We start from the raw sequence: 56373 nt of genomic DNA, 5'->3' as shown, positions 1-56373 counted from the left end.
TATCGGCGCACGCTGGAATATTCGGGGCCCGCGGCCGGTGAATATCACTCCGGCTTCTGCGTGCCCAGGTATTTCAGATAAGCCACCAGTTCCCAGATTTCTTCCGGGGTGAATACATCGCCCCAGGGGGGCATCGGCGTGGCACTGCCGCCACCGTCGGAAATCATCCGGAAGGCGTATTCGGGCAGCAGGTCCTGGCGGCCCACGAACAGTGGTGGCGCGTGGCCGTGGCAGAACGCCGCGCAGGTGGAGTCGAAGCGGCTCTTGCCGGCACTGATGCGCGCGGGATCGGTCAGGTCGATCGTCGGTGCACCGGCGGGGCCGGCGCCTGCTGCAGGATCTGGCGGCGGCGAGCCACCGGCCAGGGCCCCGGCGACCAGCAGCGCGGTCCCGGCGGCGAAGGTGAAGGTCAGGAGGAGGGGTCTCATGCAGAAGCTTCGATGTCGTGGTCGTGGAGCGGAATCGAGACGAGGGGTGGGCTGGAACCCGCCACCCACCCCTCGTGCCGGGCCGGATCAGTTCACCTGCACGGCCACCAGTTCGGCCGGGAGGCCGGCACCGCCGATCGGCGCGACGACGAACTGCTTGCCGCCAGCCGCGTAGGTCATCAGGTTGCCGAACACGCCGCCGGGCAGACGGACCTCGCCGACCAGCGCGCCGGTCTTCGCGTCATGCGCGTAGAGGAAGGGCTCGGGCTCCTCCTTCGTGGCCTGCGTGATCAGCGCGTTGCCGCGTGCCGACAGGCCGATGACGCTGTTGGTGCCCTCCGGTGCCAGGAACAGCACGTTCTCGGTCAGCGCGATGTGGCTCTGGCGCGGCACCCCCACGCGGTCGAGCTTCAGGTCCTTCAGGGCCGGGTGATCGACCGGGCCGCGGCCGGCCGGGATGCGCCACAGGTGCTTGCCGGTGTTCATGTCGATCGCGGTGACGGTGCTGAACGGCGGCTTGAACAGCGGCAGCCCGTCCGGACCACCGACGCCGGCCCAGGTGCCGGTGTAGTCGTACACGCCGGTCGTGCCCTTCTTCAGCTTGATGCCGAACGGGATCGTGAACGACGGGACGTACAGCACATTGGACTTCGGGTTGTGCGCCGCGCCCACCCAGCTGGCACCGCCGAGCACGCCCGGTACTTCCAGCGTGCCGGCCTTGTCGAGCGTCGGCGGGAAGTAGAGCGGGCCGTAGTTGTAGCGCGCCAGGATCTTCTTTGCCTCTTCCTTCAGCTTGGGCGTGAGGTCGATCAGGTCGTCCTCGGTCACGCCCTGCTGCACGAACGGTGCGGGCTTGCTGGGGAAGGGCTGTGTCGGCGACGATTTCTCGCCGGGCACGGTGGACTGCGGCACCGCCTTTTCCTCGATCGGCCAGATCGGCTTGCCGTTGACACGGTCGAACGCGAACACGAAGCCCTGCTTGGTCACCTGCACCGCGGCCTTGATCTTGCGGCCGTCGACGGTGAGGTCCATCAGGTTCGGCGCGGCCGGCAGGTCGTAGTCCCAGATGCCGTGGTGCACGATCTGGTAGTACCAGGCGATCTTGCCGGTCTTGGCGTTCAGCGCCACCAGCGACTCGCCGAACAGGCCGTCGCCCTTGCGCTGGCCGCCGTAGAAGTCGTTCGCCGGCGTCGACAGCGGCAGGTAGACCAGGCCCTGTTCGTCGTCGCAGCTCGCGCGCGTCCACATGTTCATGCCGCCGGTCGACTGCGCCGAGTCGCCTTCCCAGGTCTCGTTGCCGGGCTCGCCCTTCTGCGGCGGCGCATGGAACACCCAGCTCTGCTTGCCGGTCATCAGATCGAAGCCGCGCACGTCGCCGGGCGGGTGGTTCTTCAGCGGGTCGCGGCCGATCGCGAAGGAGTCGAGGACGGCGAGGCTGGGGATCACCTGTCCGCCGCAGATGATCGGTGGCGTGGTCGGGCTCACCAGCGAGCGGTCGACCGGGCGGCGCAGGCCCTTGGTCAGATCGATGCGACCCTTGTCACCCCAGCTCTCGATCGGCTTGCCGGTCTTCGCGTTCAGTGCGACGAGGTAGGCGTCGGGCGTGCCGACGAAGAGCCGCCGGTCCTCGCCCTTTTCCCAGTAGGTCACGCCGCGGCTGATGAATCCCAGGTTGGGCGGTGTGCCGTCGGCCCAGCCGCCGCCGTCCCAGGTCCACAGCGTCTTGCCGGTGGCGCCGTCGAGCGCGGTCACGATGCCGAGCGGCGAACTGGAGTACAGCACGCCGTTGACCGCCAGCGGCGTGGACTGGTTGACCCAGGTGCGCAGCTCCGGGTTGTCGATCGGCAACTGGTTGCCGGGCAGTGGCACGCGCCAGGCCACCTTCATCGACTTCACGCTCTGCAGCGTGACGTTCACGCCCGGCTCGAAGCGGGAACCCGCCTTGTCACCGTTGTACTCGCGCCAGTTGCCGGTCTCGGCGGCACTTGCAGCGATGCACGCAGCGGCCGTCGCCGTCAGCAGCGCCGTGGTTCTGATCGACATTGTCTTGCTCCTCGTTGTGGGACGACGCGTGGCGCCCGTCCCTTGTCTCCATATATTCGGCAGGCACGCGGCCGACCGGTCCGGCAGGCAATTTGCGGGATAGCGACAAACTGCCTGCGCGGCCTTGGGCTGCAGGACACATGCCATTTCGGCAGGGATTAATTCCCGACCCGGCACGGCCCGGGATAATTTCCCGCGTAATAAATGTCAGGACGAATTCCCGTATTCATGGCGTGAGTCACCGGATAGGGAAACGCAATAAATCGGTGGGGCGCTGTGTTGGCGCGAACCCGCCATCGCAGCGCATGCGCTCGCCCGGATGCCGAGGCGCGCGCTCGGCGCCGCCGCGGCTGCGACACGTGTCGCGCCGATCGTCGCGCCGCGACATCTGCAGCGTGACGCGGCCCGAGCGCTTGCGAGGCCTCTGCGGCGCGTGGCATGGAAACTGCCTTTGTGGTGCCCGGGGCTCCTGCGATACCGTGTGTCGGCGCACGAGAAGCACCTAAAAAACCACCATGGAGACGATGAGATGAATCACTTTCCCAGCGGCAACAAGAAACAGCTGGCGGCACTCGCCGCGGCCCTGACCGTCGGCCTGTTCGCCGCGGCACCCGCGGGCGCTGCGGGCAGTGGCCCCGGCTTCGATGACCCCAACAACTGGCCCCAGTACCACCGCAGCTTCAACGCGTGGCGCTTCAGCCCGCTGGACCAGATCAACAAGTCCAACGTCAGCAAGCTCAAGGTGGCCTGGATCCACCAACCCGGCACCATCACCCACGGCCTGCAGGCCACGCCGATCGTGATCGACGGTGTCATGTACACCATCGCGCCGGACAACAACGTGTTCGCGCTCGACGCGGCCACCGGCAAGATCATCTGGCGCTACACCGCCAAGCTCGACCCGATCGTCAAGGAAGTGTTCTACGGCTCGGCCAGCCGCGGCGTCACCGTGGGCCGCGGCAAGGTGTTCATCGGCACGCTGGACGGCCGCTTCGTCGCGCTCGACCAGAAGACCGGCAAGGAGCTGTGGTCGACCCAGCTCAGCGACATGAAAAAGGACTACGGCGCGCTGTTCTCGTCGCCGCCGCAGCTGGCCGGCGACACGCTGTTCGGCGGCACCACCGGCGGCGACCAGCCGATCATCGGCAAGATCTTCGCCGTCAACGCCGACACCGGCGCTCGCACCTGGACCTTCGAGGTGCCGAAGGACGACCCGAAGAGCTGGCCCGGTGACAGCCGCAAGGTCGGCGGCGGCTCGGCCTGGCTGCCGGGCACCTACGACCCGACGACCGACACCATCTACATCGGCACCAGCAACGCGGCGCCGGACTTCAACCACGACGACCGCAAGGGCGACAACCTCTACACCGCCACGCTGCTGGCGCTGGACCCCAAGACCGGCAAGGTCAAGTGGCACCGCCAGGAAGTCCCGATGGACACCTGGGACTTCGACGCGGCCTACGAGGCGCTGCTGGTGCCGGACGGCAAGGGCAAGAACGTGCTCGTTCACCTGAACAAGAACGGCTTCGTCTACGTCATGGACAAGGACACCGGCGCCATGCGCAATGCGTGGCAGTACACCGAGAACATGAACTGGGCCAAGGGCGTGGACCCGAAGACCGGCCTGCCGATCGACCCGGTGTACCCGGAGACCGACAAGCAGAAGCTGCACTGTCCCAACCTGCTGGGTGCGCGCAGCTGGAACCACGGCGCCTACAACCCGAACACCAAGCTCTGGTACTCGCACGGCATGGAGGTCTGCAACTTCGTGACCAGCGCGAAGCAGGGCCCGGTGCCCGGCATCGGCGGTCTGTCGCTCGGCCTGTCGGACATCAAGCTGACCGATCCTCCGGGCAAGAAGGCCGACGGCTGGCTCGCCGCCTTCGATCCGCTGACCGGCAAGCAGGCCTGGAAGGTGCGCTTCGACATGCCGCCGCTCAGCTCGGCACTGGCCACCGGCGGCGGCCTGGTGTTCACCGGCGACATGTACGGCAACCTGTTCGCCTTCGACGCCGACAATGGCAAGGAGCTGTGGAAGTTCGCGGCCGGCTCGGGCGCTCGCGGCGGCCCGATCAGCTACTCGGTCAAGGGCAAGCAGTACATTGCGATCCCGACCGGCCTGGGCTCGCACGCGCCGGGCTTCCTGACCGGAGCCTTCCCGCAGATCCGCAACCTGCCGGGTGGCGCTGCACTGCTGGTGTTCGCCGTCGACTGATGCTCGACGCGTGATGTTCTGAACACGGCGCTCGTGGCGCCGTGACGGGGAGGACGGTTAGTGGCCGTCCTCCCCCTTGACCTTGTGAAACGAGAACGAAGGAAGTCTTTCCGATGAAGAGCCTGCTGAGTCCCCGCCTCGTGACCCTCGCCGCCGTGCTGGCGTGTGCCGTCGGTCCGGCGATCGGCACGCCGCCGCCCAAGCCCGCCGACGAGTCGGCGCCTGCCGGCGGCGCTGCCGCACCGAGTTTCGATCTGAACGACGTCGCGCGCATCGAGGCCGGCAAGAAGCGCTTCAATTCAACCTGCTCCGCGTACTGCCACGGCGCCGAGGGCGAGGGCGGCAAGACGCCGCCGTTCAAGGGCAACAGCAAGTTCGTGGCGGCCGATGCCTACAAGACCATCAGCGAAGGTCGCCGCGGCTCGGACATCATGCCGCCATGGGGCAATGCCTTCACGCCCGAGCAGATCTGGGAGCTGGTGGCCTACATCCAGTTCCTGTCGAAGCAGCCACCGTCGCAGTGAGAGGCGCTGGGTTCAGGTCCTGAAGTGGTCGAAGCGGGCGTAGATGTCGCGCTCCGGGCAGCCCCGTCCGTCGACCAGGCGCAGGCCCTCCGACGCCTGGATGATGCCGATGCGCGTGACCGGCGTCTGGGCCGCCCAGGCGGCATCGACCACCGCCTGCCGGTCACCGCGCCGGGCCGTGAACAGCAGTTCGTAATCGTCACCGCCGGCCAGCGCGAACTGGCGGCGCAGTGACGGCGGCAGCTGCGCCAAGAGGGCCGACTCGGGCAACGCGTCGACGTCCAGCGTGGCGCCGACGGCCGAACTGTCGAGGATGTGGCCCAGATCGCCGATCAGGCCGTCGGACACGTCGACCGCGCTGGTCGCGATGCCGCGCAGCGCCAGGCCGAGCTCGACGCGCGGCGTCGGCATCTCCATCGCCCTGCGGGCCGTCTCGAACACCTCGCCGTCGGCCTGCAGCGTGCCGCGGAACACCTCCAGCGCGACGCGTGCATGGCCGGGCTGGCCGCTGACGTAGAGGTCGTCGCCGGGCAGGGCGCCCGAGCGCAGCAAGGCCGCGCCGACCGGCACCTCGCCGAACACCGTGATGCAGATGTTCAGCGGACCGGCGGTGGTGTCGCCGCCGATCAGCTCGCAGTCATGTTCGTCGGCCAGGCGGAACAGGCCGGTCGAGAAATCGGCCAGGAAATCAGGGTCGGCGCTGGGCAGTGAGAGCGCGAGCGTGAAGGCCAGCGGGCGCGCGCCGCAGGCGGCCAGGTCGGACAGGTTCACCGCGAGCGCCTTGTGGCCCAGCCGCTCGGGCCGCACCGTCGACAGGAAGTGGCGACCCTCGACCAGCATGTCGCTGGAGATCGCCAGCGACATGCCGGGTTTCACGCGCAGCAGCGCGCAGTCGTCGCCGACGCCGAGCGCGGCGCGCCGCGCAGGACGCTTGAAGTAGCGGTCGATCAGCTCGAACTCACCGAGCGGCATGGCGCGTCCTCCGGCGCTCAGGCGGCTGCGGCGCCCACACCGGCGGCGTGGGCCTGCTGGTCGGCGTGGTAGCTCGAGCGCACCATGGCGCCCACGGCGGCGTGGCTGAAGCCCATCGCGTAGGCCTCGGCCTCGAAGCGCTTGAAGGTCTCGGGCGTCACGTAGCGCCGCACCGGCAGGTGGTGCCCGCTGGGCGCCAGGTACTGCCCGATGGTGATCATGTCGATGTCGTGCGCACGCATGTCGCGCATGACCTGCAGGATCTCCTCGTCCGTCTCGCCCAGCCCGACCATGATCCCGCTCTTGGTCGGCACGCCCGGGGCGAAGGCCTTGAAGCGCTTGAGCAGGTCCAGGCTGAACTGGTAGTCCGAGCCGGGGCGCGCTTCCTTGTACAGGCGCGGGGCGGTCTCGAGGTTGTGGTTCATCACGTCCGGCGGGGCCGCTTTCAGGATCTCCAGCGCGCGGTCGGCGCGGCCGCGGAAGTCGGGCGTGAGGATCTCGATGCGGGTGGCCGGGGAGAGGGCCCGCACCTGGCGGATGCACTCGACGAAGTGGGCCGCGCCGCCGTCGCGCAGGTCGTCGCGGTCGACGCTGGTGATGACCACGTAGCTGAGCCTGAGCGCGGCGATGGTCTTGGCCAGGTTCTGCGGTTCGTCGGGGTCGAGCGGGTCGGGGCGGCCGTGGCCGACGTCGCAGAACGGGCAGCGCCGGGTGCACTTGTCGCCCATGATCATGAAGGTGGCGGTGCCCTTGCCGAAGCACTCGCCGATGTTGGGGCAGCTGGCCTCCTCGCACACCGTGTGGAGCTTGTGCTCGCGCAGGATCTGCTTGATCTCGTAGAAGCGCGTGCTGGGGCTGCCGGCCTTGACGCGGATCCAGTCGGGCTTCTTCAGCGTCTCGGCCGCCACCACCTTGATCGGGATGCGCGCCGTCTTGGCCTGCGCCTTCTGCTTGGCGAGCGGGTCGTAGGTCATGACAAGCTCCGCGTCAGCACAGCACCGTGCTGGAACTGGCGCCCTGTTGCAGCAGCCTCACGACATGCGGCGGCGTGATGCGGCGGCGCGTGCCGCCGGCCGGCACCGGGCCGCCGGAGCCGCGGGCGAGGTTGGTGATGGCGTCGCTGCGGTAGACGCGGTCGCTGCGGATCTCGGCCTCGAAGGCATTCGCATGGCGGGTCAGCGTGTCCAGATCGGCGTCGACCAGCAGGCAGGCGTGGGCGAGCACGATCTGCTCGGACGCGCTGGCGCGCCGCCAGTACTGCGCGGTGCCGGCGACCTTGCGACCGTTCACCGCGAGGTTGTAGCGGCCATCGCAGAACGAGCCCGACACCGCCTGCGGCGTCGCGAGGATGCCGAAGGTGGCTGCACTCGCCTGCAACAGACGGCACAGTGCCGTGTACACCGCATCGGCAGCCGACCCCATGGCGGCGTGGGTACGCCACGCCAGGCTGAGGTTCACCATGCCGGGTCCCTGCGGGACCAGTCCGCCGCCCGAGCAACGCACCTGCACCGGCAGACCTTGCGCCGCGAAACTGGCACAGGCGGCCTCGAAGCGCTCGAAGCGCCTGTAGGAGGCCGGTACCACGAAGCCGGGCGTGGCCTCCCACACGTGCGCCACGGCCACGCCCTCGGCCGCGCGCTGCAGCAGCGCCTGCTCGATGGCCACGCCATCGCTGTCGGCGGGCGCGCCGTCGAGCAGGGTGAACAGGCGCCGTACCGACGGTTCGACCATCGGTGCGGCGTGGTGCGACTCAGCCGCCCACATGCTGCTTGAGCAGCCGGTTGACGTCGTTGGCCCGTTCCATCTGGACCATGTGGCCGGCGTCGTCGAACACCTCCACCGTCGCGCCGGCCGGCGCGTTGCCGGCATGGGCCGCCGGCACCACCTGGTCGTCGCGACCCCAGACCACGAGCACCGGCTTGCCGGTCGACTCGAGCTGCAGACCGGGCTGCGAAGCCTGGCGCCCGGCCGCGAACAGGCCACGACCCAGCGCGGCCAGCACCTCGCTCACGCCGTCGAGGCGCTTGTACTTCAGCACGTCGTCGATCATCTGGCGGCTCACCAGCCCCGGGTCCTTGAACAACTGCTCCAGCACCGGCTTCAGGTCACGCCGCGATGCGGCGTTGGCGAAGCCCTCGGTGTAGCCGTTGTTGATGTCCGGGCCGAGGCCGGCGCTGGCGATCAGGCTCAGCGAGGCCACGCGCTTCGGGTGCGACAACGCCAGTTGGGAGGCGATCGCGCCGCCCATCGAGTGGCCGACCACGTGCGCCTGCGCCACATCGATCACGGCCATGAAGCGCGCCACGAAGTCCGCCAGCGCCTCGAGGCTCGCGCCCGGCAGCTTGGCGTCCGACTGGCCGTGACCCGGCAGGTCGAGCGCGATCACCGGGCTCTTCTCGCCGACGGCGTCGATGTTGAACAGCCAGTTGTCCAGGTCGCCGCCATAGCCGTGGATGAACAGCACCGGGGTGCCGTCTTCCGCCCCCTTGCGGGCGTAGCGGATGCGGGTGCCGTCGACATCGGCGTACAGGTAGGCCGGGCCGGCGCTGGCTTCGTCGTCCTCGTCGGCCGCGGGCATCACGTAGGACGCGATGTAGGCGTCGATGTCGGCATCGCTGACGTCGCTGCCGCCCATCACGCCGAGCAGCGCCTTCACCGGCAGCAGTTCGCCATCGCTGGCCACCTTGCGGCGCAGCACGCCGGGGTCCGGCGCCTCGACCGCGTTGGCGATCTTGTCGGTTTCCACGTCGAGGATGGGCGTGCCCACCTCGATCTCGTCACCCACGTCGACCAGCCAGGCGACGACGGTGCCTTCTGACATCGACAGGCCCCACTTGGGCATGACGATGGGAGTGATGCCGGACATCAGTGCTTTCCTTTCATGGTGCGACGCACCGCGTCGGCGACCTGGGCGGCCGACGGAATGTAGAGATCCTCGAGGGTCGGGGAGAAGGGCACCGGCACGTGCGGCGGCGACACCAGTTCGATCTGGGCCTTGAGCGCGCCGAAGGCCTGCATCGCGACCTGGGCCGACACGTCGGTGCCGATGTTGCAGCGCGGGCTTGCCTCGTCGACGCAGATCAGGCGGCCGGTCTTCGTGACGCTGTCGAGCACGGTGTCCATGTCGATCGGCGACAGCGAACGCAGGTCGACGATCTCGACCTCGACGCCTTCCTTGGCCAGCGTGGCGGCGGCGTCGAGCGAGCGGTGCACCATCAACCCGTAGGTCACGATGGTGGCGTGCTTGCCTTCGCGCACCACGTTCGCCTCGCCGAACGGGATCGCGTACGAGGCCTCGGGCACCTCGCCCTCGAGGCCGTAGAGGTTCTTGTGCTCGCAGAAGATCACCGGGTCGTTGTCGCGGATCGCCTGGATCAGCATGCCCTTGGTGTCGTACGGCGTGCTCGGGCACACCACCTTCAGGCCGGGGATGTGCGTGAACAGCGGCGTCAGCATCTGGCTGTGCTGGGCGGCGGCGCGGAAGCCCGCGCCGACCATCGCGCGGATCACCACCGGCGTCTCGGCCTTGCCGCCGAACATATAGCGGAACTTGGCGGCCTGGTTGAAGATCTGGTCGAAGCACACGCCCATGAAGTCGATGAACATCAGTTCGGCGACCGGACGCATGCCGCAGGCGGCCGCACCGACGGCCGCGCCGACGTAGGCGCTCTCGGACAGCGGCGTGTCCATCAGGCGGTCGCCGTGCTTGGCGTACAGGCCCTTGGTCACGCCGAGCACGCCGCCCCACGCGTCCATCTCGCCCTGGCCGCCGGCGCCGCCGACGATGTCCTCGCCGAGCACGATCACCGAGGGGTCGCGCGTCATTTCCTGATCAAGCGCCTCGTTGATCGCCTGCTTCATGCTGATTTTTCTGGCCATGAAATGTCTCCTGGGTCTGTTCGGGTGTCTTGTGGTGTGCGCGCGCTTCAGTAGGACACGTACACGTCGGTCAGCAGGTCGGCGGCGGTGGGCAGCGGGGCGGCCTTGGCCTGCTTCACCGCGTCCTCGATCAGTGCGGCCACTTCCTTGTCGATCGCCTCGAGTTCCGCAGCGCTGATGACGCCAGCCTTCGTGACATGCGCCTTGAACTTCAGCAGGCAGTCCTGGTTGGTGCGGATGTCGTCGAGCTCGCCCGGCGCGCGGTAGGTCTGCGCGTCGCCCTCGAAGTGGCCGTAGAAGCGGACCATCTTCACTTCGAGCAGCGACGGGCCACCGCCTTCGCGGGCGCGCTTGATCACCTCGCCGGCGGCCTCGTAGACCGCGAAGAAGTCGGTGCCGTCCACCGTGATGCCGGGCATGCCGAAGCCGGAGGCGCGGTCCACGTAGCTGTCCACCGCGGTGCCGTAGTCGCGCGAGGTCGACTCGGCGTAGCCGTTGTTCTCGACGACGAAGATCACCGGCAGGGTCCACACCGCGGCCAGGTTCAGGCTCTCGAGGAAGGTGCCCTGGTTGGAGGCGCCGTCACCGACGAAGCAGATGCCGACCTCGTTCTTCTTGCGGAACTTGGCGGCCAGCGCCGCGCCGCAGATCAGCGGTGCGCCGGCGCCGAGGATGCCGTTGGCGCCCATCATGCCCTTGGACAGGTCGGCGATGTGCATCGAGCCGCCCTTGCCGTTGCCGCAGCCACCCTTCTTGCCGTAGATCTCCTTCATCATCGCGACGACGTCCACGCCCTTGGCGATGCAGTGGCCGTGGCCGCGGTGCGTGGAGGCGATGCGGTCACCGTCACCCAGGTGGCTCATGATGCCCACGCCGCCTGCCTCTTCGCCGGCATACAGGTGCACGAAGCCGGGGATGTCGCCGCGGCCGAAGTCCACGTGCAGTCGTTCCTCGAAATCACGGATCGTGCGCATCGAGCGATAGCAATTCAGCAGCGCTTCCTTGCTCAGAGGGAACGGGTTCTTGCCTGCCATGGTGTTGTCTCCTATCTAGGCTGGGTGGGTCATGAGGCGGAACAGGCCTTCGCTCGCAGCGAGCTGCATGCAACGGGCCACGTCCACCGTGGGGAAAGCGTTCTCGCGCAGCGTGATCTCCACGCGGTCGCCGGTGTCGAAGGTCAGCTCGCGCTCGCCGTCGAGCGCCACCACGCCGGCGTCGAGCGCCACGGCGAAGGGCTGGCCGGCCGGCATGGCTTCCCAGTGCGCGATGCCGACCGGACGCACCATGCCCGGCGCGATCGGCGCCAGCAGCTGGAGCTTGCGCGTCGCGGGGTCTTCGCTGAGCTGGATGGCCAGACCGCCCGGGTCGCGCCGGCCGACCGGGTGCAGCAGCCCGCCGATGGCGGACAGGCCGATCGCCTGCGGTTCGGCGAAGGTCAGGTAGGCAGCGGCCAGGCTCTCGGTCTTCCAGACCGCGCGCGCGCCGATGAAGCGGTCGGTCGAGATCACCGCGTCGACCAGCGCGATGTCACGCCGCTCGCCCTCGTTGATCGACACCTCGAGCACCTTGTTCGGCATCAGCGCCTGCGCGTCGCTCAACTGGCCCGACGCATAGAGACCGACCGCGATGCCGGTGATGGTCGACTCGCGCATCTCGGGGAAGGCGTTGTTGGTGCCGGTGGACAACCCGGCGATCGGGATGTCGGCGCATTCGCGCACCACCGCGCGGTGCGTGCCGTCGCCGCCGAGCACGACGATCGCCCGCACGCCGGCCTGGCGCATCAGGCGCGCCGCGGTGAAGGTGTCGTTCACCGTGGTCGTGGGTTCCATGTCCACGAACTCGAGCTCCGGGAAGGCGTGGTGCATCTCGTGCTCGCGCTTGAGGTTGCGCGTCAGCATGGCGCGGATGCCGCCGTTGTCCGGCATCATCAGAACCTTCTTCACGCCCATCGCGCCGGCCGCGCTCATCACGCGCATCACGATGCTCACGCGATCGGTGATCTGCAGGTTGCCGGCGTTCGCGATGATGCGGCGGATATCGCGCGCCGACACCGGGTTGGCGATGATGCCGATGCAGGGTGCCGAGCTCGCTCCGGGAGCGGTCATGCGGGAGTCTCCAGATTTCGTTATGCGGCTGTCAGCGCAAGCCGCGTGCCATGCCGGGGGCGCCGCGGCGAATCGGGCTGCAGGCCGCGCCGATGCTGGATTCGCCCTACGGCAGTGCGATCGGGCGCGGACGCTGCGGCGTCGCAGCGAGACAGGTGTGACAGGCTCGATGCGACAGCCGTCGCGCCGACGCATCGGTCGCGCCCGGCGGTTGCGGATCAGCAGCTTCGGCTCAGCGCGGCGGCGGCCAGCGCGTAGTCGGGTTCGTCGGTGATCTCGCGCACCAGCTGCGCGTGCAGCACGCGGTTGTGGCCGTCGAGGACCAGCACCGCGCGCGCGGTCAGGCCCTTGAGCGGGCCGCTGACGATGTCGACGCCGTAGGCACGCGCGAAATGCGGGCTGCGGAACAGCGACAGCGCGACCACGCGGTCGAGCTGGGCCGCGTCGATGCGGCTCTGCGTGGCGAATGGCAGGTCGTGCGAGATCGACAGCACCACGGTGCCGGGGGCCTGGCGCGCGTGGTCGTTGAAGCGGCGCAGCGACGCCGCGCAGGTCGGCATCTCCAGGCTGGGCACGATGTTGAGCAGCTTGCGCTGCATGCCGAACTGCTCGAGGCCGACGTCGACCAGGTCCTTGCCGGTCAGCGTGAACTTGGGCGCCTCGTGGCCGACCACCGGCAGGTGGCCTTCGGTGTAGACGGGGGTGCCCTTGAGGGTCAGGCGCGTCACGGGCGGTCTCCAGGGGGGGCCGGGAAGCCGCAGCGGCCGGCACGCCGTCGTGCCGCCGCTGCGGATCGTCATCGTGCGATGCCGGCGTGGTTCAGGCCGGCGCCTTGGCGGTCATCGCCTGGCCCACGCGCTCCGAGATCAGCCCCATCACGGCGCCGCAGACGATGGACACCAGCACCCAGCCCAGCTTGCCGTCGAGCGGCGCGCCGGCACCGAAGAACGATGCCGCGCCGATGAAGGCACCGGGGATGAAGCTGAACAGGTCCACTTTCGACAGCTGGCACAGCGCCCAGCCCAGCACCGCGAGCAGCAGGCTGAAGATCAGCAGGCCCACGCCCTGCACGCCGCCGCCGAGCTGGCCGTTGAGCCAGACGATCGCCGCCGAGATCAGCGTGCCGGCGAAGGCGCTGGCGATCGCCTTCACGAGCCCGGCCTTGCCGCCGCCGGCGGCGTAGAACGAGGCCCAGGTGAGGAAGGTGATCCAGGTCATCACCTTGGGCTCCAGGTAGCCGAGCGTGGCGAAGCACCAGATGCCGACCCAGAGGCCGACGCTGAGCGAGATCGCGTTCAATGCATTCATGTGGTTTGTCTCCTTGGGGTGGATGCACTCGTTCGTCGACCCGCGGGGGCGCGGGCCGCACCTGTCTGTTCGCAGGCGGGCTGAAGGTGCAATCGCCATGCCCGTGGCTGGCGCGACAACAGCCCCGGGCGAGAGGCGCGCGTTCGTGGTGGCGTCGCCACAATCTCGGCCTCGCGGGCGGCCCGCCGCGGCGCACCGCGGGCCGGTGTCGCACCCGCGCATCGGTGCGAGACACACCTGTCGCAGCGACGCCCGTCGCTCAGGAGGGCCGGGGTGCGACGCTCAGGGTGAGTGAGGGGTGCGGCAGGGCGGGCACCGGCGCCGGCGTGGGGGCCTGCCAGCCGGCGTGCAGCGCGCGCTGCAGCGACGGCAGCACGCGCGCCGGGTCGTCGCCCAGCACGCGGACCGCACACACGCCGTCGGCGCCGCAGTGTGCAGCGGCTTCCACCCGCTCGGGCGTCAGGATGCCGCCGATCGCGACCACCGGCCGGCCGGCCATGGCGCACCACCAGGCCAGGTTGTCCAGGCCCTGGGGCCGCCACGGCATGGCCTTGGTCAGCGTGGGCCAGACCGGGCCGCAGGCGACGTAGCGGGGCGCCAGCGCGCGGGCGCGCGCCAGCTCCCACAGGCTGTGCGAGCTGATGCCGAGCGCGAGCCCGCTGGCGCGCAGCCGCGCCCGGCCCTCGTCGCCCAGCGCCAGCAGGTCCTCCTGGCCCAGGTGCACGCCGGAGGCCCCCAGTTCGGCGGCGAGCTGCCAGTGGTCGTTGACGAACAGCGCGGCGCCGGTCTCGCGCGCTGCGGCGATGCCGCGCTGCAGGGTGGCGCGCAACGCGGGCTGCCACCCGGTGTCGGGGACGGCCGGCGTCTTGAGGCGCAGCTGCAGCGTGCGGACGCCGGCGGCCAGCACCTGCTCCGCACGCGCGGCGCTGTCGACGATGGCGTAGAGGCCGAGCGTGGCGGGCGGTGCCTCGGGCTCCGCAGCCGGCGCGAACACCGGCGCAGCGCCCCACGACAGCCAGGGCATCAGGCTCGGATCGCTGGCGAACCCGGCCGCGGCCCGCACCGGCCCGCGGCCCGCGCCGGCCGGGTGAGCGTGGCGCAGCGCGTGGCCGGTCGCCATCTTGGCCAGCACCAGCGCGTCGGCCGGCACGAAGCCGAGCGCCAGGGCGGCCGCCGCGCTGCTGGCGAAGGTGCAGCCGCTGCCGTGGTGGTGTGGCGTGGCGATGCGCGGCGCGGCGAGCCAGCCGTCGGCCTGCTCGGTGGCCATCCAGTCCAGCACGCGGCCGTCGAGGTCGGCGGCATCGCCGCCGGTGATGCAGACCGCCTGCGCGCCGCGGCGCCGCAGCGCCAGCGCCTGCGCTGGCAGGCCGGCCGTGCCGGCCTCGGGCTGGCCCAGCAGCGCGGCCGCCTCGCGGCGGTTGGGGGTGATCAGCGTCGCGCGGGGCAGCAGCAGCTCGCGATAGGCGGCCAGCGTGTCGGGGTCGGCGAAGGCGGCGCCACTGCTGGCCGCCAGCACCGGGTCGACCACCAGCGCGACCGGCTGGCGGCGCCGCAGCCGGTCGATCCAGTGCGCGACCCGCCGAACGTGCTCGACGCCACCGAGCAGCCCGGTCTTCACCACCTGCGGCGGCAGGTCGTCGGCCAGCGCCTCCAGTTGCGCCTCGAGCGCGGGTGGCGGGAGCCGCTCGATGCGCGTGACCGCGAGCGAGTTCTGCGCGGTGACGGCCGACACCACCGGGCAGAGGTGCACGCCGAAGGCGTCGGCCGCACGCTGGTCGGCGCCGAGGCCGGCGCCGCCGCCGCTGTCGGTGCCGGCGATGCTCCAGACCACCGGACGGGTCGTGCGCTCCGCCGTCATGGCGCGTCCGCCCGCAGCACGGCCGCGCCGGCCGGCGGGTCCGGCAGCGTGAAGGGCTGGCCGCTGACCGGCGTGCTGGCGACGGCGAAGTCCTGGCGGGCCATGACGCCGGCGCGCCAGGCGGCGCGGCCGGCCTCGATGGCCAGGCGGAAGGCGCGCGCCATCGCCACCGGCTCGCGGGCGTGCGCGACGGCGGAGTTGAGCAGCACCGCGTCGAAGCCCAGCTCCAGCGCCTGCGCGGCATGCGAGGGCGCGCCGAGCCCGGCGTCGATGATCAGAGTGGCGTCCGGCAGGCGTTCGCGCAGCGTGCGCAGTGCGAACGGATTCAGCAGGCCCTGGCCCGAGCCGATCGGCGCGCCCCAGGGCATCAGCAGCGGGCAGCCGGCGTCGAGCAGGCGGCGGCAGGTGACGAGGTCGTCCGTGCAGTAGGGAAACACGGTGAAGCCGTCGCGCACCAGCTGGGAGGCCGCCGCCAGCAGCTCGAACGGGTCGGGCTGCAGCGTGTGCTCGTCGCCCACCACCTCGAGCTTGAGCCACGGCGTGTCGTAGAGCTCGCGCGCCATGTGCGCCAGTTGCACGGCCTCGCGCGCGGTGCGGCAGCCGGCGGTGTTGGGCAGCAGGCGCGCGCCGGTGTCGCGCAGCGTCTGGCGGATGGTGGCGATGTAGCCGTTGTCGCCGGCCGCCGCGAGCGTGCGCTTGAGACCCACGGTGACCACCTGCGTGCGCGCCGCCCGCAGCGCGCCCTGCAGCACGGCCGGGGAAGGGTAGCCGGCGGTACCGAGCAGGAAGCGGCTGTGCAGCCGCACGCGGCCCACGTGCCAGGGGTCTTCGTCGGCCCTGTCGGCGGGCGCGGAGGCGGCCAGGGTTGCTTGGAGCATGGGGAGGTCCTCGTGGGAAAACGTCGTGCGGGGGGTCGATCGGCTCAACCGCCGACGATGGGCTGGAACAGCAGGATCTCGTCGCCGTCCTGCAGCACGTGGCCGGCGCGCAGGGCACGGGCGACGAACTCGCCGTTGACGGCGGTGGTGATGGCCTCGGGCGCGTGACCGAGCAGGCGCAGCAGGTCGGCCAGCGTGCTGCCGCGTGCGAGCCGGCAGCCGCGGCCTTCGAGGTGCACCGTGACCATCGCGTCCTCGTGCGACGGCGGACCGCTCATCGCTCGATCCCCGGTCCGGGCAGCGCGGCGTCGGCACGCAGCCGCGCCCAGGCGGCCAGCGCGTCCTCCACCAGCGCCGGCGCCAGCAGCCAGCCGTGGCGGAACAGGCCGTTGACGGCCACCCGCTGCGGCGTGACGTCGATGTGCGGCCGGTTGTCGGGCAGCGCCGGGCGCAGGTTGCGGTCGAGCCGCAGGATGCGTGACTCGGCCAGCGCCGGCATCACGCTGTGCGCGGCGGCCATCAGCTCGACGGCGCTGCGCAGCGACATCGGCGAGCGGTCCTCGCTCTCGATCTCGGTCGCGCCCAGCAGCACGATGTCGCCGGGCCGCGGCACCAGGTAGACGCGGTGCCGCGGGTGCAGCAGCCGCACCGGCCGCAGCAGGCCGTGGCCGGGGGCGTGCAGCCACACGGTCTCGCCGCGCACGCCGCGCAGCGGCAGCGTCGGCCGCGCGCCGAGGCCGCGCACGTCGAACACCGTGTCGAAGCGCCGCCAGCCGGACTCGGCGCCGTCGACCTGCAGCGCGCCGTCATGCAGCGTGCCGACGCGGCAGCCCCAGTGCCATTGCACGCCGGGGGCATGGTGGTAGAGCGCGAACATCGCCTTCACCGGTTCGATCTGCGCCTCGCCAGGCAGCAGCCAGGCGTGGCCGGGCGGCTGCAGCGCGGGTTCCATGTCGGCCAGCTGCGCGGCCGACAGGGGCGACGCGTCGGCTCCGGGGACGGCCGACAGGCGCGCCAGCACGCGCTGCGCGGTGGCGAGGTCGTTGCGGTGCGCGAGCAGCAGGCTGCCGAGCTGGCCGAAGGCGGGCGGGTCGGGCAGTGCGGCGACGATGTCGCGCCACAGCGAAATGGAACGCCAGCCGAGCGTCGCGATGTCCGGGCCGGCGTTGTCGAGTTCCGCCAGCGGGCTGAGCATGCCGGCCGCGCTGAAGGCCGCGGCGCCCTGGCCGTCGAAGCGCGGCTGCGGGCCGGGCGCCGGGTCGAACACGCTGACGCGGTGGCCGGCGCGCGCCAGCCGCCAGGCCAGCAACCGGCCCAGCAGGCCGGCGCCGGCGATGCCGAGATCGAGCAAGGGCATGGCGCTCAGCCCTTGTCGATGGCCAGCGGGATGTAGATCTCGCCGCCGGCCTGCCGGAACTGGCTCGACTTCTCGGCCATGCCGGCGCCCAGCGCCTGCGCCTCGCTGACGCCGCGCTGCGCGGCGTAGTCGCGCACCTCCTGGGTGATCTTCATCGAGCAGAACTTGGGCCCGCACATCGAGCAGAAGTGCGCCACCTTGCTGGCGTCCTTGGGCAGGGTCTCGTCGTGGAAGTCGCGTGCGGTGTCGGGGTCCAGCGAGAGGTTGAACTGGTCCATCCAGCGGAACTCGAAGCGTGCCTTGGACAGCGCGTCGTCGCGGGCTCGGGCGCCGGGATGGCCCTTGGCGACGTCGGCCGCGTGCGCGGCGATCTTGTAGGCTACGATGCCCTGCTTCACGTCCTCGCGGTCGGGCAGGCCCAGGTGTTCCTTGGGCGTCACGTAGCACAGCATCGCGGTACCGTACCAGCCGATCATGGCCGCACCGATGGCGCTGGCGATGTGGTCGTAGCCGGGCGCGATGTCGATCGTCAGCGGGCCCAGCGTGTAGAACGGCGCCTCGTGGCAGTGCTTGAGCTGCTCGTCCATGTTGGCCTGGATCATGTGCATCGGCACGTGGCCCGGGCCTTCGATCATGGTCTGCACGTCGTGCTTCCAGGCCACCCGGGTCAGCTCGCCCAGCGTGCGCAGTTCGGCGAACTGGGCCTCGTCGTTGGCATCGGCGGCCGATCCGGGGCGCAGGCCGTCGCCGAGCGAGAAGCTCACGTCGTAGGCCTTCATGATGTCGCAGATGTCCTCGAAGTGCTCGTAGATGAAGCTCTCTCGGTGATGCGAGATGCACCACTTGGCCATGATCGAGCCGCCGCGCGAGACGATGCCGGTGCGGCGGTCCGCGGTGAGGTGGACGAAGGGCAGGCGCACGCCGGCGTGGATGGTGAAGTAGTCGACGCCTTGCTCGGCCTGCTCGATCAGCGTGTCGCGGAAGATGGCCCAGGTGAGGTCCTCGGCCACGCCGCCCACCTTCTCGAGCGCCTGGTAGATCGGCACGGTGCCGATCGGCACCGGCGAGTTGCGCAGGATCCAGTCGCGCGTGGTGTGGATGTTGCGGCCGGTGGAGAGGTCCATCACGTTGTCGGCGCCCCAGCGGATCGCCCACACCAGCTTTTCCACCTCTTCCTCGATGCTCGACGTGACCGCCGAGTTGCCGATGTTGGCGTTGATCTTGACGAGGAAGTTGCGGCCGATCGCCATCGGCTCCACCTCGGGGTGGTTGATGTTGGCCGGGATGATGGCGCGGCCGCGCGCCACTTCGTCGCGAACGAACTCGGGCGTCACGATCGCCGGGATCTGCGCACCCATCGGGTTGCCGCGCAGGCGCTGCTCGCGCGCGGCGTCGCCGAGGTACTCGCGCATCCACTCACGCTTGCCGTTCTCGCGCAGCGCCACGTACTCCATCTCGGGCGTGACGATGCCGCGGCGCGCGTAGTGCATCTGCGTGACGTTGGCGCCAGCCTTGGCACGGCGCGGCGGGCGCTGCAGCGCCGCGGCGTCGAGGCGCAACTGCTCGATGCGCTGGACCTCGCGGTCCTCGTGCTTCGCGCCGTCGTCCAGCGCCTGGTGCAGCCGGCCGGCATAGACCTCGGTGTCGGCCCGCTCGTCGAGCCAGGGCGTGCGCACGCTGGGCAGGCCGCGCCTCACGTCGATCGCGACGCCGGGCTCGGTGTACGGGCCCGAGGTGTCGTACAGCGAGACGGTCTCGCCGTTGGACAGCGTCACTTCGCGCATCGGTACGCGCAGGTCGCTGCGCGAGCCTTGCACGTAGGTCTTGCGCGAGGAGGGGAAGGGCTCGCGTGTCAGCGAGAGCAGGGTGGCGAGCTTGTCGGGGGCGTTCATCGTGGGCTCCTTCGTGAGAATGATTGCTCCGAAGGTCGCCCCATGAGGACGCCCACCCGGGAAGGGGTGACGCCGCTGGAGTGAGAGCTCTTCTTCCGCCGGTACTAACCGGTTCAAGTTCGCGGGTTCGGATCACCGTCTCAGCACGCAGAACTGCGTGCACCCCGGAGCAGTGGTCATTGTGGAAGGTGGCGGGAATGACTGTCAATGCACAGCCGCGATGAATTTCGGTCGAACCGTTTTCACGCGCTCGAACGCGATGCGACATCTGTCGCAGGCCAGGGTCTGCGTGCGACAGATGTCGCAGGCTCTGCGCGCGTGGAGACGGCTTGGCGTCAGCTCCGCGCAGGAGAACGAGCGCGACGCGGCCGTGGGTGCCGGTGGGCATGCCGCGTGCTAAGGCAGGGGCGGTCGCTGCAGCGCGTGCAGCGGCCGCCGGTGTGTCCGGGACGCGCCTTTCGCGTGGCGCGCCCCATGAATCCCGGGGGTTTCCGCTGTGGCACAGCCCATGGCGATCGGGCGATCATCGAACAACAAGAAGAACTTCAGCCATCGGGAGTAGACGGCAGAAGCCATCGGAGGTGACGAATGATTTCTGAGCGCACGCAGCACATCGACAACGTGGTGTCGGTTGTCACCAACCCCATCGACGAGGCGTCCGAGAAGAGCCGCGTCTACAAGTCCTGGGCCCGCTGCGTCAACGACTACGGGCTCGATCCTGCTCGGCCGACGCCGGCGCGCATCCTGCCGTCGCAGGAGGTGCGCGAGCACCAGCAGCAGATCGAGGAGTTCCTGCGCGTCGCCCGCTCCGGCATGGAAGACATGTACCGCCGCGTGGCCGACCTCGGCTACATGCTGCTGCTGACCGACGCCGCCGGCATCACCGTCGACTACATCGGCAATCCGGCGTGGGACAGCGAGCTGCGCGCCGCCGGCCTCTACCTCGGCGCAGATTGGAACGAGGCTCACGCCGGCACCTGTGGCGTCGGCACCTGCCTGATCGAGCAGACCCCGATCACCTGTCACCAGGCCGAACACTTCGACGCGACGCACATCGGACTGACCTGCACCACCGCGCCGCTGTTCGACCCGAACGGCAAGCTGCTGGCCGTGTTCGACGTGTCGGCGCTGCGCTCGCCGCGCGCCAAGGACAGCCAGCACCTCGTGTTCCATCTCACGTCGATGTACGCGCAGATGATCGAGGACGCGAACTTCCTGCGCCACTTCCGCAAGAACTGGATCCTGCGTCTCGGCAAGTCCTGCGGCCTGGTCGACGTGTCCGGCGACACCATGCTGGCGTTCGACGACGACGGCCTGATCGTCGGTGCCAATACCGGCGCGCGCGCCAAGCTGTGGCCGTCGGCGCGCGGCCGTCAGGGCGGCGCGCTGGTCGGTCGCTCGCTGTCGGAGGTGTTTGCCACGCCGATGGAGGCCATCTGGCGCATCGCGCGGGCCGGCACGGGCCTGGACGTGTCGGTCACCTGCTCGGAGCCGCGTGAGCACTACTACGCCACGGTGGTCGCGCCGCGCGAGAAGGGCTCGCTGACCTCGCTGCTGGCGGACCGGCCGGTCGCAGTGTCGACCGTGGCCCGCTCGGCCGACAGTTTTCCGGCGCTGGACCGGCTGGCCGGTGGCGACCCGGCGATGGACCGCCTGCTGGTTCAGGCCAAGCGCCTGGTGGACCGCAAGGTCAACATCCTGATCCATGGCGAAACCGGCTCCGGCAAGGAGGTGTTCGCCAAGGCGCTGCACGAATCGAGTTCGCGCGCTCGCATGCCTTTCATCGCGGTCAATTGCGCGTCGATCCCCGAGTCGCTGATCGAGAGCGAGCTGTTCGGCTACACGCCGGGCAGCTTCACCGGCGGCAAGAGCAAGGGCATGAAGGGACTGATCCTGCAGGCCCACGGCGGCACGCTGTTCCTCGACGAGATCGGCGACATGCCGCTGCACCTGCAGACGCGCTTCCTGCGCGTGCTGTCGGAGTCGGAAGTGCTGCCTCTGGGTGCGGAGCGGCCGATCCCGGTCGACTTCACCGTCGTCGCCGCGACCCACCGCGACCTGCGTGACCGCGTGGCCGCGGGCACCTTCCGCGAAGACCTCTACTACCGCCTGTGCGGCGCGACGATGTCTCTGCCGGCGCTGCGCGAGCGCGCCGACAAGCGCTACCTGATCGAGTCGGTGTTCAACGACGAGGCCAAGGGCCTGACCGAGCATGCCGGCATTTCCGCCGAAGCGATGGAATTGCTGCTGACCTACAGCTGGCCGGGCAACATCCGCGAGTTGCGCAACGTGCTGCGCTTCGCGCTGGCGATCAGCGGCGACGGACCGGTGACGGTCGACGACCTGCCGCAGGAGATCGGCATGCAGCGCCTGGGTCATGGCCGGCCGCTGCAGTTGCAGGCGAGGCTGGGCGACGAAGGTATCGCGATGGCCGCGGGCGTTGACGACATCGACGCGGAGCGGCTGCTCAGCTCGCTCAAGCGCAACAAGTGGAACATCACGCTGGCCTCGCAGGATCTGAAGGTCTGCCGGGCCACGGTCTATCGGCAGATGAAGCGCTTCAAGATCACGCCGCCGAACCACCAGTAGTGCGCCGGGGGACCGCCCACTGCACTGAAGTTGCTGCGGCGCGGCGGGAAAACCCTCCGGAGCCGCTGGTGCCCGCCTCCTAGAATGGGAATCCTTCTCAGGAGAGGATCCCATGACGCAAGCGAAAGTCCGGTCCCCGCGCAGCACGACGGCGCCGGCCGAAGAAGCCCCGGACGCCGGCAGCCTTCGGGTTCTGAAGAAGTACCCGAACCGCCGCTTGTACGACACCCAGACCAGCGGCTACATCACGCTGGCCGACGTGCGGCAGATGGTCCTCGACAACGAGAGCTTCGTCGTGCGCGACGCCAAGACCGGCGAGGACCTGACCCGCAGCATCCTGCTGCAGATCATCCTGGAGGCCGAGACCGGCGGCATGCCGATGTTCACGACGCCGGTGCTGGCCCACATCATCCGTCTGTACGGCCACACGATGCAGGGGCTGCTGGGTTCCTACCTCGAGAAGAACATCCAGGCCTTCACCGAGATGCAGAGCCGCTTCGCCGAACAGTCCGGGCTGAGCACCGGCAAGGCCTACAGCCCCGAGCTGTGGGCGCAGTTCATGAACGTGCAGGCGCCGATGATGCAGGGCCTGATGAGCAGCTACCTGGACCAGTCGAAGAACCTGTTCGTGCAGATGCAGGAGCAGATGCACAAGCAGACCGAGAGCCTGTTCTCGGCGACCACCGGCGCAAAGAAGTAGCCGCCACCGGCCTGCCTCGGCCCTCCGCGACGGCAGGTCGACCTGGATCGGCGAAAATCCGCCGATGACCCAGACTGCTGATGCGGCATCGACCGCCCTGACCTCGGGCGACGCCGCCTCCCGCAACATCCCCAAGATCGGCTTCGTCTCGCTCGGTTGCCCCAAGGCGCTGACCGATTCGGAGCTCATCCTCACGCAACTGCGTGCCGAGGGTTACGACACCTCGAAGAGCTTCGCCGGTGCCGATCTGGTGATCGTCAACACCTGCGGCTTCATCGACGACGCGGTGAAGGAGAGCCTCGACACCATCGGCGAGGCGCTGGCCGAGAACGGCCGGGTCATCGTCACCGGCTGCCTGGGCGCGAAGGCAGGCGAGGGCGGCGGCAATCTGGTGCGCCAGATGCACCCGAGCGTGCTGGCGGTGACCGGGCCGCACGCGACACAGGAGGTGATGGACGCCGTGCACGTGCACGTGCCCAAGCCGCACGATCCCTTCGTCGACCTGGTGCCGGCCTATGGCGTGAAGCTCACGCCCAAGCACTACGCCTACCTGAAGATCAGCGAAGGCTGCAACCATCGCTGCAGCTTCTGCATCATCCCCAGCATGCGCGGCGACCTGGTGTCGCGGCCGATCGGCGATGTACTGAACGAGGCGCGCGCGCTGTTCGAGTCGGGTGTGAAGGAGCTGCTGGTGATCAGCCAGGACACCTCGGCCTACGGCGTCGACGTGAAGTACCGCACCGGCTTCTGGGACGGCAAGCCGGTGAAGACGCGCATGACCGACCTGGTGGAGCGCCTCGGCGAGCTCGCCGAGCCTTTCGGCGCGTGGGTGCGGCTGCACTACGTCTATCCGTACCCGCACGTCGACGAGATCCTGCCGATGATGGCCGCCGGCCGCGTGCTGCCCTACCTGGACGTGCCCTTCCAGCATGCGCACCCCGACGTGCTCAAGCGCATGAAGCGGCCCGCCAACGGCGAGAAGAACCTCGAGCGCCTGCAGCGCTGGCGCGAGGCCTGCCCGCAGATCGTGGTGCGCTCGACCTTCATCGCCGGCTTCCCCGGCGAGACCGAGGCCGAATTCGAGCACCTGCTCGACTTCATGCGTGAGGCCCGCATCGACCGCGCCGGCTGCTTTGCCTACTCCCCGGTCGAGGGCGCGAGCGCGAACGCGCTGGCGGGCGCCTTGCCCGAGGCCGTGCGCGAGGAGCGCCGGGCGCGCTTCATGGCGGTGGCCGAGGCGGTGTCGGCCGACAAGCTGCGCGAGCGCGTCGGCGCCGAGATGCAGGTGCTGATCGACGCCGCGCCGGCGCTCGGCAAGAAGGGCGGCCGAGGCCGCAGCTATGCCGACGCACCCGAGATCGACGGCGTGGTGCACCTGCTGCCGCCGCAGAAGGCCTCCAAGCAGTTGCGCGTGGGCGAGTTCACACGCGCCCGCATCGTCGGCACCCAGGGCCACGATCTCGTGGGCCAACCGCTGTGAGTCGCGCATGAGCGGCGGCAGCGACGACGGACGGCACGGGGACGATCCGCTTACCACCGGCCTGATCCACCACCGCTACGAGCCGCCGGCCGGCTTCGGCGCGGTGCCGCCGGCGGTGCACAAGGCCTCGACGGTGATCTTCCGCAACGTGGCGGCCCTGCGCGCGCGCAGCTGGAAGGAAAAGACCGGCTACACCTATGGCCTGCACGGCACGCCGACCACCTTCACGCTCGAGGAACGCATCGCGACGCTCGAGGGCGGGCGCCGGACCCTGCTGGCGCCGAGCGGGCTCGCGGCGATCGTGCTGGTGAACCTGGCCCTGCTGAAGTCGGGCGATGAGGTGCTGCTGCCGACCAATGCCTACGGCCCCGGCAAGGAACTGGCGCGGCAGGAGCTGGCGCGCCTCGGGATCACGCACCGGCTGTACGACCCGCTGGACGCCGCGGCATTGGCCGGGATGATCGGGCCGCAGACGAAGCTCGTCTGGCTCGAGGCCGCGGGATCGGTGACGATGGAGTTCCCCGACCTGGCCGGCCTGGTGGCGGCCTGCCGGGCGCGCGGCGTGACGACCGCGCTCGACAACACCTGGGGCGCCGGCGTCGCCTTCGCGCCCTTCGAGCAGGGCGTCGACATCTCGGTGCACGCGCTGACCAAGTACCCGTCGGGTGGCGGCGACGTGCTGATGGGCTCGGTGACGACACGCGACGAGACGCTGCACCAGCGCCTGACGATGACGCACATGCACCTCGGCCTGGGCGTCGGTGCGAACGACGTGGAGTTCGTGCTGCGCTCGCTGCCGACGCTCGCGCTGCGCTATGCCGCGCACGACGCCGCCGCACGCCGGCTGGCGGCGTGGTGGCAGACCCGGCCCGAGGTGGTGCAGGTGCTGCACCCGGCGCTGGCCGGCGCACCCGGCCATGCGCACTGGGCCGCCAGCTGCCGCGCCGCGGCGGGGCTGTTCTCGGTGGTGTTCGATGCGCGCTTCACGCAGCCGCAGGTCGACGCCTTCGTCGACGCGTTGCGGCTGTTCAGGATCGGCTATTCCTGGGGCGGGCCGATGAGCCTGGCGGTGCCCTACGACCTGACCGTGCTGCGCGGACCGGCCGCGGCGGGGCAGGGCACGCTGGTGCGTTTCGCGGTCGGGCTGGAGGCCGTGGAGGATCTGCAGGCCGACCTCGAACAGGCCCTGGCCGCACTGCCGCCCTGAGGCGTCGTGACGCTCACGTGTCCTTGCGGGGACTGCTGATCTTGTGCCGCATCAACTGGCCTTTCTCCCGCTCCCAGTCGCGCTTCTTCTCGGTCTCGCGCTTGTCGTGCAGGTCCTTGCCCTTGGCGAGGGCGATGTCGGCCTTCACGCGCCCGCCCTTGTAGTGCAGGTTCAGCGGCACGAGCGTGTAGCCCTTCTGCTCGACCTTGCCGACCAGACGACGGATCTCGTCCTTCTTCATCAGCAGCTTCTTGGTCCGATCGGCCTGCGGGTGGACGTGGGTCGACGCGGTGCGCAGCGGGTTGATGCGGCAGCCGATCAGGAACAGCTCGCCGTCCTTGATGACGACGTAGCCATCGGTCAGCTGCACCTGGCCGGCGCGGATGGCCTTCACTTCCCAGCCTTCGAGCACCATGCCGGCCTCGAACTGCTCCTCGATGGTGTAGTTGAAGCGGGCCTTCTTGTTGTCTGCGATGGCCATGAAGCCTCTCAATAGAATCGCTTCATTGTATGAAGCACGTCAAGAAGTCCGTTCTGCTGTGGTACTCGGCGCAGGAGATGTACGCGCTCGTCACCGACGTGCCGGCCTATCCGCAGTTCCTGCCGTGGTGCGACCGCACCGAGGTGCTCGAATCGACCGAGCACGGCATGACGGCCCGCCTGCATCTGGCCTACCACGGCGTCCGCCACGCTTTCACCACCCGCAACGAGCACCAGGCCGGCCGGTCGGTCGTGGTCTCGCTGGTCGACGGGCCGTTCTCGCAGCTGGAGGGCGTGTGGCAGTTCGTGCCGCTGGGCGCCCCGGCCGACGACAGCGCGGCGCCGCGGGCCTGCCGCGTCGAGCTCGACCTGCGCTATGCCTTCAGCAGCCTCGCGCTGGAAGCGGTGGTGAGCCCGGTGTTCGATCGCATCGCCAACACGCTGGTCGACTCCTTCGTCAAGCGCGCCGAGCAGGTGCATGGGCCGCGCTGACGGTCGGCCCTTGCGGGTGGAGGTGGCCTACAGCCCTCGCGGGCGCGCGGTCGATCTGAGCGAGCTGGTGCTGGCCGAGGGCTGCACCGCGCTGCAGGCCCTGCAGGCGAGCGGCCTGCTGGCGCGGCATCCGGAAATCGACCTGGCGGTGCTGCGCGTCGGCGTGTGGGGACGGCTGTGTCCGACGGACGAGCGGCTGCGCGAGGGCGATCGGGTGGAGGTCTACCGCCCGCTGACGGTCGATCCGAAGGAAGCGCGGCGCCTGCGTTACCGCCGCCAGCGCAGCCGGCTCAGCGGCACTCGGTGACCATCGCCTGGCGGGTCTGCTCGACCTCGCGGGCACGGGCAGCGTCATCGAGGATCTCGCGCTCGCCCTGGGCGTTGGTGCGGGCGATGCGCTGGCCGCTGTCGAGCGAGCGCATGTAGGTGCGGGCGCGTTCACAGTTCTGCGCCTTCTGCTGGGCGACGCGCGCCTCGTCGGCGCGTTTCTTGGCGGCCTCTTCCTGCTCGGCCTGCTTGCGCTTGGCCTCGAGCGCGGGATCGCTGGCGCTGGCGGCAGCGGCCGGTGCCGACGCCGCACTCGCGGCGGGTTGCACGACCACCGGCGCAGCGCTCAGCGGGCGCTGCAGGATGTCCTTCGCCGGCGTGCCGGAGGGCGGCGGCAGATCGCTGTACTGGACCTGGCCTCGGCCGTCGCGCCACTTCCATTGCGCCTGGGCCGGCAGGCAGGCGACGAGCACGCAGGCGCCGAGCAGGGCGCCGAGCCAGCGGGTGGTGAGTGCGGTCATGGCGCGAGTTTAGCGGTCGCCCCGCGAACGGCCGTGCAGCGCGACGGCAGGGGGCCGGTCGGCGGCGGCAGCGAGCGTGCATTCCTCACGCCGGAACGTCGCGCAGAGCCGCCTCCGTATAATCTGCTTTTGCGACTGGAGCTTTTCCCATGCGCCTTCTCGGCAAAGCACTCACCTTCGACGATGTGTTGCTGGTGCCCGCCTTCTCCCAGGTCCTGCCGCGCGACACCAGCCTGGCGACGCGTCTGTCCCGCAACATCACGTTGAACCTGCCGCTGGCGTCCGCCGCCATGGACACCGTGACCGAGGCGCGCCTCGCGATCGCGCTGGCGCAGGAGGGCGGCATCGGCATCGTCCACAAGAATCTCAGCCCCAAGCAGCAGGCCGCCGAGGTTTCGCGCGTCAAGCGCTACGAGTCGGGACTGCTGCGTGACCCGATCACCATTTCATCGGGTGTTCGGGTCCAGGACGTGATCAACCTGTCGCGCCAGCACGGCATCTCCGGCTTCCCGGTGGTCGACGACGGCAAGGTGGTCGGTATCGTCACGGGCCGCGATCTGCGCTTCGAAACCCGACTGGATGCGCCGGTGCGCGAGATCATGACGCCGCGCGAGCGCCTCGTCTCGGTCAACGAGGGCGCCACGCTCGAGGAAGCCAAGTCGCTGATGCACCGGCACAAGCTCGAGCGCGTGGTGGTGGTGAACGCCGCCAACGAGCTGCGCGGCCTGTTCACGGTGAAGGACATCACCAAGCAGACCAACTTCCCGAACGCCGCGCGCGACGCCCAGGGCAAGCTGAGGGTCGGCGCCGCAGTCGGGGTCGGCGAGGGCACCGAGGAGCGCGTCGAGGCACTGGTGAAGGCCGGCGTCGATGCGATCGTCGTCGACACTGCGCACGGCCACAGCAAGGGCGTGATCGAGCGCGTGCGCTGGGTCAAGAGGCACTATCCGCAGGTCGACGTGATTGGCGGCAACATCGCCACCGGCGAGGCGGCGCTGGCGTTGGCCGAGGCGGGCGCCGACGGCGTGAAGGTCGGCATCGGGCCGGGCTCGATCTGCACCACCCGCATCGTTGCCGGCGTCGGCGTGCCGCAGATCACCGCGATCGACAACGTGGCCACCGCGCTCAAGGGCAGCGGCGTGCCGCTGATCGCCGACGGCGGCATCCGCTACTCCGGCGACATCGCCAAGGCGCTGGCCGCCGGCGCCAACACCGTGATGATGGGGGGCATGTTCGCCGGCACCGAGGAAGCGCCGGGCGAGATCGTGCTGTACCAGGGCCGCAGCTACAAGAGCTACCGCGGCATGGGCTCGATCGGCGCCATGCAGCAGGGCAGCGCCGACCGCTACTTCCAGGACAACACGGGCGCCAACCCGAACGCGGACAAGCTGGTGCCCGAGGGCATCGAAGGCCGGGTGCCCTACAAGGGCTCGGTGATCGCCATCCTGTTCCAGATGGCCGGCGGCCTGCGCGCCTCGATGGGCTACTGCGGCTGCGCCTCGGTGGACGAGATGCGCGAGCGTGCCGAGTTCGTCGAGATCACCTCGGCCGGCATCCGCGAGAGCCACGTGCACGACGTGCAGATCACCAAGGAAGCGCCGAATTACCGCGCCGATTGAACCGACACGGCGGCACGCCGAGGGCGTGTCGATCCGTGGCGCCCGCGCCGACGGCGGGCTGGAAAGACCGAGCCGATGACCTCCCCGCCGCGGGCCCGTGTAGCGGCCATGCCCTTCATCCTGATCACGGTGCTGATCGACATGGTGTCGATCGGCCTGATCATCCCGGTGCTGCCCTTGCTGGTCGGCAGCTTCACCGGCTCGCCCTCCGACACCGCGTTCTGGTTCGGCGTGGTCACGTTCGCCTTCGCGATTGCGAATTTCTTCGGCTCGCCGATCCTCGGCGCGCTGTCCGACCGCTACGGCCGCCGGCCGGTGCTGCTGATCGGCTTCTGCGGCCTGGCGCTCAACTTCTTCTTCACGGCGCTGTCGACGGCGCTGTGGATGCTGATCGCCGTGCGCCTGGTCGGCGGGGCAATGCAGGCGAACGCCGCGGTCGCCAACGCCTACGTCGCCGACATCACGCCGCCCGATCAGCGGGCACGGCGCTTCGGCCTGCTGGGGGCGATGTTCGGCCTGGGCTTCATCCTCGGGCCGGTGCTGGGCGGGTTGCTCGGCGCGATCGACCTGCACCTGCCGTTCTACGTGGCGGGCTCGCTGGCGCTGGTGAACTGCCTGTACGGCTGGCTGGTGCTGCCCGAGTCGCTGCCGGCCGAGCGCCGGCGCGAGATCGACTGGAAGCGCGCCAACCCGTTCAGCGCGCTCCGGGACCTGGCCGGTCTGAAGGGCGTGGGCTCGCTGGTGGCGGTGCTGGCGCTGTCGGGCCTGGTGCAGTTCACGTTGCACATCACCTGGGTGCTGTACACGACCTACAAGTTCGGCTGGGGACCGCTGGAGAACGGCTGGTCGCTGTTCGCGGTCGGGTTGATGTCGGCGCTGGTGCAGGGCATGCTGCTGGGGCGGCTGCTCAAGCGCTTCAGCGCGCAGCGGCTCGCGGTGACCGGCCTGGTGTCGTCGAGTCTGGCCTATCTCTGCTGGGGCCTCGCGACCGAGGGCTGGATGATGTACGTGGTGATCGCGTGCAACGTACTGGGCTTCGGCGTCACGGCCTGCCTGCAGAGCGTCGTGTCGAACGCCGCCGACCCGCGCACTCAGGGGCAGACGATGGGCGCGGTGTCGTCATTGAACAGCCTGATGGCCGTGGTGGCGCCGCTGATCGGCGCGCCGCTGCTCGGCCTGGTGTCGCACCTGCCGCAGGGCGACTGGCGCATCGGTGCGCCCTACTACTTCTGCGCCGCGCTGCAGGCCATGGCCATGCTGCTGGCGCTGCGGCATTTCCGTGCGCAGCGCGGGCTGCGCGCGGCGGCTGTCGCGACCGAATCTCCCGTCTGATCGAACCGTCTCGAGCCCTCCACCATGCACGACAAGATCCTCATCCTCGACTTCGGCTCCCAGGTCACGCAGCTGATCGCGCGGCGCGTGCGCGAGGCGCATGTGTACTGCGAGATCCACCCGAACGACGTGTCGGACGCGTTCATCCGCGAGTTCGCGCCGAAGGGCATCATCCTGTCGGGCAGCCATGCCAGTACCTACGAGGACCACGACCTGCGCGCGCCGCAGGCGGTGTGGGAGCTGGGCGTGCCGGTGCTCGGCATCTGCTACGGCATGTTCACGATGGTGGTGCAGCAGGGCGGCGAGGTCGAGGCCAGCGCGCACCGCGAGTTCGGCTACGCCGAGGTGAGGGCGCATGGTCACACCCGGCTGCTGCAGGGCATCGAGGACTTCAGCACCCCCGAGGGCCACGGCATGCTGAAGGTGTGGATGAGCCACGGCGACAAGGTCACCAAGCTGCCGCCCGGCTTCAAGCTGATGGCCAGCACGCCGAGCTGCCCGATCGCCGGCATGGCCGACGAATCGCGCGGCTACTACGCGGTGCAGTTCCACCCCGAGGTCACGCACACGGTCCAGGGGCGCGCGCTGCTGGAGCGCTTCGTGCTCGAGATCGCGCAGGCGCAGCCCGACTGGGTGATGAAGGATCACGTCGCCGAGGCGGTGGCGGCGATCCGCGCGCAGGTGGGCGACGAGGAGGTGATCCTCGGCCTGTCGGGTGGCGTGGACTCCAGCGTGGCGGCGGCGCTGATCCACCGCGCCATCGGCGATCGGCTGACCTGCGTGTTCGTCGATCATGGCCTGCTGCGCCTGAACGAGGGCGACATGGTCATGGAGATGTTCGCCGGCAAGCTGCACGCGAAGGTGGTTCGCGTCGACGCCAGCGAGCTCTTCATGCGCGAACTCGCCGGCGTGGCCGACCCCGAGGCCAAGCGCAAGATCATCGGCCGGCTGTTCGTCGACGTCTTCAAGGCCGAGGCCGCGAAGCTCAAGGCCAGCGGGGCGGGGCACCGCGGCGCGACCTTCCTCGCGCAGGGCACGATCTACCCGGACGTCATCGAGTCGGGCGGCGCCAAGACCAAGAAGGCGACCACGATCAAGAGCCACCACAACGTCGGCGGCCTGCCCGAGCAGCTCGGCCTGAAGCTGCTGGAGCCGCTGCGCGACCTGTTCAAGGACGAGGTGCGCGAGCTCGGCGTGGCCCTGGGCCTGCCGCACGACATGGTCTACCGCCACCCCTTCCCGGGGCCGGGCCTGGGCGTGCGCATCCTCGGCGAGGTGAAGAAGGACTACGCCGACCTGCTGCGGCGCGCCGACGCGATCTTCATCGAGGAACTGCGCAACACCCGCGACCCGGCGAGCGGCAAGACCTGGTACGAGCTCACCAGCCAGGCCTTCGCCGTCTTCCTGCCGGTCAAGAGCGTGGGCGTGATGGGCGACGGCCGCACCTACGACTACGTGGTGGCGCTGCGCGCGGTGCAGACCAGCGACTTCATGACGGCCGACTGGGCCGAGCTGCCGTATGCGCTGCTCAAGCGCACCTCGGGCCGCATCATCAACGAGGTGCGCGGCATCAACCGCGTGACCTACGATGTGAGCAGCAAGCCGCCGGCGACGATCGAGTGGGAGTGAGCCGCTCCTTCGCGCGTCGCCGTGTCAGAACTGCGCCGTCAGTCCCAGCGAGATGTTGCGCGACTCGCCGATGTTGCCCGACGACCATCCGCCGCCGGCCCAGTACCGCGTGTTGAACAGGTTGTACACGTTCAACAGCAAGGTCAGGTCGTGGTTCTGCATCCTGAAGTCGTAGCTGAGCCCCGCATTGGCGACGGTGCGGTCGGGAATCGTCAGCGTGTTGTCCTCGCCGGTGTAGGACGCGCCGAAGTAGCGGACGTTGCCGTGCAGCTTGAGTCCGGCGATCCCGGGAACCCGGTACTGTGCATTGCCGACCACCTGCCACCGGGGCGCGTAGGCGGGTTTGTTCCCTTCGAGGGCCGCACTCTCGGATGAAGCCTTGTCGATGGTGGCGTCGAGGTAGATCGCTCCCAGGCCGAGATTCAGATCCTTGGTGAACTGATAGCCGCCCGAAAATTCGAGGCCCTGGTAGACCAGCAGGCCGTCCTGGGTGAGATAGCGGTCGGTGCCGCGCAACACGTCCATCTGGTTCGAGCGCTCGACGCGGAACAGCGCTGCGGCATAGTCCAGATCGCCGGACTCGTGCTTGACGCCGACCTCGTACTGCTTCGACACGGTGGCTCCCAGCACGTCGCCCGCGTTCGCATAGGGAGGGCTGATCCGCGTGCCCGGCTCCAGGCCTTCGATGTAGCTGCCGTAGAGCCGCGTGCGGGCATCGAGCTTGTAGATCAGCGCCAGGGTCGGGCTGGTTTCTCGGGCCTCGTAGCTGGAATCGTTGGCCGGGTCGCCGTCCAGATCCTTCAGTCGGTAGTCGGTGAAACGCAGGCCGACGATGGCCTGCCAGCGCTCGTCGAAATGCACCGTGTCGCTGACGAAGGCATAGGTCTGACGCGCGTCCAGGCTCACCGGCCCCAGCGAGAAATCGGGCGCCCTGGTGATGCGGAAGGTCTGTTCCTGGTGGATGTTTCCGTCGAAGTCGTTCGACCAGTACCAGTCGTTGCCCCACTTCTCCTTGCTGCGCTGCAGCCCCATCCCTCCGACGATCTCGTGCTTCAGCGCGCCCGTCGTGACGGTGCCCTGCAGGATGGCCTGGGTGAACAGGTTGTCCAGCTTGCCGGCGAAGTTGTATGCATAGCCTTGGTAGTCGCCCGCTTGGTTCAGCAGGTAGGCGAAGGTCTTGTTCGATCGATGCTCCTTGCGCGTGAGCCCGACCTGGTACTTCAGGTTCCACTGGTCGTTGATCTGCCATTGCAGGCCGGTGGAGGCCAGCAGCGTTTCGGTCCTGTAGTAGGAGTTGTCGACGTTGATGTCGTCGTAGTCGTGGGTGACGCTCGGCAGGCGACCGCCGCTGCCCGCGGCGTCGTAGCGGCTGAAGTAGAACTGCATCGGCTCGCCGCGGTTCTCGTTGTCTTCGTAGGCCAGCGTGGTGAACCAGTTCAGCGAAGCGCCGAACTTCTTGTCGACGGCGAGCGAGGCGACCGTGCGGTCGATCTCGCTTTCGTTGTAGGCGGTGCCCTGTTCGGTGGCGAGGTTGGCGCGGACGGCGAGGTCGTCCGCGAGGTGGCGGCTGGTATCGACATGCGCGGAGAACAGGCTCGAGTTGCGATAGCCCAGACTCACCGTCGTCTCGTCCGCCTTCTTCGGCCGCTTCAGCTGGTAGCTCAGTGCGCCCCCCGGCTCGCCGAAACCGTACATGAAACCCGTCAGGCCCTTGAGGGCGGACACGCTCTCGACGATCTCGGTCGGAAAGTCGCCGCCCCAGTACAGCAGCATCGGGATGTCGTCGATGTAGCTGTTGCGCACCGGCATCCCGCGGATCTGAGTGCCCCACCAGTCTGTCGTCGACGATGCGGTGGGGGTGTAGACCGAGGCGTCGTTGACGAAGATCTGGCCGATCGATTTGGCGCCGCGCTCGGTGATCTCGTTGCTGTCGACGACGGTGATCGAGAACGGCGTGTCCAGCAGCGCCTTGTTGCCCAAGGCTCCGGCGGCGGTGTCCTTGGCCAGGTAACCCAGCGGGGAGGTGCCCGTCTGGGCGGTCACCTTGATCGCCGGCAGGGTGGGTTCGCTCGCCGCTTCGGCCGGCGGTGCCGGCTTCACGACCACCGAGGAGCCCTGCACATCCGCCGTGAGCCCACTGGCGGCGAGCAGGCGGTCCACCGCCTGCTGGACGGTCAGGCGGCCCGACACGGCCGGCGCATTCTTTCCGGCCACCAGTGCGGCCGGAAAGCTCATCTGCAGGTTCGCCTGCCGAGCGAGTTCGTTCAGGGCCTGGCCCAGCGGCTGTGGCGCGAGATCGATCGCGATGGGCGCTGCAGCGGCGCTGCCGCTCTGGGCGCGGGCCGGCGTTGCAAGGCCGGGCGCCAGGGCCACGGTGATGGCGGCTGCCAGGGCGAGTGGGGCAGGGGTGAATCGCGCAGGGCGCATGGGGGCGAGCTCCTCGGGTCGGTGGTGGATGTCCGGGGCCGCGCCAACGTGTGCCGGCCCTCTCCTACCGATGAAGACGCATCAGCCGCCCCGATCCTCACCTCGCCACAGAGAAATTCCTCTGGTTTCCCGAAGCTAGCGCGCCACGACTTCCATGTCGTTTCCGAGCGGCACCAGCCGCACCGGCAAGACCTGCGGCAGGGCTTGCGCAAAGCGCTGGAACTGCCGCAGGCTGTAACTGCCACCCACGGGCAGCGCGGCCACGGCCGGATCGCGCAGCACGAGACCGGTAGGTCCGTAGCGCTCGAACTCCGCAATGGCGTGGGCCAGTGGGGTCTGGTCGAAGCGGACCCGACCTTCGCGCCAGAGGGCGATCGCCGCCGGCGGCACGCTCGCCACCGGACCGATATGCCCCGCGGGGTCGACCACCACCTGCTGGCCGGCGCTCAGTTCCACCGCAGGCCCGTGCTCGCCTTGCTCGCTTGCGCCGGCCGCGTGACCGTCCGCCAGGCGGTCGGCGCGGGCCACTCGCACGCGGCCCTCCTCGACCGAGACCACGGTCTGGCCGGCGTCGATCCCCGAGGCGGTATGACGGACGGCGAACCGGGTGCCCACCACAGTGATGCGGAGGGGACCCGCCCACACATGTAACGGGCGCGCCGGATCGCCATGCACCGCGAACAGCGCCTGGCCGTCCTTCAAGTGCATTTCCCGGCGGTCGCGGTACAGGTGCGCCTCCAGCCGCGTGGCGGTGTCGAGCTGCAGCGTGCTGCCCTTCGATACCCGTTCGCCCGCGGCATCCGGCAGCGCGACGGTCAGTTGCTGGCCGCGCGCGGTGGTGTAGCTCCGCTCGAAGAGCGGCTGCTGCCGCCACTGCTCCCAGCCTATCCAACCTGTCCAGCCGACGCCGGCCAGCGCCAGTGCACCGGCCGCGGCGGCCGAGCGCGGAACCAGCCGCCCGATGCCATGCAGCCATCGCCGCCACGCAGGAGCGGCCGCGGCGGGAGTGGCCGTTCGCGGCGGCAGGTCGGTCCCGGGTGCTTGCGCCGCAAGAGCGGCCCTCAACGACGCCAGGTCGTCGTCGGGCAGCTGCTGCAGGTCGCCGAAAGTGGCGTCCATGTCGTCGTAGACGGCGGCGTGGCGCGGGTCGGCGTCCAGCCAGACCTGCAGTTCGGCCTCGCCGGCGCTGTCCAAGCCGTCGCGCCTGCGGGCCACCCAGGTGGCCGCTGCGATGTCCAGCGGATCCTGCGCCTGTACGAAGGCCGCGAATTCGAGTTCGTCGGCGTCCTCCCCGTGCGCGGGGGTGGGCGGGTGATCGGGGGAAGGCGACGGCGAGGGCATCGGGGCGGCAAGGGCTGCGCTTGGGAATGTAGACGCACGAGGGCCGGCGATTCCTCACCCCGGCGCATCGCCCCGGCTCGGGCGAAATCCGCGTTACGCCGGCCCGGGGTCGGCGCGACCGTCCTGCCGCAGCCGGCGCTCGCAGAGCTTGCAGGCCACCATGCCCCGCACCACGTGCTTCTCCACCATGCTGACCGAGATGCCCATGCGCCGGGCGACCTGCGCATGGCAGAGATCATCGAAGACGTGCAGCACGAAGGCCTCGCGGCACCGGGGCGGCAGGGCTTCGATGGCGGCCACATAGGTGCGGATGACCTGTTGCGAGGCCAGCGCCTCGTCGGGTTGCAGGTGCTGCGGGGCGGGCGGATGCTGGTCTTCGGGGATCGCGTCGAGGTCGTCGTGCCGGCGCAGTGCGGCGCGGCGGTGCTGGTCGATGAGCAGATTGCGCGCCGTGCGGTACAGCAGGGCGCGCATGTCCAGTACGGCCTGCCCGGACTGCTGGGCGTTCAGCACGCGGACATAGCTCTCCTGCGCCAGGTCGGCCGCGGTCTCGCGGTCGTTCACCTGGCGGGCCAGAAAGTTCAGCAGTTCGCGGTGGTAGCGCTCCAGCACAACAGAACCCCGTGGGGTTGACGGGAAGCCGGCACCCGAGGACTTGGAGACTGGCTTCGGGCTGGTCTGCGATGCGCGGCGGAATAAGAATTGTTCTTATTGTCTTCGATTAACCCAACGCCGGATCGCAGAACGCACCGGTCTCGATGCGACTTGCAGTCCTGTCTGGATCAAAGATAAGATAACGCGAATTATTATCATTTGTGATCGTAAAATAAGCCTGCCGTGATATCCGCTGCCGTCCGCCTGTGGGCCTGGCCGCTCGCGCTGGGCGTCCTGACCACAACCGGCCTGGTGTCGGCCTTGTTGTCGGAGTCCTGGGGTGATGTGTGGTCGTGGTTCGCGCTCGGCGTGCCCGTTGCAGTCATGGCCTGGTACGGCGCGCGCCGGCCCCTGCAGGCCGCGACCGGTAGCGATCGAGACACCCTGAGGAACCGACGATGAGAACACTCGCTCCCGTGGCGCTCGCTGCGGCCATGGCCTGCCAGCTTCCTGCCGCACACGCGCAATCCGAAACGCCGGCGGCCCAGGCCGACGGCGGCGCCGCCGTGACACTGCCGCCGATCACCGTGAAGGCCAGCGCCGACGCCTCGGCGCAAGGGCTGTCGCCGGCGTTTCCCGGCGGGCAGGTGGCGCGCGGCGGGCGCGCCGGCATCCTCGGCACCCAGGACAACCTGGACACGCCGTTCAGCATCACCAGCTACACCAACGAACTGATCCAGGACCGGCAGGCGCGGAGCGTCGGCGACGTGCTGCAGAACGACCCGGGCGTGCGCGTGGCGCGCGGCTTCGGCAACTTCCAGGAGGCCTACTTCATCCGCGGCTTCCTGCTGAGTTCGGACGACGTGGGCTACAACGGCCTGTACGGCCTGCTGCCGCGCCAGTACATCGCCACCGAGTTGTTCGAGCGGGTCGAGGTGCTGCGAGGCGCCTCGGCCTTCCTGACCGGGATCAACCCGAACGGCGGCGGCATCGGCGGCGCGATCAACCTGCTGCCCAAGCGCGCGCCGAACGAGGATCTGTCGCGCGTGACCCTCGGCGTGGGGCAGCATGGTCAGTACAGCGCAGCCGCCGACCTGGCCCGCCGCTTCGGCCCCGATGCGGCGACCGGGGTGCGCCTGAACCTCGGCTGGCGCGACGGCGGCACCGCAGTCGATGACGAGGACGCACGGCTCGGCGTGGCGTCGATCGGCGTGGACTGGCGCAGCCGCGACGTGCGACTGTCGGCCGACATCGGTTATCAGGACAACCAGCTCGACCGGACCCGGCCCAACGTGTCGCTGGGCGCGGGCGTCACGCGCATTCCGGACGCGCCCGATGCGTCGAGCAATTTCGCGCAGGACTGGTCGTACTCCAACGAGCGCGACGTGTTCGGCAGCTTCCGCGGCGAGATCGACCTGTCCGACGCGGTCACGGCCTGGGCCGCCTATGGCGGACGGCGCTCCGACGAGGCCAACTCGCTGGCCAACCTCGATCTCGTGGATGCCACGGGCGCCGCGACGACCTCGCGCTTCGACAACACCCGCGAGGACGAAGTCGACACCGGCGAACTCGGTCTGCGCGGCCGCTTCGCGACCGGCGCGGTCGGCCACGAGTGGGTGCTGTCGGCCTCCTGGTTCCGGCTGGAGAAGCGCAATGCCTATGCGTGGGACTTCTTCAACACGCTGGCCACCGATCTCTACGCCCCGGTGTCCTACGCCCAGCCGGCCTTCAGCGGCGGCGCCTTCCTCGGCGGCGACCTGGCGAACCCGCTGCGCACCGCTCGCACCAGGATGAGCAGCTTCGCGGTCGGCGACACGCTGTCGCTGCTGGAGGACCGCCTGCGCCTCACGCTGGGCCTGCGCCACCAGAAGCTCGACGTCGACACCTACGCCTACACCGGCGAGTTCACGAGCGCCTATCGCCAGAGCCGCACCAGCCCGGCGCTGGGCCTGGTCTACCGCCTCTCGCCGACGACGTCCGTCTACGCGAACTCGATCGAGGGGCTGATGCAGGGCGCCACGCTGCCGGCCGGCGGCGGCCTGCCCGAACGCACGCTGGCACCGTCAGTGTCGAAGCAGAAGGAGATCGGCGTGAAGGCCGAATCCGGCCGGCTCGGCTTCGGCGCGGCACTGTTCACCACCGACAAGCCGCGCACCGACTTCTTCTCGGCCACCGCGCGAGGCGAGGACCGCCACACCGGCGTCGAGCTGACGGCCTACGGCGAGGTCGTGCGGGGCCTCAAGCTGCTGGGCGGCGCGACCTGGCTCGACACCGAGCAGCGCGACACCGGCGATGCTGCAGAGGGCAAGCGCGTCATCGGCGTGCCGCGCCTGCAAGGCACCCTGGGCGTCGAATGGGACGTGCCCGGGGTGGCTGGCCTCGCGCTCGATGCGCGCACCGTCTACACCGGCGCGCGCTACGCCGACGCGGCCAATGCGCTGAAGGTACCGAGCTGGACCCGCCTGGACGTCGGCGCGCGCTACTACGCCGACATCGCCGGCCGCCTGCTCACGCTACGTGCACGCATCGACAACCTGACGGATCGCGACTACTGGGCCTCGGCCGGGGGCTATCCGGGCCAGGGCTACCTGGTGGTGGGGGCACCGCGCACCGTGGTGCTGAGCGCGGCGGTCGATTTCTGAGTCCTCGCCTCCGCATGCTCGACGCCCGCGCGATCCGCACCTGGACCTGGCTGCACAAGTGGAGCAGCCTGGTCTGCACGGTGTTCATGCTGCTGCTGTGCCTCACCGGCCTGCCGCTGATCTTTCACCACGAGATCGGCCACCTGCTCGGCACGGAGGTCGAGGCACCGCCGATGCCGGCCGGCACCCGGTACGCCAACCTGGACCGCGTGCTGGAAGTCGCGCGGGCGCGCCACCCCGAGCGCGTGGTGCAGTTCGCCTCGCAGCCCGAGGACAGCACCGACCTGTGGTTCGTCACGCTCACGCCCACGCCTGCGCCGACCGAGGACTTCAAGTCGGTGGCAGTCGACGCGCGCACGGCCGAGGTGCTGGCCGAGCCGAAGTTCGACGAGGGCTTCATGCACGTGATGTTCAAGCTGCACGTCGACCTGTTCGCGGGCCTGCCGGGGACGCTGTTCCTCGGGTTCATGGGGCTGCTGCTGCTCGTGGCCATCGTCAGCGGCGTGGTGCTGTACGCGCCCTTCATGCGCAAGCTGCGCTTCGGCGATGTGCGGCGCGAGCGGTCCGCGCGCGTCAAGTGGCTGGACCTGCACAACCTGCTGGGCATCGTGACGCTGGTGTGGGCCTTCGTGGTCGGGGCCACCGGCGTCATCAACACCTGGGCCGACCCGCTGGTGAAATACTGGCAGTACGACCAGCTCGGTGCACTGCTCGCGCCCTACCAGGGCCAGCCGCCGGTACCCGAGGGCGAGCGCGGTTCGGTCCAGCGCTCGCTGGACGGCGCGCTGGCGCACGCGCCGGGCCGCAAGCTGTCGTTCATCGCCTTCCCGGGCACGGCTTTCTCGAGCCCGCACCACACCACCTTCTTCCTGCGTGGGGGTGACCCGCTCACGTCCAAGCTGCTGCAACCCGTGCTCGTCGACGCGAAGACCACCGAGGTCACCGCGGCGCCGGCGCTGCCGTGGTACCTGACCGCGCTGCTGGTGTCGCAACCGCTGCACTTCGGCGACTACGCCGGCCTGCCGATGAAGATCCTTTGGGCGCTGCTGGACATCGCCACCATCATCGTGCTCGGCAGTGGCCTGTACCTGTGGCTGCAACGCAAGCAACCCAGACCGCTGGCCGACGAGGCCGGTGTGGCACAGACGGCTACTTGACGCGCTGTTTCTCGAGCTTGCGGGCCAGCGTTCGCCGGTGCATGCCGAGCCGGCGCGCGGTCTCGGAGATGTTGAAGCCGGTGTCCGCCAGCGTCTCGTGGATGCGCTCCCACTCCAGCGTCTTGATGGAGCTGGCGCGCTGCGTCAGGTCGACCTCGGCGTTGCCCTCGGCGCGCCCGAAGGCCGCCTCGATGTCGTCGGTGTTGGAAGGCTTGGCCAGGTAGTGGCAGGCGCCGAGCTTGATGGCTTCCACCGCGGTCGCGATGCTGGCGTAGCCGGTCAGCACGACGATCAGCATCTCGGGGTCGTGCGCGTGCAGCGTGCGCACGCAGGCCAGGCCGGAGCCGCCGCCGGCCAGCTTGAGATCGACCACCGCATAGCCCGGCGTGCGCTCCCGCAGCAGTGCAGCGACCTGTTCCAGATTCGCCGCCAGCAGCACCGTGTAGCCGCGGCGCTCGAATGAGCGGCCCAGCGTGCGGGCGAAGGAGGCATCGTCCTCGACGATCAGCAGCAGCCGCTCAACGTCCATGGGCTTCCGGTTCTTCGAGCGTGATCGCTGACAGTGGCAGCCGTATTGTGACGATCGCGCCACCGCTTGAGCGATTGCGCGCAGCGACGGTACCGCCCAGCGTGCGCACGACGTTGACCACCAGGAACAGTCCCAGGCCGCCCCCGGGCCGCCCCTTGCTCGACTGGTAGGGCTTGCCGAACTGCGCCAGCATCTCCGGCGCGAAGCCGGGTCCGGTGTCCTTGACGGTCAGCACCAGCGTGTCGCCGTCGCGGTCGACATCCAGGCCGACCCAGCGCGGCGAGGCCTCGAGCGCGTTGTCGAGCAGGTTGTGCAGGGTCTGCTTGACGGCGGAATCCGAGACGATCGGCGGGTCGTCATCGCCGAATCGGTTCGCATAGGTCAGCGTGACGGCGGGCCGGGTGGTGCGCCACTCGGCCAGCAGGTCGTCCAGGAAGCGACCCAGCGTGGTGGCCACCGAGGCCTCGCCGCGCGCCTTGCCGGCCGACAGCAGGATGCCGCTGACGATCGCCTTGCAGCGCTCGATCTGTGTCTGCATCTCGCAGACCTCGCCGTGCAGTTCAGGGTCGGAGGTGAAGTGCGGCAGGTGGCGCCAGTCGCCGAGGATCACCGACAGCGTCGACAGCGGCGTGCCGAGCTCGTGGGCCGCGCCGGAGGCGAGCAGCCCCATGCGCACGATGTGGTCCTCCTCGGCTGCGCGCTGGCGCAGTGCGGCGAGCCGCGCGTCACGGTGGCGCAGGTTGCGCTCGATGCGAGTGACGAAGGTCACCAGCAGCGCCGCGTCGAGCACGAAGCAGATCAGCAGGCCCTGGATGTAAGGGCTGGCGAGACCGCCGCCGGGATCGAGCGGGATCGGCAGCGGGCGGTGCAGGCTGGTGAGGGCGGCGACGCAGCCACTGGTGATCGCCACCAGCGTCCAGATCGATGCCGTCTCCAGCAGCACCGCTCCCAGGATGACCTGCAGCAGGAACAGGAAGACGAAGGGGTTGCCGGTCCCGCCGCTCAGCGAGAGCTGGACCGTCAGTGCGCCGACGTCGACCAGCAACGCGACGAAGAGCTCGCGGTCGGACACCCGTTGGCGCGATCGCCAGCGAGCCTGACTCGCGACGTTGAATGCGACCAGACAGGCCAGCGTCGCCGCCATCTGCTCCAGCGGCAGCCGGATCCCGAAGCCGAAATGCACGACCGCGATCGTCGCCACCTGGCCCACCACCGCGATCCAGCGCAGCTGGATCAGCTGCTGCATGTTGTTCAGGCCGGTCGAGGTGTCGACGATCGCGGCGCGCGCGCCGGTCGCCGCCGCGTCATGCTTGCGGCGCATCGCGCTCTCCTGTGGGGACGGCTTCTGCGCCGCGGCGGCGGTGAGCGTCGCGCACGGCCCACAGTGCCGCGCCGGCAACCATGAACGCCAGCGCAAACCAGGTCAGCGCGTACACGAGGTGGTTGTTGGCAAAGCGGATCACCGTGAGTCCGCCGACCGGCCCCTCGCCGTCCGGCACCGGCGCGGCGCCGGCGTCCGCGTCGACGAAATAGGGGGCAACCTGGCCCAGGCCGCGGGCGCGGGCGATACCGACCACGTCGCGCGAGGTCCAGCGATCGGCCGCAGCGTCGTTGCGGCGCAGGAAGCCGCCGCCCGGCTCGCTCAACCGCAGCAGCCCGGTCACGACGATCTCGTCGCCCGCGTCGCCCGCGTCGCCCGCGGCGCCAGCCGGCGCGCGCCAGCCTGGGGGCACGAAGCCGCGGTTCACCAGCACCACGCTGCCATCGGCCTGCCGCAGCGGCGTCAGCAGCCAGTGCCCCGCGCCGAGCACGGTGGCCGCCTGCACGCGCGTGGCCTGCGCGTGCAGGTAGCGTCCGACGAGCCGGACGTGGCGGTACCCGTCGGTGGCCGCGGTGAGCTCGGGCCAGCGTGCGCGCTCGGGTGCCGCGACCGGCGCCGCGTGCACGCGCTGCTCGACGCGTTCGATCAGGTCGAGCTTCCAGGTGCGCCGCTGCAGCTGCCAGCTGCCGAGCGCGGTGAACACGACGAAGGCCGCCAGGGCCGCGGCCGCGAGAACCAGGCGCACGGGCGTCGATCGGCCGGCGTCGGGCGCGGCAGCGCGCCGGCCCGCCGGGCTCAAGGCATGTTGCGCACTTCGTGCATCGACGCCGGCATCATGTTGTGGTTGAGGTGGTACATCACCCACAGCGAGCCGCTCAACGTGATCACGACGAGCACGAGCGTGAAGATCAAGGCCAGGATCGTCCATCCGCCTTCGGATTTTGCGTTCATGTGCAGGAAGTAGACCATGTGGACGACGATCTGCACCGCGGCGAAGGCGAGGATGACGAGGGCCGTGAGGCCCGACGAGGCGATCACCTTGCCCATCACCAGCCAGAACGGGATCGCGGTCAGCACCAGCGACAGCACGAATCCGACGACATAGCCCTTCAGCGAGCCGTGGCCGGCCTCGTCGCCATCATGGCCGTCGTGGTGGTGCGTATCGACCGGCGCGCTCATGGCAGCACTCCCATCAGGTAGACGAAGGTGAAGACGCCGATCCAGACGACGTCGAGGAAGTGCCAGAACATCGACAGACACATCAGGCGACGCCGGTTCTCGGCGATCAGGCCGCGGCGACCGACCTGGAACATCAGCGTGACCAGCCACACCAGGCCGAAGCTCACGTGCAGCCCATGCGTCCCGACCAACGTGAAGAACGAGGACAGGAAGGCGCTGCGCTGCGGCACCGCGCCCTCGTGGATCAGGTGCGCGAACTCGTAGAGCTCCAGACCGATGAAGCCCGCGCCGAACAGTCCAGTGATCGCGAGCCACAGCAGCGTCGCGCCCTGGCGGCGGCGCTGCATCTCGATCATCGCGAAGCCGTAGGTGATCGAGGACAGCAGCAGCAGCGAGGTGTTGATCGCCACCAGCTTCAGGTCGAACAGTTCCGCGCCGCTCGGGCCGCCGGCATAGCTGCGGCCCAGCACGCCGTGCACCGCGAACAGGCAGGCGAAGATGAGGCAGTCGCTCATCAGGTAGAGCCAGAAGCCGAGCAGCGTGCCGTTCTCGACATGGTGCTCGCCGACGACGTGGAAGCGCGGCGTGGCCGTCGCGTCGGCGGTGCCCGGCAGCGCCGGGGCGAGGGTGGCGGTATCAGACATGGGCGGCAGCGAGCAGGCGGGTGCGGGCTCCCTCGACGCGGGTCACCTCGTCGGCCGGGATGTGGAAGTCGCGGTGGTAATTGAAGGTGTGCACGATCACCGCCACCATCAGCACGGCGAAGGCAACGCCGGCAGGCAGCCACATGTGCCAGATCAGCGCGAACGCGCAGACCGCCGCGATCGCCGAGATCACGAAGCCGGCGCCGGTGTTCTTCGGCATGTGGATTGCGGTGTAGCCGCTGAGCGGTCGTGCGTAGCCGCGCGACTTCATGTCGTGCCAGGCGTCGTTGTCGTGCACGATCGGCGTGAACGCGAAGTTGTAGGCCGGCGGGGGCGACGCGGTCGACCACTCCAGCGTGCGGCCGTCCCAGGGGTCGCCGGTCAGGTCGCGCAGCGCGCGGCGGCGACGGAAGCTCACCACCAGCTGGATCAGGAAGCAGGCGATGCCCAGCGCGATCAGCACCGCGCCGAAGGCGGCGATCTGGAACCAGATCTGCAGCGAACTGTCCTCGAAGTGGCTGACCCGGCGCGTGACGCCCATCAGACCCAGCACGTACAGCGGCATGAAGGCGAGGTAGAAGCCGCTCAGCCAGAACCAGAACGAGCACTTTCCCCAGAACGGATCGAGCTTGTAGCCGAAGGCCTTCGGGTACCAGTAGGTGATGCCGGCCAGCAGGCCGAACAGCACGCCGCCGATGATCACGTTGTGGAAGTGCGCGATCAGGAACAGGCTGTTGTGCAGCACGAAGTCGGCCGGCGGCACCGCGAGCAGCACGCCGGTCATGCCGCCGATCACGAAGGTGACCATGAAGCCCACCGTCCACAGCATCGGCACCTCGAAGCGGATGCGGCCGCGGTACATGGTGAACAGCCAGTTGAAGATCTTCGCGCCGGTCGGGATCGAGATGATCATCGTCGTGATCCCGAAGAAGGAGTTGACGCTGGCGCCCGAGCCCATGGTGAAGAAGTGGTGCAGCCAGACCAGGTAGGACAGGATGGTGATCACCACCGTCGCATACACCATCGAGGCGTAGCCGAACAGGCGCTTGCCGGAGAAGGTGGACACCACCTCGGAGAAGATGCCGAACACCGGCAGCACGAGGATGTAGACCTCGGGGTGGCCCCAGATCCAGATGAGGTTCACGTACATCATGGCGTTGCCGCCGAGGTCGTTCGTGAAGAAGTTCGTGCCGACGTAGCGGTCCAGCGAGAGCAGCGCCAGCACGGCGGTCAGCACCGGGAAGGCCGCGACGATCAGCACGTTGGTGCACAGCGCGGTCCAGGTGAAGACCGGCATCTTCATCAGCGTCATGCCCGGCGCGCGCATCTTGACGATGGTGGCGATCAGGTTCACGCCGGAGAGCAGGGTGCCGACCCCGGCGATCTGCAATGACCAGATGTAGTAGTCGACCCCCACGTCGGGGCTGAAGGCGATGCCCGACAGCGGCGGGTAGGCCAGCCAGCCGGTCTTGGCGAACTCGCCGACGAACAGCGACACCATCAGCAGGCCGGCGCCGAAGGTCGTCATCCAGAAGCTGAAGTTGTTCAGGAACGGGAAGGCCACGTCGCGGGCGCCGATCTGCAGCGGCACGACGAAGTTCATCAATCCGGTCACCAGCGGCATGGCCACGAAGAAGATCATGATCACGCCGTGGGCCGTGAAGATCTGGTCGTAGTGGTGCGGCGGCAGGTAGCCCAGGTTCTCGCCGAAGGCGATGGCCTGCTGGGCCCGCATCATCAGGGCGTCGGCGAAGCCGCGCAGCAGCATCACCAGGCCCAGGACGATGTACATGATCCCGATCTTCTTGTGGTCGATGCTGGTGATCCAGTCGCGCCACAGCGTGCCCCAGGCGCGGAAGTAGGTCAGCGCGCCGAGGACCGCGAGGCCGCCCAGCACCACCATCGCGAAGGTCGCGAGCAGGATCGGCTCGTGCAGCGGGATGGCGTCCCAGGTCAGTCGGCCGAACAGGAGCTTCGTCGTATCGGGGTGGTCGAACATCATGGGTGCGGGGCCAGGGGGATCGGTCGGCGAGGCGGCGGGGCGCGGGCCGGCTCAGGGGATCGCGACGAACGCGGGACGCGTGGCGGCGTCGGCGGCGACGAGTGGGGCATCGGCGACGGTGCAGACCGCGTCCGGGCCGTTCGGCAGCGCGTTCGCGCCGGTGCCGCGGCGCGCGTCCAGGGCCATGATCTGCTTCATGCACAGCGTGCCGGGCTCGACGCAGCGGTCGACGATGGCGTCGTAGAGGTCGGGCGCGACGCGGGCGTAACGACGCGCCGGTTCGCGCTCGCTGGGCTTCTCGAGCGCCAGATAGGCGGCACGGTCCAGCGTGCCCTGGCCGGCGCGGGTGGCGTCGACCCAGCGGTGGAAGTCCTGCGGCGCCATGCCGCGGAAGGTGAAGCGCATGCCGGAGAAGCCCGCGCCGCTGTAGTTGGCCGAGAAGCCCTCGTACTCGCCGACCCGGTTGATCACCGCGTGCAGCTTGGTCTCCATGCCCGGCATCGCGTAGATCTGGCCGGCCAGCGCGGGGATGTAGAACGAATTCATCACCGATGACGAGGTGATCTTGAAGCGGATCGGCACGTCGACCGGCGCGGCCAGTTCGTTGACGGTGGCGATGCCCTGCTCGGGGTAGATGAACAACCACTTCCAGTCGAGCGCCACCACCTCGACGGTCAGCGTCGGCGTGTCCGGCGCGACCGGGCGCTGCGCGTCGATGCGCTGCAGCGGACGGTAGGGATCCAGCGTGTGGGTGCTGATCCAGGTCACGGCGCCGAGTGCGATGATGATCAGCAGCGGCGCGGCCCAGATCACCAGCTCGAGCTGGGTGGAGTGGTCCCAGTCGGGCGCGTAGGTGGCTGCCTTGTTCGATGCGCGGTAGCGCCAGGCGAACAGCAGCGTCAGCACGATCACCGGCACGATGATCAGCAGCATCAGCACCGTGGAGACCACGATCAGGCGGCCCTGCTGGGCGGCGATGTCGCCGGACGGGTTCAGCAACACGGTGTCGCAGCCGGCGAGCAGGGCGAGCGAGGCGAGCGCGAGCAGCAGACCGCGGAGTGACTTGAGTGGGCGCATGCGAGGGCGTGAGAGGTTCGGCGCCGCGGACCACGGACGGGGCGGCGCGGGCGCAATGTAGAGGCCCCGGCGCGTGGCGGCGATTGGACGTTTTGTCCTATGGCGGCCGGCGCCGCGCCATGCGAACCTGCGTCACCGTACCGTCAAGCCGCCGTCCCGGGTCGCCCGGAGGCCGTCCGTCCGATGTCCAGCTTCAGCCACGCCCAGCCCCACCTGCCGTCGTCCAGCGCCGCCGAGCGCGACGCGCGGCAGCGCTCCGCCGATCACCAGAAGGTCGCTCCCGGCGAGATCGCGGTGGGCGTGGTCATCGGCCGCGCGTCCGAGTACTTCGACTTCTTCGTCTACGGCATCGCCTCGGTGCTGGTGTTCCCGGCGTTGTTCTTCCCCTTCGTCGACCGCCTGCAGGGCACGCTGTACGCCTTCGTGGTGTTCTCGTTCGCCTTCATCGCGCGGCCGCTCGGCACCGTGCTGTCGATGGCCATCCAGCGGCGCTGGAGCCGCGGCACCAAGCTCACCGTGGCGCTGTTCCTGCTGGGCACCTCGACCGCCGGCATCGCTTTCCTGCCCGGCTACCAGACGCTGGGCGCGGCCTCCATCGTGCTGCTGGCGCTGTTCCGCATCGGCCAGGGCGTGGCGCTGGGCGGCTCGTGGGACGGGTTGCCCTCGCTGCTGGCGCTCAATGCCCCGCCCGAGCGGCGCGGCTGGTACGCCATGCTCGGCCAGCTCGGCGCGCCACTGGGCTTCATGCTCGCCAGCGGCCTGTTCGCCTACCTGGTGGCCAGCCTGTCGACCGCCGACTTCCTGGCCTGGGGCTGGCGCTACCCGTTCTTCGTGGCCTTCGCGATCAACGTGGTGGCGCTGTTCGCGCGGCTGCGGCTGGTCGTCACCCACGAGTACGAACGCCTGCTCGACGAGCGCGAGCTCGAGCCCATCGGGGTGCTCGAACTGGTCCGCAGCGAGGGCCACAACTTGGTGATCGGGGCCTTCGCGGCGCTGGCCAGCTACGCGCTGTTCCACCTGGTGACCGTGTTCCCGCTGTCGTGGGTCACGCTGTACTCGCAGCAGTCGGTGGCCGGCTTCCTGACCATCCAGATCTTCGGCGCCGCACTGGCGGCCGGTGGCATCGTCGCCTCGGGCTGGATCGCCGACCGCATCGGTCGGCGCAGCACGCTGGGCGCTTCGGCGGTGCTGATCGGCATGTTCAGCGGCTTTGCGCCCACGCTGCTGGGCGGTGGCCCGCTGGGTCAGGACGTGTTCATGCTGATCGGCTTCGCGCTGCTGGGACTGTCCTACGGCCAGGCGGCCGGCGCGGTGACCTCGAACTTCTCGTCGAAGTACCGCTACACCGGCGCCGCGCTGACCGCCGACCTGGCCTGGCTGATCGGCGCGGCCTTCGCGCCGCTGGTCGCGCTGGGGCTGTCGGCCCACTTCGGACTGGCCTACGTCAGCATCTACCTGCTGTCCGGCGCGGCCTGCACGCTGGCCGCATTGAGCCTCAACCGCGCGCTGGGACCTCGCGACTGAGCCTGCGCGGGCTTCCGGCGCGCTCGCTTTCCTCCATCGACGGCGGCCCGATCGGCTGCCGCCCGCAGCACAATGCAGTCCATGCCGGTCCCGGGGCGGGCCGGTGACCGATCTCATTGTGCGAGGAGAAGACCCCGATGGAGTACGTTCCGCTCGGCCGGACCGGGCTGAAGGTGTCCCGGCTGTGCCTGGGCTGCATGACGTATGGCGTGCCGGAGCGTGGCACCCACCCCTGGACACTGGACGAGGTGCAGAGCCGCCCCTTGATCCGGCGCGCGCTCGACCTGGGCATCAACTTCTTCGACACCGCCAACAGCTACTCCGACGGTACGTCGGAAGAGATCGTCGGCCGTGCCCTGCGCGAACTGGCCCGGCGCGATGAGATCGTCCTTGCCACCAAGGTGTACTTCCCGTCGCGGCAGGCCCCCAACGTGGGCGGCCTGTCGCGCAAGGCCATCCTGGCGGAGATCGACAACAGCCTGCGCCGGCTGGGCACCGACTACGTGGATCTGTACCAGATCCATCGCTGGGACTACGGCACGCCGATCGAGGAAACGCTGGAGGCGCTGCACGACGTGGTGAAGGCGGGCAAGGCGCGCTACATCGGCGCGTCGTCGATGTACGCGTGGCAGTTCGCCAAGGCGCTGCACACCGCCGAGCGCCATGGCTGGACGCGCTTCGTGACGATGCAGAACCACCTCAACCTGATCCATCGCGAGGAGGAGCGGGAGATGCTGCCGCTGTGCCGCGACGCCGGCATCGGCGTGCTGCCCTGGAGCCCGCTGGCTCGCGGTCGCCTCACCCGCGACTGGACCGAAGGCAGCGGCCGCATGGCCACCGACGAGGTTGGCAAGCGCCTCTACCTCGAGCGCACGGCCGACGCCGACCGGCAGGTGGTCGAGGCGGTGGCCCGTGTGGCCACGGCCCGCGGCGTGCCGCGGGCACAGGTGGCGCTGGCCTGGGTGGCGCAGCAGGCCGGCGTGACCGCGCCGATCGTCGGCGCGTCGAAGCTGCAGCACCTGGACGATGCGGTCGCGGCGCTGTCGCTGCAGCTCGCGCCGGACGAGCTGCAGGCGCTGCAGGCCCCGTACATTCCGCATGCGGTCGCCGGCTTCGAGTGAGCGGCGCGGCGGGCCACGGCGGGGAAAGGGAGCGTCGCATGCGCATCGTGTTCGGGGCATTGGGACTGCTGGTCGCGCTGGCGATCGTGGGTTCGCTGGTGAAGCGGCAGCTCCAGACCGTCGGCGCGCCGGTGCAGCCCGAGGCGGCCAGTGCTGCCGGCGTGGCGCTGCCGGCCGGCACGGGCACGCCGGCCCAGCAGTCGCAGCAATTGCAGCGCCGCATCGGCGACGACGTGAACCGGCTGATGCAGCAGGCCCCGGCCCGCATCGAGGGCGCCACGCCGTGAGGCCCGCCGCATGAGCGATCCCGCCGAACAGACGCGCAAGGACGAGGCCGCGATGCGGCTCGCGCTCGACCAGGCGCAGAACGCGTGGCTGGTCGGCGAGGTGCCGGTCGGCGCGGTGATCGTGCGCGAGGTCGACGGCGTGCACCAGGTGGTGGCGACCGGCTACAACCGCCCGATCACCACCCACGACCCGACCGCGCACGCCGAGATCGTGGCGCTGCGCCATGCCGCGCAACTGCTCGGCAACTACCGGCTGCCGGACTGCGAGCTCTACGTGACGCTAGAGCCCTGCGCGATGTGCGCGATGGCGCTGGTGCACGCGCGCTTCAGGCGCGTGGTGTTCGCCGCCGCCGACCCCAAGACCGGCGCGGCCGGCTCGGTGATCGACCTGTTCGGGCAGCGGCAGCTGAACCACCACACCGCGGTGCAGGGCGGCGTGCTGGCCGATGCCTGCGGCCAGCTGCTGCGCGAATTCTTCGCCGAGCGGCGGGCCCAGGCGCGCCGCGAACGCGGCGAAGCGGCCGCCGCCCCGGCCGCGCCGGTCGCGGCTGCCGCCGACCCGGACTACAACATCGTCGAGGTGATCGAAATGCAAGACACGATGCCTGGCGACCTGACGGACCTTTGATGCAGCCCACCCACCCGCACGATCACGATGGTCACGATCATGACCACGACCATGAGGCACCGGCACGCAGCCTGACGATCCACTCGCCCTCGGGCGTGGTGGCGCAGGGTGCGGCGCTCACCCGCGCGCAGCGCCACCTGCGCCGGCTCGGCTTCGACGCCCACCTGGACGACTCGGCACGCGCGCGTTCGCAGCGCTTCGCCGGTGACGACGACACGCGCCTCGCGGCGCTGCACCGCGTGGCGCGAGACGGCCGCGACATCGCGCTGGCCTCGCGCGGCGGCTACGGCCTCACGCGCCTGCTCGACCGCATCGACTACCCGCTGATCGCGCAGTCCATCGACGCCGGCAAGCGCTGGGTCGGCTACAGCGACCAGACCGCCTTCCAGCTCGCGGTGCTGGCCCACACGCAGCGCCCCACCTGGGCCGGCCCGCTGGCCTGCGACGACTTCGGCCGCACGCCGGAGCAGGGCGGTGTCGACGACATCACCGAGGCCTGCTTCGCCGAGGCGATGCGCGGCGAGCTGGAGGCCATCGGCTTCCGCACCGAGGCCGGCTTCGATGGCCTGCAGGCGCGCGGCACGCTGTGGGGCGGCAACCTGTGCGTGCTGCTGTCGCTGCTGGGTACGCCGCACTGGCCGCGCGTCAAGGGCGGCATCCTGTTCCTCGAAGACGTGAACGAGCATCCCTACCGCATCGAGCGCAGCCTGCTGCAACTGCAGCAGGCCGGCGTGCTGGATGCGCAGAAGGCGGTGGTGCTGGGTGGCTTCACCGACTACCGCAAGTCACCGCTGGACCGCGGCTACACGCTCAGGAGTGCCGTCGAGCACCTGCGCGGCACGACGCGCACGCCGGTCCTGACCGGCCTGCCGTTCGGTCACGTGCCGACCAAGGTCTGCCTGCCGGTCGGGCGTCGGGCCACGCTGGTCGTCGAGGGCCGCGACGCGATGATCGGCTGGGCCTGAGGCGCGGCGCGCGGACCACCTGCTCGCTACCATCGGGCCTGCCGTCTCCGCTCCGAGCCTGATCCGCCGCTACCGTGTCGCCGCCGTCGAGTCGCTTCCTCCCCGCGCTGTTCCGGCGGCTGGCGTTGCTGCTGTGCGGCGCGGCCCTCGCGACCGGCTGCAACAACAGCCCGCTGCCGGCCGGCGAGGCGGCCACCAACACGCTGTTCACCGGTTTCCAGGAGAAGTCGCCGCGCCACCTGGACCCGACCGCCTCGTACTCGAACGACGAGACCAAGATCACCTACCAGGTCTACGAGCCGCTCTACGGCTACCACTACCTGAAGCGGCCCTACCAGCTGGTGCCCAAGCTCGCGGCGGCCATCGTCGCGCCGAAATACTTCGACCAGTCCGGCCGGCCGCTGCCCGACGACGCGCCGGGCGAGCAGGTCGCACTCAGCGTCTACGAGGTGCCGCTGAAGCACGGCGTGCGCTACGCGCCGCACCCGGCCTTCGCGAAGGACGGCCAGGGCCGCTACCGCTATCACACGGACCATGCGTTGACGCGTGCCGAGCTCGGCGATCGCCACTCGCCGCTGGATTTCGAGCACCAGGGCACGCGCGAGCTGGTGGCGGAGGACTTCGTCTACGCCCTCAAGCGCCACGCCAGCACGCGGGTGCAGGCGCCGGTGTTCTCGGTGTTCTCGGCCTACGTGCTCGGGCTCAAGGACTACGGCGCGCTATTGCACGAGGAGGACCGCAAGCTGCTCGCCGGGCTGCCCGCGTCGGCGCTCGACAAGCCTTTCCTCGACCTGCGCAGGTTCCCGCTGGCCGGGGCCGAGGCGCCGGACCCGCACCTGCTGCGCATCCGCATCCTCGGCAAGTACCCGCAGTGGCCGTACTGGATGGCGATGACCTTCCTCGCGCCCATCCCCTGGGAAGCCGATGCCTTCTACGCCCAGCCCGGCATGGCGGGCCAGGGCCTGAGCCTGGAGACCTGGCCGGTCGGCACCGGCCCGTACATGGCCACGGTCTACGAGCAGGACCGCCGCCACGTGCTGGAGCGCAACCCGAACTACCGGCAGGACGACCTCTATCCCTGCGAGGGCGCGCCGGACGATGCGCCCGAGCTGCTGGCCGACTGCGGCAAGCGCATGCCCTTCATCGATCGCCTCGTGTTCCGCGCCGAGAAGGAGAAGGTGCCGATCAAGTCGAAGTTCATCCAGGGCTATTCCGACGTGCCGGAGATCGAGCGCCCCGAGTGGGGCATCGAGTTCCATGCCGACGCCGACGACTCCGAGGCGACGCGGCGGCTGTTCGCCGAGCGCGGCTTCCGCTTCCCGCGCGCGGTCGACGTGTCGAACTGGTACGTCGGCTTCAACTGGCTCGACCCGGTGATCGGCAAGGGCGACACGCCGGAGCAGCAGGCGAAGAACCGCAAGCTGCGGCAGGCGCTGTCGATCGCGATCGACTGGGAGGAATACGTGCGCGTGTTCCCGAACAAGGGCGGTGAGCCGGCCCACGGGCCGCTGCCGGCCGGCATGTTCGGCTCGCGCCACGGCACGCCGGAGGGTTTCAACCCGGTCACGCACGTGCGCGTGAACGGCGAGCTGCGGCGGCGGCCGCTCGCCGACGCCGAGCGCCTGATCGCCGAGGCCGGCTATCCGGGCGGTCGCGACGCGAAGAGCGGCCGGCCGCTGGTGCTGAACTACGACTACCAGCGCATCCCGACGCCCGAGCTCAAGGCCGAGATGGACTGGATGGTCAAGCAGTTCGCGAAGCTCGGCGTCACGCTCGAGATCCGCGCGACCGACTACAACCAGTTCCAGGACAAGATGCGCAAGGGTCGGCAGCAGGTGTTCTGGTGGGGCTGGCTGGCCGATTACCCGGACGCCGAGAACTTCCTGTTCCTGCTCTACGGCCCGAACGCCAAGGCCGGCAACGACGGCGAGAACGCCGCCAACTACGCCAACGCCGAGTACGACCGGCGCTACGAGCGCCTGCGCCTGCTCGACGACGGGCCGCAGAAGCAGCAGCTGATCGACGAGATGGTGGCCCTGCTGCGCGAGGACGCGCCCTGGACCTTCGGCTTCTTCCCGTACTCGGCCAGCGCCTTCCAGCCCTGGGTGCACAACGGCAAGCCCGGCGTGATGGTGCGCGACATGGCGCGCTACTACCGGATCGACCCGGCGCTGCGCGTCGCGAAGCAGGCCGAGTGGAACCGGCCGCGGTGGTGGCCGCTGGGGCTGATGGCGCTGGCCGCGCTCGCCGTGGCATGGCTGGCGCGCCGGGTGTTCATGGCCCGCGAGCGCAGCACCGCGCGAGGCCGCGGGGCCACCGGCGCGCGCGCGGGGGAGGGCGCCGGAGCATGACCGCCTACGCACTGCGCCGTCTGGGCTATGGGCTGCTGGTCCTGCTCGGCGTCAACCTGTTCACCTTCTTCCTGTTCTTCACCGTCAACACGCCGGACGACATGGCACGGCTCAACATCGGCGGCAAGCGCGTCACTGCAGAGCAGATCGTCAAGTGGAAGGCCGAGCGCGGCTACGACAAGCCGCTGTACTGGAACGCCGCGGAAACCGGCACCCGGCAGGCCACGAACACCATCTTCTGGGAGCGCTCGGTCAGCCTGTTCGCGCTCGACTTCGGCCGCGCCGACGCCGAGTCGGCCGGCGACATCGGCACGCAGATCCAGAGCCGCATGGCGGCGAGCCTGCAGCTCGCGCTGCCGCTGTTCATCCTGCAGGTGATCGTGAGCACGCTGTTCGCGCTGCTGCTGGTGTTCTTCCGCCATTCGCGGCTCGACTTCTGGGGTGTGGTGCTGTGCGTGGTGATGCTGTCGATCTCCAGCCTGTTCTACATCATCGTCGGGCAGTACCTGTTCTCGCGCGTGTTCCGGCTGGTGCCGATCTCGGGCTACTCGCCGGGCTGGGACGCCTGGCGCTTCCTGGTGTTGCCGGTGTGCCTGTCGCTGTTGTCGCGCCTGGGCAGCGAGGCACGGCTCTACCGCGCGATGTTCCTCGAGGAGCTCAACAAGGACTACGTGCGCACCGCCAAGGCCAAGGGCCTGGCCGAGCACGTGGTGCTGCTGCGCCACGTGCTGCGCAACGCGCTGCTGCCCATCATGACCAGCGCCGGCGCCTACCTGCCGTACGTCTTCCTGGGCAGCCTGGTGTTCGAGCGCTTCTTCGACATCCCGGGCCTCGGCGCCTACGTGATCGACGCCATCAGCGGCCAGGACTTCGCCATCGTGCGCAGCATGGTGTTCGTGGGCTCGGTGCTCTACATCGCGTCCTATGTGCTGATCGACATCCTCTACACCTGGGCCGATCCCCGGGTGCGGCTGGGCTGAGGGAGCGGACGGCATGCCCCGACTCGTCTTCCTCTGGACCGACGCGGTGATGCTGCTCCTGGTGCTGGGTGTGACGCTGTACGTCTGGCGGATGTGGCGCAATCCGGAGGCACGGCGGCCCTGGCGCAAGGCCTTCCGCGAGGCGCCGGCGCTGTGTTCCGCGCTGGTGCTGCTGGCCTTCGGGACGGTGGCACTGCTCGACTCGCTGCACTTCCGCCGCGCCCTGCCGGCTGGCGAGGGGCAGGTGCAGGCCTACAGCCCGCGCGCGGAATCGGTGCTCGACGCCCTGCTGGCGCGCCAGTTCGAGATGCGCGAGGCCACCTACTCGCGGCCGCTGGCCTGGCAGGGCTTCGCGAAGCAGAGCCTGCAGGTGGGCGGCAGCACCGAGCGCGGCTACCCGCGGCTGCAGCATGCCGGCGCCCACCTCGCGGACCCGGCCACGCAATGGGCCCCCGACGTGACGCGGCGCGCGCTGACCGGGCTGGCGGCGGGCGCCGTGGTCGCGCTGGCGATCGGCGCCGCGCTGGCCGGCGCGCGGGCCCGGGCCCAGCGGCGCTCCTTCGGGCCATCGCTGCGCGAACTGCTGCGCAACGAGACCGACCTGCCGTTGCGCGCGGCCTGGCTCACGTTGGCGGCGATGGCGCTGCTGGCCGGTCCGGTGATCGCGCTGATGGGCCACTACCACGTGCTCGGCACCGACCGCACCGGCAACGACGTGCTGCTGCAGGCGCTCAAGAGCGTGCGCACCGCCTTCGTGATCGGCACGCTGGCGACGCTCGCCACGCTGCCGCTGGCCATCGTGTTCGGCGTGGTCGCCGGCTACTTCCGCGGCTGGGTCGACGACCTGATCCAGTACGTCTACACCACGCTGTCCTCGGTGCCGAACGTGCTGCTGATCGCTGCCTGCGTGCTGATGGTGCAGGCCTTCATCGACCAGCATCCGGAGCTGTTCGAGACCGGCGCCGAGCGCGCCGACGTGCGCCTGCTGCTGCTCTGCCTGGTGCTGGGCCTCACCGGCTGGGCCTCGCTGTGCCGGCTGCTGCGCGCCGAGACGCTGAAGGTCCGCGAGCTCGAGTACGTGCAGGCGGCCACCGCCTTCGGCGTCGGGCCGCTGCGCATCATGGCGCGCCACATCCTGCCCAACGTGATGCACCTGGTGCTGATCACCACGGTGCTGGAGTTCTCGGCGCTGATCCTCTACGAGGCGGTGCTGAGCTATGTGGGCGTCGGCGTCGACCCGTCGATGAACAGCTACGGCGGCATGATCAACCTGGCGCGCAGCGAGATGAGCCGCGATCCGGTGGTGTGGTGGTCGTTCGCCGCGGCGTTCGGCTTCATGGTGACGCTGGTGCTGGCGGCCAACCTGTTCGCCGATGGCGTGCGCGATGCCTTCGACCCGCGTTCGCGCAGCTTCCGCGCCCGTGTGCTGCCGGCCGCCGGCAAGGGGGTGCCATGAGCACGCCGGTCCGCCCCAAGGGGGAATGCCGGAGTGCGCAGCACGAAGGTGGTCCAGTGAGCGCTGCGCCTGCAGACACCCTGTCCATCGAGGCGCTGCACGTCGCGCTCGACGCCGACGCCGGCTTGGTGCGCGCGATCGACGGCCTGAGCCTGGCCATCACGCGCGGCGAGACCTTCGCGCTGGTGGGCGAGTCGGGCTGCGGCAAGAGCATGACGGCGTTGGCGCTGATGCGGTTGCTGCCCGAGAACGGCCGCGTCACCGCCGGCTCGGTGCGGCTGGGCGGCGAGGAACTGCTGGACCTGCCGGAGTCGCGCATGCGGGCGGTGCGCGGTGCGCGCGTCGGCATGATCTTCCAGGAGCCGGCCACCAG

The 56373-nt window shown here is 69.7% G+C and carries 49 protein-coding genes, 1 pseudogene and 1 riboswitch; of the genes and pseudogenes, 22 read left to right on the top strand and 28 right to left on the bottom strand.

The window, feature by feature from the left end:
• Positions 1-44: 44 nt before the first annotated feature.
• Together C1M51_RS00255 and C1M51_RS00250 are read right to left on the bottom strand one after the other, a co-directional pair.
• Positions 45-428, bottom strand: a complete 384-nt coding sequence (locus C1M51_RS00255; protein ID WP_129447723.1) for a cytochrome c — start codon at positions 426-428, stop codon at positions 45-47.
• A gap of 87 nt (positions 429-515) precedes the next feature.
• Positions 516-2471, bottom strand: coding sequence for a pyrroloquinoline quinone-dependent dehydrogenase (locus C1M51_RS00250; protein ID WP_129447722.1), 1956 nt, complete (start codon positions 2469-2471; stop codon positions 516-518).
• Between the two features lie 529 nt (positions 2472-3000).
• On the opposite strand from C1M51_RS00250, the gene C1M51_RS00245 reads away from it, so the two are divergent.
• On the top strand, positions 3001-4686 hold the full coding sequence (locus tag C1M51_RS00245) for a PQQ-binding-like beta-propeller repeat protein (RefSeq protein WP_011829194.1): 1686 nt from the start codon (positions 3001-3003) through the stop codon (positions 4684-4686).
• 113 nt (positions 4687-4799) lie between these two features.
• Positions 4800-5210: a cytochrome c gene (locus C1M51_RS00240; protein WP_129447721.1), complete on the top strand. Its 411-nt coding sequence runs from the start codon at positions 4800-4802 to the stop codon at positions 5208-5210.
• A 12-nt stretch (positions 5211-5222) separates the two neighbouring features.
• On the opposite strand, the gene thiL is transcribed toward C1M51_RS00240, so the two are convergent.
• The 14 genes from thiL to thiC form a co-directional block, all read right to left on the bottom strand.
• Complete coding sequence (thiL, locus tag C1M51_RS00235) at positions 5223-6182, bottom strand: thiamine-phosphate kinase (RefSeq protein ID WP_129447720.1); 960 nt, start codon at positions 6180-6182, stop codon at positions 5223-5225.
• Positions 6183-6199: 17 nt separating this feature from the next.
• The gene (lipA, locus tag C1M51_RS00230; protein WP_129447719.1) at positions 6200-7156 is read right to left on the bottom strand and encodes a lipoyl synthase; all 957 of its coding nucleotides are present in this window, start codon (positions 7154-7156) and stop codon (positions 6200-6202) included.
• Positions 7157-7169: 13 nt separating this feature from the next.
• Entirely contained in the window at positions 7170-7913 is a 744-nt protein-coding gene (locus tag C1M51_RS00225; RefSeq protein WP_242499832.1) for a lipoyl protein ligase domain-containing protein, read from the bottom strand.
• 19 nt (positions 7914-7932) lie between these two features.
• Positions 7933-9048, bottom strand: coding sequence for an acetoin dehydrogenase dihydrolipoyllysine-residue acetyltransferase subunit (locus tag C1M51_RS00220; protein WP_129447717.1), 1116 nt, complete (start codon positions 9046-9048; stop codon positions 7933-7935).
• Positions 9048-10061 carry an alpha-ketoacid dehydrogenase subunit beta gene (locus C1M51_RS00215; protein ID WP_129447716.1) on the bottom strand — a complete coding sequence of 338 codons (1014 nt, stop codon included), beginning with the start codon at positions 10059-10061 and terminating at the stop codon, positions 9048-9050. Before C1M51_RS00215 ends, C1M51_RS00220 begins: the two co-directional genes overlap by 1 nt.
• Before the next feature lie 47 nt (positions 10062-10108).
• Positions 10109-11095: a thiamine pyrophosphate-dependent dehydrogenase E1 component subunit alpha gene (locus C1M51_RS00210; RefSeq protein WP_011829201.1), complete on the bottom strand. Its 987-nt coding sequence runs from the start codon at positions 11093-11095 to the stop codon at positions 10109-10111.
• A 15-nt stretch (positions 11096-11110) separates the two neighbouring features.
• On the bottom strand, positions 11111-12166 hold the full coding sequence (locus C1M51_RS00205) for an ATP-NAD kinase family protein (protein WP_129447715.1): 1056 nt from the start codon (positions 12164-12166) through the stop codon (positions 11111-11113).
• A gap of 218 nt (positions 12167-12384) precedes the next feature.
• Positions 12385-12894 (bottom strand): thiol peroxidase, encoded by a 510-nt coding sequence (tpx, locus tag C1M51_RS00200; protein WP_129447714.1) that lies wholly within the window; start codon positions 12892-12894, stop codon positions 12385-12387.
• 91 nt (positions 12895-12985) lie between these two features.
• Positions 12986-13474 (bottom strand): DUF1097 domain-containing protein, encoded by a 489-nt coding sequence (locus tag C1M51_RS00195; protein WP_165349617.1) that lies wholly within the window; start codon positions 13472-13474, stop codon positions 12986-12988.
• 259 nt (positions 13475-13733) lie between these two features.
• Positions 13734-15332: a bifunctional hydroxymethylpyrimidine kinase/phosphomethylpyrimidine kinase gene (gene thiD / locus C1M51_RS00190; protein ID WP_129447712.1), complete on the bottom strand. Its 1599-nt coding sequence runs from the start codon at positions 15330-15332 to the stop codon at positions 13734-13736.
• A complete protein-coding gene (locus tag C1M51_RS00185; protein ID WP_129447711.1) occupies positions 15329-16210 on the bottom strand; it encodes a thiazole synthase in 882 nt (293 codons plus the stop codon). Before C1M51_RS00185 ends, thiD begins: the two co-directional genes overlap by 4 nt.
• A gap of 44 nt (positions 16211-16254) precedes the next feature.
• Positions 16255-16488, bottom strand: a complete 234-nt coding sequence (gene thiS, locus C1M51_RS00180) for a sulfur carrier protein ThiS (protein WP_129447710.1) — start codon at positions 16486-16488, stop codon at positions 16255-16257.
• Positions 16485-17567, bottom strand: a complete 1083-nt coding sequence (locus C1M51_RS00175; protein ID WP_129447709.1) for an FAD-dependent oxidoreductase — start codon at positions 17565-17567, stop codon at positions 16485-16487. Before C1M51_RS00175 ends, thiS begins: the two co-directional genes overlap by 4 nt.
• Positions 17568-17572: 5 nt before the next feature.
• The gene (thiC, locus tag C1M51_RS00170) at positions 17573-19459 is read right to left on the bottom strand and encodes a phosphomethylpyrimidine synthase ThiC (RefSeq protein WP_129447708.1); all 1887 of its coding nucleotides are present in this window, start codon (positions 19457-19459) and stop codon (positions 17573-17575) included.
• Positions 19460-19532: 73 nt separating this feature from the next.
• A riboswitch (TPP riboswitch) is annotated at positions 19533-19636 on the bottom strand.
• Between the two features lie 411 nt (positions 19637-20047).
• Between thiC and C1M51_RS00165 the strand changes: the two genes are divergently transcribed.
• The 4 genes from C1M51_RS00165 (at position 20048) to C1M51_RS00150 (ending at position 25435) form a co-directional block, all read left to right on the top strand.
• The gene (locus tag C1M51_RS00165; RefSeq protein ID WP_129447707.1) at positions 20048-22048 is read left to right on the top strand and encodes a sigma-54-dependent Fis family transcriptional regulator; all 2001 of its coding nucleotides are present in this window, start codon (positions 20048-20050) and stop codon (positions 22046-22048) included.
• A 112-nt stretch (positions 22049-22160) separates the two neighbouring features.
• Positions 22161-22748, top strand: coding sequence for a polyhydroxyalkanoate synthesis repressor PhaR (gene phaR / locus C1M51_RS00160; protein WP_129447706.1), 588 nt, complete (start codon positions 22161-22163; stop codon positions 22746-22748).
• Positions 22749-22812: 64 nt separating this feature from the next.
• On the top strand, positions 22813-24228 hold the full coding sequence (gene rimO, locus C1M51_RS00155) for a 30S ribosomal protein S12 methylthiotransferase RimO (protein WP_242499831.1): 1416 nt from the start codon (positions 22813-22815) through the stop codon (positions 24226-24228).
• Positions 24229-24235: 7 nt separating this feature from the next.
• Complete coding sequence (locus C1M51_RS00150) at positions 24236-25435, top strand: cystathionine beta-lyase (protein WP_129447705.1); 1200 nt, start codon at positions 24236-24238, stop codon at positions 25433-25435.
• A 13-nt stretch (positions 25436-25448) separates the two neighbouring features.
• Here C1M51_RS00150 and smpB read toward each other — a convergent pair whose 3' ends face one another.
• On the bottom strand, positions 25449-25916 hold the full coding sequence (smpB, locus tag C1M51_RS00145; RefSeq protein WP_129447704.1) for an SsrA-binding protein SmpB: 468 nt from the start codon (positions 25914-25916) through the stop codon (positions 25449-25451).
• Between the two features lie 29 nt (positions 25917-25945).
• Here smpB and C1M51_RS00140 point away from each other — a divergent pair, with 29 nt between their 5' ends.
• Positions 25946-26407 (top strand): type II toxin-antitoxin system RatA family toxin, encoded by a 462-nt coding sequence (locus C1M51_RS00140; protein WP_011829216.1) that lies wholly within the window; start codon positions 25946-25948, stop codon positions 26405-26407.
• A complete protein-coding gene (locus tag C1M51_RS00135; RefSeq protein ID WP_129447703.1) occupies positions 26394-26714 on the top strand; it encodes an RnfH family protein in 321 nt (106 codons plus the stop codon). Before C1M51_RS00140 ends, C1M51_RS00135 begins: the two co-directional genes overlap by 14 nt.
• Here C1M51_RS00135 and C1M51_RS00130 read toward each other — a convergent pair.
• Positions 26698-27195, bottom strand: a complete 498-nt coding sequence (locus C1M51_RS00130; RefSeq protein WP_129447702.1) for a DUF4124 domain-containing protein — start codon at positions 27193-27195, stop codon at positions 26698-26700. The two genes, C1M51_RS00135 and C1M51_RS00130, sit on opposite strands and share 17 nt — an antisense overlap.
• Before the next feature lie 149 nt (positions 27196-27344).
• On the opposite strand from C1M51_RS00130, the gene guaB reads away from it, so the two are divergent.
• The 3 genes from guaB (at position 27345) to guaA (ending at position 31775) form a co-directional block, all read left to right on the top strand.
• Positions 27345-28814: an IMP dehydrogenase gene (guaB, locus tag C1M51_RS00125; RefSeq protein ID WP_129447701.1), complete on the top strand. Its 1470-nt coding sequence runs from the start codon at positions 27345-27347 to the stop codon at positions 28812-28814.
• A 75-nt stretch (positions 28815-28889) separates the two neighbouring features.
• Entirely contained in the window at positions 28890-30146 is a 1257-nt protein-coding gene (locus tag C1M51_RS00120) for an MFS transporter (RefSeq protein WP_129447700.1), read from the top strand.
• 24 nt (positions 30147-30170) lie between these two features.
• A complete protein-coding gene (gene guaA / locus C1M51_RS00115; protein WP_129447699.1) occupies positions 30171-31775 on the top strand; it encodes a glutamine-hydrolyzing GMP synthase in 1605 nt (534 codons plus the stop codon).
• Positions 31776-31799: 24 nt separating this feature from the next.
• Here the strand turns inward: guaA and C1M51_RS00110 are convergent, their stop codons facing one another.
• The 3 genes from C1M51_RS00110 to C1M51_RS00100 all read right to left on the bottom strand — a co-directional run bounded on the left by C1M51_RS00110 (position 31800) and on the right by C1M51_RS00100 (position 36155).
• Positions 31800-34202, bottom strand: coding sequence for a TonB-dependent receptor (locus C1M51_RS00110; protein WP_129447698.1), 2403 nt, complete (start codon positions 34200-34202; stop codon positions 31800-31802).
• Between the two features lie 135 nt (positions 34203-34337).
• Entirely contained in the window at positions 34338-35543 is a 1206-nt protein-coding gene (locus C1M51_RS00105) for a FecR domain-containing protein (RefSeq protein WP_129447697.1), read from the bottom strand.
• A gap of 93 nt (positions 35544-35636) precedes the next feature.
• A complete protein-coding gene (locus C1M51_RS00100; protein ID WP_129447696.1) occupies positions 35637-36155 on the bottom strand; it encodes a sigma-70 family RNA polymerase sigma factor in 519 nt (172 codons plus the stop codon).
• A 440-nt stretch (positions 36156-36595) separates the two neighbouring features.
• On the opposite strand from C1M51_RS00100, the gene C1M51_RS00090 reads away from it, so the two are divergent.
• Entirely contained in the window at positions 36596-38779 is a 2184-nt protein-coding gene (locus tag C1M51_RS00090) for a TonB-dependent siderophore receptor (RefSeq protein WP_129447694.1), read from the top strand.
• 14 nt (positions 38780-38793) lie between these two features.
• Entirely contained in the window at positions 38794-39936 is a 1143-nt protein-coding gene (locus tag C1M51_RS00085) for a PepSY domain-containing protein (protein ID WP_129447693.1), read from the top strand.
• Here C1M51_RS00085 and C1M51_RS00080 read toward each other — a convergent pair.
• Genes C1M51_RS00080 through cyoA form a run of 7 tightly spaced genes read right to left on the bottom strand, consistent with a single transcriptional unit; the run spans position 39929 to position 46688 of the window.
• Positions 39929-40465, bottom strand: coding sequence for a response regulator transcription factor (locus C1M51_RS00080; RefSeq protein ID WP_129447692.1), 537 nt, complete (start codon positions 40463-40465; stop codon positions 39929-39931). The two genes, C1M51_RS00085 and C1M51_RS00080, sit on opposite strands and share 8 nt — an antisense overlap.
• Positions 40455-41786 (bottom strand): ATP-binding protein, encoded by a 1332-nt coding sequence (locus tag C1M51_RS00075; RefSeq protein ID WP_129447691.1) that lies wholly within the window; start codon positions 41784-41786, stop codon positions 40455-40457. The genes C1M51_RS00080 and C1M51_RS00075 overlap by 11 nt, the downstream gene beginning before the upstream one ends.
• Positions 41770-42531 carry an SURF1 family protein gene (locus tag C1M51_RS00070; RefSeq protein ID WP_242499830.1) on the bottom strand — a complete coding sequence of 254 codons (762 nt, stop codon included), beginning with the start codon at positions 42529-42531 and terminating at the stop codon, positions 41770-41772. The genes C1M51_RS00075 and C1M51_RS00070 overlap by 17 nt, the downstream gene beginning before the upstream one ends.
• 50 nt (positions 42532-42581) lie before the next feature.
• The gene (cyoD, locus tag C1M51_RS00065; RefSeq protein ID WP_129447689.1) at positions 42582-42965 is read right to left on the bottom strand and encodes a cytochrome o ubiquinol oxidase subunit IV; all 384 of its coding nucleotides are present in this window, start codon (positions 42963-42965) and stop codon (positions 42582-42584) included.
• Complete coding sequence (gene cyoC, locus C1M51_RS00060) at positions 42962-43609, bottom strand: cytochrome o ubiquinol oxidase subunit III (RefSeq protein WP_165349616.1); 648 nt, start codon at positions 43607-43609, stop codon at positions 42962-42964. Before cyoC ends, cyoD begins: the two co-directional genes overlap by 4 nt.
• On the bottom strand, positions 43602-45608 hold the full coding sequence (cyoB, locus tag C1M51_RS00055) for a cytochrome o ubiquinol oxidase subunit I (protein WP_129452040.1): 2007 nt from the start codon (positions 45606-45608) through the stop codon (positions 43602-43604). The genes cyoC and cyoB overlap by 8 nt, the downstream gene beginning before the upstream one ends.
• Positions 45609-45662: 54 nt before the next feature.
• Positions 45663-46688: a ubiquinol oxidase subunit II gene (gene cyoA, locus C1M51_RS00050; RefSeq protein ID WP_129447688.1), complete on the bottom strand. Its 1026-nt coding sequence runs from the start codon at positions 46686-46688 to the stop codon at positions 45663-45665.
• 183 nt (positions 46689-46871) lie between these two features.
• On the opposite strand from cyoA, the gene C1M51_RS00045 reads away from it, so the two are divergent.
• The 9 genes and pseudogenes from C1M51_RS00045 to C1M51_RS00005 all read left to right on the top strand — a co-directional run.
• Complete coding sequence (locus C1M51_RS00045) at positions 46872-48212, top strand: MFS transporter (protein ID WP_011829341.1); 1341 nt, start codon at positions 46872-46874, stop codon at positions 48210-48212.
• 137 nt (positions 48213-48349) lie between these two features.
• Positions 48350-49333, top strand: coding sequence for an aldo/keto reductase (locus tag C1M51_RS00040; protein ID WP_129447687.1), 984 nt, complete (start codon positions 48350-48352; stop codon positions 49331-49333).
• Positions 49334-49371: 38 nt separating this feature from the next.
• Positions 49372-49620 carry a hypothetical protein gene (locus C1M51_RS00035; protein WP_129447686.1) on the top strand — a complete coding sequence of 83 codons (249 nt, stop codon included), beginning with the start codon at positions 49372-49374 and terminating at the stop codon, positions 49618-49620.
• 10 nt (positions 49621-49630) lie between these two features.
• Entirely contained in the window at positions 49631-50248 is a 618-nt protein-coding gene (gene tadA / locus C1M51_RS00030; RefSeq protein WP_129447685.1) for a tRNA adenosine(34) deaminase TadA, read from the top strand.
• Positions 50248-51213: an LD-carboxypeptidase gene (locus C1M51_RS00025; protein ID WP_129447684.1), complete on the top strand. Its 966-nt coding sequence runs from the start codon at positions 50248-50250 to the stop codon at positions 51211-51213. The genes tadA and C1M51_RS00025 overlap by 1 nt, the downstream gene beginning before the upstream one ends.
• Positions 51214-51287: 74 nt before the next feature.
• Positions 51288-53564: an ABC transporter substrate-binding protein gene (locus C1M51_RS00020; protein WP_129447683.1), complete on the top strand. Its 2277-nt coding sequence runs from the start codon at positions 51288-51290 to the stop codon at positions 53562-53564.
• Complete coding sequence (locus C1M51_RS00015; protein ID WP_129447682.1) at positions 53561-54544, top strand: ABC transporter permease; 984 nt, start codon at positions 53561-53563, stop codon at positions 54542-54544. Before C1M51_RS00020 ends, C1M51_RS00015 begins: the two co-directional genes overlap by 4 nt.
• Before the next feature lie 13 nt (positions 54545-54557).
• The gene (locus tag C1M51_RS00010; RefSeq protein WP_129447681.1) at positions 54558-56000 is read left to right on the top strand and encodes an ABC transporter permease; all 1443 of its coding nucleotides are present in this window, start codon (positions 54558-54560) and stop codon (positions 55998-56000) included.
• Positions 55997-56371, top strand: a pseudogene (locus tag C1M51_RS00005) (ATP-binding cassette domain-containing protein); the annotation flags it as partial. The gene C1M51_RS00010 and the pseudogene C1M51_RS00005, both read left to right, overlap by 4 nt.
• Positions 56372-56373: the final 2 nt, after the last annotated feature.

Source organism: Methylibium sp. Pch-M, assembly GCF_004136295.1.
GTDB lineage: Bacteria > Pseudomonadota > Gammaproteobacteria > Burkholderiales > Burkholderiaceae_C > Methylibium > Methylibium petroleiphilum.
This window is presented reverse-complemented; position numbering and strand designations above follow the sequence as displayed.

Excerpts from the sequence above, each read along its gene's own strand:
- tadA (WP_129447685.1), top strand. The coding sequence starts at position 49,631 with ATGAGCGATCCCGCCGAACAGACGCGCAAGGACGAGGCCGCGATGCGG.
- C1M51_RS00085 (WP_129447693.1), top strand. The coding sequence starts at position 38,794 with ATGCTCGACGCCCGCGCGATCCGCACCTGGACCTGGCTGCACAAGTGG.
- C1M51_RS00220 (WP_129447717.1), bottom strand. The coding sequence starts at position 9,048 with ATGTCCGGCATCACTCCCATCGTCATGCCCAAGTGGGGCCTGTCGATG.
- C1M51_RS00075 (WP_129447691.1), bottom strand. The coding sequence starts at position 41,786 with ATGCGCCGCAAGCATGACGCGGCGGCGACCGGCGCGCGCGCCGCGATC.
- guaB (WP_129447701.1), top strand. The coding sequence starts at position 27,345 with ATGCGCCTTCTCGGCAAAGCACTCACCTTCGACGATGTGTTGCTGGTG.
- C1M51_RS00175 (WP_129447709.1), bottom strand. The coding sequence starts at position 17,567 with ATGCCCTTGCTCGATCTCGGCATCGCCGGCGCCGGCCTGCTGGGCCGG.
- C1M51_RS00205 (WP_129447715.1), bottom strand. The coding sequence starts at position 12,166 with ATGACCGCTCCCGGAGCGAGCTCGGCACCCTGCATCGGCATCATCGCC.
- cyoC (WP_165349616.1), bottom strand. The coding sequence starts at position 43,609 with ATGTCTGATACCGCCACCCTCGCCCCGGCGCTGCCGGGCACCGCCGAC.
- C1M51_RS00110 (WP_129447698.1), bottom strand. The coding sequence starts at position 34,202 with ATGCGCCCTGCGCGATTCACCCCTGCCCCACTCGCCCTGGCAGCCGCC.
- C1M51_RS00090 (WP_129447694.1), top strand. The coding sequence starts at position 36,596 with ATGAGAACACTCGCTCCCGTGGCGCTCGCTGCGGCCATGGCCTGCCAG.
- smpB (WP_129447704.1), bottom strand. The coding sequence starts at position 25,916 with ATGGCCATCGCAGACAACAAGAAGGCCCGCTTCAACTACACCATCGAG.
- C1M51_RS00135 (WP_129447703.1), top strand. The coding sequence starts at position 26,394 with ATGGGCCGCGCTGACGGTCGGCCCTTGCGGGTGGAGGTGGCCTACAGC.
- cyoB (WP_129452040.1), bottom strand. The coding sequence starts at position 45,608 with ATGTTCGACCACCCCGATACGACGAAGCTCCTGTTCGGCCGACTGACC.
- C1M51_RS00015 (WP_129447682.1), top strand. The coding sequence starts at position 53,561 with ATGACCGCCTACGCACTGCGCCGTCTGGGCTATGGGCTGCTGGTCCTG.
- C1M51_RS00165 (WP_129447707.1), top strand. The coding sequence starts at position 20,048 with ATGATTTCTGAGCGCACGCAGCACATCGACAACGTGGTGTCGGTTGTC.
- C1M51_RS00245 (WP_011829194.1), top strand. The coding sequence starts at position 3,001 with ATGAATCACTTTCCCAGCGGCAACAAGAAACAGCTGGCGGCACTCGCC.
- C1M51_RS00195 (WP_165349617.1), bottom strand. The coding sequence starts at position 13,474 with ATGAATGCATTGAACGCGATCTCGCTCAGCGTCGGCCTCTGGGTCGGC.
- C1M51_RS00255 (WP_129447723.1), bottom strand. The coding sequence starts at position 428 with ATGAGACCCCTCCTCCTGACCTTCACCTTCGCCGCCGGGACCGCGCTG.
- C1M51_RS00130 (WP_129447702.1), bottom strand. The coding sequence starts at position 27,195 with ATGACCGCACTCACCACCCGCTGGCTCGGCGCCCTGCTCGGCGCCTGC.
- C1M51_RS00105 (WP_129447697.1), bottom strand. The coding sequence starts at position 35,543 with ATGCCCTCGCCGTCGCCTTCCCCCGATCACCCGCCCACCCCCGCGCAC.
- cyoA (WP_129447688.1), bottom strand. The coding sequence starts at position 46,688 with ATGCGCCCACTCAAGTCACTCCGCGGTCTGCTGCTCGCGCTCGCCTCG.
- C1M51_RS00140 (WP_011829216.1), top strand. The coding sequence starts at position 25,946 with ATGAAGCACGTCAAGAAGTCCGTTCTGCTGTGGTACTCGGCGCAGGAG.
- C1M51_RS00120 (WP_129447700.1), top strand. The coding sequence starts at position 28,890 with ATGACCTCCCCGCCGCGGGCCCGTGTAGCGGCCATGCCCTTCATCCTG.
- thiL (WP_129447720.1), bottom strand. The coding sequence starts at position 6,182 with ATGCCGCTCGGTGAGTTCGAGCTGATCGACCGCTACTTCAAGCGTCCT.
- phaR (WP_129447706.1), top strand. The coding sequence starts at position 22,161 with ATGACGCAAGCGAAAGTCCGGTCCCCGCGCAGCACGACGGCGCCGGCC.
- C1M51_RS00045 (WP_011829341.1), top strand. The coding sequence starts at position 46,872 with ATGTCCAGCTTCAGCCACGCCCAGCCCCACCTGCCGTCGTCCAGCGCC.
- C1M51_RS00010 (WP_129447681.1), top strand. The coding sequence starts at position 54,558 with ATGCCCCGACTCGTCTTCCTCTGGACCGACGCGGTGATGCTGCTCCTG.
- rimO (WP_242499831.1), top strand. The coding sequence starts at position 22,813 with ATGACCCAGACTGCTGATGCGGCATCGACCGCCCTGACCTCGGGCGAC.
- guaA (WP_129447699.1), top strand. The coding sequence starts at position 30,171 with ATGCACGACAAGATCCTCATCCTCGACTTCGGCTCCCAGGTCACGCAG.
- C1M51_RS00225 (WP_242499832.1), bottom strand. The coding sequence starts at position 7,913 with ATGGTCGAACCGTCGGTACGGCGCCTGTTCACCCTGCTCGACGGCGCG.
- C1M51_RS00250 (WP_129447722.1), bottom strand. The coding sequence starts at position 2,471 with ATGTCGATCAGAACCACGGCGCTGCTGACGGCGACGGCCGCTGCGTGC.
- lipA (WP_129447719.1), bottom strand. The coding sequence starts at position 7,156 with ATGACCTACGACCCGCTCGCCAAGCAGAAGGCGCAGGCCAAGACGGCG.
- thiS (WP_129447710.1), bottom strand. The coding sequence starts at position 16,488 with ATGAGCGGTCCGCCGTCGCACGAGGACGCGATGGTCACGGTGCACCTC.
- cyoD (WP_129447689.1), bottom strand. The coding sequence starts at position 42,965 with ATGAGCGCGCCGGTCGATACGCACCACCACGACGGCCATGATGGCGAC.
- C1M51_RS00040 (WP_129447687.1), top strand. The coding sequence starts at position 48,350 with ATGGAGTACGTTCCGCTCGGCCGGACCGGGCTGAAGGTGTCCCGGCTG.
- C1M51_RS00240 (WP_129447721.1), top strand. The coding sequence starts at position 4,800 with ATGAAGAGCCTGCTGAGTCCCCGCCTCGTGACCCTCGCCGCCGTGCTG.
- thiD (WP_129447712.1), bottom strand. The coding sequence starts at position 15,332 with ATGACGGCGGAGCGCACGACCCGTCCGGTGGTCTGGAGCATCGCCGGC.
- C1M51_RS00035 (WP_129447686.1), top strand. The coding sequence starts at position 49,372 with ATGCGCATCGTGTTCGGGGCATTGGGACTGCTGGTCGCGCTGGCGATC.
- C1M51_RS00080 (WP_129447692.1), bottom strand. The coding sequence starts at position 40,465 with ATGGACGTTGAGCGGCTGCTGCTGATCGTCGAGGACGATGCCTCCTTC.
- C1M51_RS00150 (WP_129447705.1), top strand. The coding sequence starts at position 24,236 with ATGAGCGGCGGCAGCGACGACGGACGGCACGGGGACGATCCGCTTACC.
- C1M51_RS00210 (WP_011829201.1), bottom strand. The coding sequence starts at position 11,095 with ATGGCAGGCAAGAACCCGTTCCCTCTGAGCAAGGAAGCGCTGCTGAAT.
- C1M51_RS00215 (WP_129447716.1), bottom strand. The coding sequence starts at position 10,061 with ATGGCCAGAAAAATCAGCATGAAGCAGGCGATCAACGAGGCGCTTGAT.
- C1M51_RS00185 (WP_129447711.1), bottom strand. The coding sequence starts at position 16,210 with ATGCTCCAAGCAACCCTGGCCGCCTCCGCGCCCGCCGACAGGGCCGAC.
- C1M51_RS00025 (WP_129447684.1), top strand. The coding sequence starts at position 50,248 with ATGCAGCCCACCCACCCGCACGATCACGATGGTCACGATCATGACCAC.
- thiC (WP_129447708.1), bottom strand. The coding sequence starts at position 19,459 with ATGAACGCCCCCGACAAGCTCGCCACCCTGCTCTCGCTGACACGCGAG.